Source organism: Mycobacterium sp., assembly GCF_052144515.1.
Lineage (GTDB): Bacteria > Actinomycetota > Actinomycetes > Mycobacteriales > Mycobacteriaceae > Mycobacterium.
Genome location: NZ_JBKQQD010000147.1, coordinates 56865 through 112760 on the forward strand (window position 1 = coordinate 56865; position 55896 = coordinate 112760).

General features: G+C 68.1%; 58 protein-coding genes and 3 pseudogenes (2 of these 61 running past the window's edge). 29 read left to right on the forward strand and 32 right to left on the reverse strand.

Annotated features, from left to right (window positions below; all coding sequences use genetic code 11):
• The 4 genes from menD to ACLP9N_RS08915 all read right to left on the reverse strand — a co-directional run.
• On the reverse strand, positions 1–327 hold the 5' portion of the coding sequence (gene menD, locus ACLP9N_RS08900) for a 2-succinyl-5-enolpyruvyl-6-hydroxy-3-cyclohexene-1-carboxylic-acid synthase (protein WP_442407053.1). The gene continues 1308 nt to the left of window position 1, outside the view; 327 of the gene's 1635 nt are visible here — the first part of the coding sequence; its start codon is at positions 325–327; its stop codon lies off the left edge, out of view.
• Positions 328–537: 210 nt separating this feature from the next.
• The gene (locus tag ACLP9N_RS08905) at positions 538–1326 is read right to left on the reverse strand and encodes an alpha/beta fold hydrolase (protein WP_442407054.1); all 789 of its coding nucleotides are present in this window, start codon (positions 1324–1326) and stop codon (positions 538–540) included.
• Complete coding sequence (locus ACLP9N_RS08910) at positions 1323–2240, reverse strand: o-succinylbenzoate synthase (protein WP_442407114.1); 918 nt, start codon at positions 2238–2240, stop codon at positions 1323–1325. The genes ACLP9N_RS08905 and ACLP9N_RS08910 overlap by 4 nt, the downstream gene beginning before the upstream one ends.
• A gap of 50 nt (positions 2241–2290) precedes the next feature.
• Positions 2291–3895, reverse strand: coding sequence for an amidohydrolase (locus ACLP9N_RS08915; RefSeq protein WP_442407055.1), 1605 nt, complete (start codon positions 3893–3895; stop codon positions 2291–2293).
• Between the two features lie 77 nt (positions 3896–3972).
• On the opposite strand from ACLP9N_RS08915, the gene fadD8 reads away from it, so the two are divergent.
• Positions 3973–5583, forward strand: a complete 1611-nt coding sequence (gene fadD8, locus ACLP9N_RS08920; RefSeq protein ID WP_442407056.1) for a fatty-acid--CoA ligase FadD8 — start codon at positions 3973–3975, stop codon at positions 5581–5583.
• 57 nt (positions 5584–5640) lie between these two features.
• On the opposite strand, the gene ACLP9N_RS08925 is transcribed toward fadD8, so the two are convergent.
• Entirely contained in the window at positions 5641–6201 is a 561-nt protein-coding gene (locus ACLP9N_RS08925) for a TetR/AcrR family transcriptional regulator (protein ID WP_442407057.1), read from the reverse strand.
• A 94-nt stretch (positions 6202–6295) separates the two neighbouring features.
• Here ACLP9N_RS08925 and ACLP9N_RS08930 point away from each other — a divergent pair.
• From ACLP9N_RS08930 to ACLP9N_RS08990, 13 genes and pseudogenes are all read left to right on the forward strand, one after another.
• Positions 6296–7239: pseudogene (locus ACLP9N_RS08930) on the forward strand (aldo/keto reductase).
• 10 nt (positions 7240–7249) lie between these two features.
• The gene (locus tag ACLP9N_RS08935; RefSeq protein WP_442407058.1) at positions 7250–7705 is read left to right on the forward strand and encodes a nitroreductase family deazaflavin-dependent oxidoreductase; all 456 of its coding nucleotides are present in this window, start codon (positions 7250–7252) and stop codon (positions 7703–7705) included.
• 9 nt (positions 7706–7714) lie between these two features.
• Positions 7715–8404, forward strand: a complete 690-nt coding sequence (locus tag ACLP9N_RS08940; protein ID WP_442407059.1) for a hypothetical protein — start codon at positions 7715–7717, stop codon at positions 8402–8404.
• Positions 8401–9303: a 1,4-dihydroxy-2-naphthoyl-CoA synthase gene (locus tag ACLP9N_RS08945; protein ID WP_442407060.1), complete on the forward strand. Its 903-nt coding sequence runs from the start codon at positions 8401–8403 to the stop codon at positions 9301–9303. Before ACLP9N_RS08940 ends, ACLP9N_RS08945 begins: the two co-directional genes overlap by 4 nt.
• Before the next feature lie 33 nt (positions 9304–9336).
• Positions 9337–10227 (forward strand): SDR family oxidoreductase, encoded by an 891-nt coding sequence (locus tag ACLP9N_RS08950; protein WP_442407061.1) that lies wholly within the window; start codon positions 9337–9339, stop codon positions 10225–10227.
• 15 nt (positions 10228–10242) lie between these two features.
• Positions 10243–10872 (forward strand): maleylpyruvate isomerase family mycothiol-dependent enzyme, encoded by a 630-nt coding sequence (locus tag ACLP9N_RS08955; RefSeq protein ID WP_442407062.1) that lies wholly within the window; start codon positions 10243–10245, stop codon positions 10870–10872.
• A gap of 24 nt (positions 10873–10896) precedes the next feature.
• On the forward strand, positions 10897–11304 hold the full coding sequence (locus ACLP9N_RS08960) for a VOC family protein (RefSeq protein ID WP_442407063.1): 408 nt from the start codon (positions 10897–10899) through the stop codon (positions 11302–11304).
• A 97-nt stretch (positions 11305–11401) separates the two neighbouring features.
• Positions 11402–12634: an anion permease gene (locus tag ACLP9N_RS08965; protein ID WP_442407064.1), complete on the forward strand. Its 1233-nt coding sequence runs from the start codon at positions 11402–11404 to the stop codon at positions 12632–12634.
• Complete coding sequence (locus ACLP9N_RS08970; RefSeq protein ID WP_442407065.1) at positions 12634–12942, forward strand: hypothetical protein; 309 nt, start codon at positions 12634–12636, stop codon at positions 12940–12942. Before ACLP9N_RS08965 ends, ACLP9N_RS08970 begins: the two co-directional genes overlap by 1 nt.
• A 57-nt stretch (positions 12943–12999) precedes the next feature.
• Positions 13000–13302 carry a DUF3349 domain-containing protein gene (locus ACLP9N_RS08975; RefSeq protein ID WP_442407066.1) on the forward strand — a complete coding sequence of 101 codons (303 nt, stop codon included), beginning with the start codon at positions 13000–13002 and terminating at the stop codon, positions 13300–13302.
• A gap of 68 nt (positions 13303–13370) precedes the next feature.
• Entirely contained in the window at positions 13371–14477 is a 1107-nt protein-coding gene (gene menE / locus ACLP9N_RS08980; protein WP_442407115.1) for an o-succinylbenzoate--CoA ligase, read from the forward strand.
• A gap of 11 nt (positions 14478–14488) precedes the next feature.
• A complete protein-coding gene (locus ACLP9N_RS08985; protein ID WP_442407067.1) occupies positions 14489–15853 on the forward strand; it encodes a hypothetical protein in 1365 nt (454 codons plus the stop codon).
• A gap of 6 nt (positions 15854–15859) precedes the next feature.
• Positions 15860–17126: pseudogene (locus tag ACLP9N_RS08990) on the forward strand (APC family permease).
• Between the two features lie 71 nt (positions 17127–17197).
• Here ACLP9N_RS08990 and ACLP9N_RS08995 read toward each other — a convergent pair.
• Genes ACLP9N_RS08995 through ACLP9N_RS09005 form a run of 3 tightly spaced genes read right to left on the reverse strand, consistent with a single transcriptional unit; the run spans position 17198 to position 20607 of the window.
• Positions 17198–17860, reverse strand: coding sequence for a TIGR04282 family arsenosugar biosynthesis glycosyltransferase (locus tag ACLP9N_RS08995; protein ID WP_442407068.1), 663 nt, complete (start codon positions 17858–17860; stop codon positions 17198–17200).
• Positions 17857–18510, reverse strand: a complete 654-nt coding sequence (locus ACLP9N_RS09000; RefSeq protein ID WP_442407116.1) for a glycosyltransferase family 2 protein — start codon at positions 18508–18510, stop codon at positions 17857–17859. Before ACLP9N_RS09000 ends, ACLP9N_RS08995 begins: the two co-directional genes overlap by 4 nt.
• Positions 18511–18528: 18 nt before the next feature.
• Positions 18529–20607: a hypothetical protein gene (locus tag ACLP9N_RS09005; RefSeq protein WP_442407069.1), complete on the reverse strand. Its 2079-nt coding sequence runs from the start codon at positions 20605–20607 to the stop codon at positions 18529–18531.
• Positions 20608–20966: 359 nt separating this feature from the next.
• On the opposite strand from ACLP9N_RS09005, the gene ACLP9N_RS09010 reads away from it, so the two are divergent.
• Complete coding sequence (locus ACLP9N_RS09010; RefSeq protein WP_442407117.1) at positions 20967–22529, forward strand: DUF7937 domain-containing protein; 1563 nt, start codon at positions 20967–20969, stop codon at positions 22527–22529.
• A 7-nt stretch (positions 22530–22536) separates the two neighbouring features.
• Here ACLP9N_RS09010 and ACLP9N_RS09015 read toward each other — a convergent pair whose 3' ends face one another.
• Both ACLP9N_RS09015 and ACLP9N_RS09020 read right to left on the reverse strand, forming a co-directional pair.
• Positions 22537–23577, reverse strand: a complete 1041-nt coding sequence (locus ACLP9N_RS09015) for an NAD-dependent epimerase/dehydratase family protein (protein WP_442407070.1) — start codon at positions 23575–23577, stop codon at positions 22537–22539.
• Positions 23574–24350, reverse strand: a complete 777-nt coding sequence (locus ACLP9N_RS09020; RefSeq protein WP_442407071.1) for an S-methyl-5'-thioadenosine phosphorylase — start codon at positions 24348–24350, stop codon at positions 23574–23576. The genes ACLP9N_RS09015 and ACLP9N_RS09020 overlap by 4 nt, the downstream gene beginning before the upstream one ends.
• Positions 24351–24384: 34 nt before the next feature.
• On the opposite strand from ACLP9N_RS09020, the gene ACLP9N_RS09025 reads away from it, so the two are divergent.
• The gene (locus ACLP9N_RS09025; protein ID WP_442407072.1) at positions 24385–25257 is read left to right on the forward strand and encodes a 1,4-dihydroxy-2-naphthoate polyprenyltransferase; all 873 of its coding nucleotides are present in this window, start codon (positions 24385–24387) and stop codon (positions 25255–25257) included.
• Positions 25258–25346: 89 nt separating this feature from the next.
• Here ACLP9N_RS09025 and ACLP9N_RS09030 read toward each other — a convergent pair whose 3' ends face one another.
• Together ACLP9N_RS09030 and ACLP9N_RS09035 are read right to left on the reverse strand one after the other, a co-directional pair.
• Entirely contained in the window at positions 25347–25922 is a 576-nt protein-coding gene (locus ACLP9N_RS09030) for a Clp protease N-terminal domain-containing protein (protein ID WP_442407073.1), read from the reverse strand.
• A 3-nt stretch (positions 25923–25925) separates the two neighbouring features.
• The gene (locus tag ACLP9N_RS09035; RefSeq protein ID WP_442407074.1) at positions 25926–26162 is read right to left on the reverse strand and encodes a helix-turn-helix domain-containing protein; all 237 of its coding nucleotides are present in this window, start codon (positions 26160–26162) and stop codon (positions 25926–25928) included.
• Between the two features lie 124 nt (positions 26163–26286).
• Here ACLP9N_RS09035 and fabH point away from each other — a divergent pair, with 124 nt between their 5' ends.
• On the forward strand, positions 26287–27300 hold the full coding sequence (gene fabH, locus ACLP9N_RS09040; protein WP_442407075.1) for a beta-ketoacyl-ACP synthase III: 1014 nt from the start codon (positions 26287–26289) through the stop codon (positions 27298–27300).
• A 2-nt stretch (positions 27301–27302) separates the two neighbouring features.
• Here fabH and ACLP9N_RS09045 read toward each other — a convergent pair whose 3' ends face one another.
• The gene (locus tag ACLP9N_RS09045; RefSeq protein ID WP_442407076.1) at positions 27303–27638 is read right to left on the reverse strand and encodes a DUF4229 domain-containing protein; all 336 of its coding nucleotides are present in this window, start codon (positions 27636–27638) and stop codon (positions 27303–27305) included.
• Positions 27639–27684: 46 nt separating this feature from the next.
• On the opposite strand from ACLP9N_RS09045, the gene ACLP9N_RS09050 reads away from it, so the two are divergent.
• On the forward strand, positions 27685–27837 hold the full coding sequence (locus ACLP9N_RS09050; protein ID WP_442407077.1) for a hypothetical protein: 153 nt from the start codon (positions 27685–27687) through the stop codon (positions 27835–27837).
• Positions 27838–27843: 6 nt separating this feature from the next.
• On the opposite strand, the gene ACLP9N_RS09055 is transcribed toward ACLP9N_RS09050, so the two are convergent.
• The 7 genes from ACLP9N_RS09055 to hemL all read right to left on the reverse strand — a co-directional run bounded on the left by ACLP9N_RS09055 (position 27844) and on the right by hemL (position 35236).
• On the reverse strand, positions 27844–29169 hold the full coding sequence (locus ACLP9N_RS09055) for a MinD/ParA family ATP-binding protein (protein ID WP_442407078.1): 1326 nt from the start codon (positions 29167–29169) through the stop codon (positions 27844–27846).
• A gap of 48 nt (positions 29170–29217) precedes the next feature.
• On the reverse strand, positions 29218–30207 hold the full coding sequence (ccsB, locus tag ACLP9N_RS09060; RefSeq protein WP_442407079.1) for a c-type cytochrome biogenesis protein CcsB: 990 nt from the start codon (positions 30205–30207) through the stop codon (positions 29218–29220).
• On the reverse strand, positions 30204–31808 hold the full coding sequence (locus tag ACLP9N_RS09065; protein WP_442407118.1) for a cytochrome c biogenesis protein ResB: 1605 nt from the start codon (positions 31806–31808) through the stop codon (positions 30204–30206). The genes ccsB and ACLP9N_RS09065 overlap by 4 nt, the downstream gene beginning before the upstream one ends.
• A gap of 101 nt (positions 31809–31909) precedes the next feature.
• Positions 31910–32701 (reverse strand): cytochrome c biogenesis CcdA family protein, encoded by a 792-nt coding sequence (locus tag ACLP9N_RS09070; protein WP_442407080.1) that lies wholly within the window; start codon positions 32699–32701, stop codon positions 31910–31912.
• The gene (locus ACLP9N_RS09075; RefSeq protein ID WP_442407081.1) at positions 32698–33303 is read right to left on the reverse strand and encodes a TlpA disulfide reductase family protein; all 606 of its coding nucleotides are present in this window, start codon (positions 33301–33303) and stop codon (positions 32698–32700) included. The genes ACLP9N_RS09070 and ACLP9N_RS09075 overlap by 4 nt, the downstream gene beginning before the upstream one ends.
• A gap of 2 nt (positions 33304–33305) precedes the next feature.
• Positions 33306–33914 carry a histidine phosphatase family protein gene (locus ACLP9N_RS09080; protein WP_442407082.1) on the reverse strand — a complete coding sequence of 203 codons (609 nt, stop codon included), beginning with the start codon at positions 33912–33914 and terminating at the stop codon, positions 33306–33308.
• Positions 33914–35236, reverse strand: coding sequence for a glutamate-1-semialdehyde 2,1-aminomutase (hemL, locus tag ACLP9N_RS09085; protein WP_442407083.1), 1323 nt, complete (start codon positions 35234–35236; stop codon positions 33914–33916). Before hemL ends, ACLP9N_RS09080 begins: the two co-directional genes overlap by 1 nt.
• A 1073-nt stretch (positions 35237–36309) precedes the next feature.
• Here hemL and ACLP9N_RS09090 point away from each other — a divergent pair.
• The 3 genes from ACLP9N_RS09090 to ACLP9N_RS09100 are packed head-to-tail and all read left to right on the forward strand — an operon-like array spanning position 36310 to position 38834.
• On the forward strand, positions 36310–36702 hold the full coding sequence (locus ACLP9N_RS09090) for a nitroreductase family deazaflavin-dependent oxidoreductase (RefSeq protein ID WP_442407119.1): 393 nt from the start codon (positions 36310–36312) through the stop codon (positions 36700–36702).
• Positions 36699–37880 carry an enolase C-terminal domain-like protein gene (locus tag ACLP9N_RS09095; RefSeq protein ID WP_442407084.1) on the forward strand — a complete coding sequence of 394 codons (1182 nt, stop codon included), beginning with the start codon at positions 36699–36701 and terminating at the stop codon, positions 37878–37880. Before ACLP9N_RS09090 ends, ACLP9N_RS09095 begins: the two co-directional genes overlap by 4 nt.
• 15 nt (positions 37881–37895) lie before the next feature.
• Positions 37896–38834, forward strand: a complete 939-nt coding sequence (locus ACLP9N_RS09100; protein WP_442407085.1) for a ketopantoate reductase family protein — start codon at positions 37896–37898, stop codon at positions 38832–38834.
• Here ACLP9N_RS09100 and ACLP9N_RS09105 read toward each other — a convergent pair.
• The gene (locus tag ACLP9N_RS09105) at positions 38821–40191 is read right to left on the reverse strand and encodes an amino acid permease (RefSeq protein ID WP_442407086.1); all 1371 of its coding nucleotides are present in this window, start codon (positions 40189–40191) and stop codon (positions 38821–38823) included. The genes ACLP9N_RS09100 and ACLP9N_RS09105 overlap by 14 nt on opposite strands.
• Positions 40192–40323: 132 nt before the next feature.
• On the reverse strand, positions 40324–41469 hold the full coding sequence (locus ACLP9N_RS09110) for an LLM class flavin-dependent oxidoreductase (RefSeq protein WP_442407087.1): 1146 nt from the start codon (positions 41467–41469) through the stop codon (positions 40324–40326).
• Positions 41470–41656: 187 nt separating this feature from the next.
• Here ACLP9N_RS09110 and ACLP9N_RS09115 point away from each other — a divergent pair, with 187 nt between their 5' ends.
• Together ACLP9N_RS09115 and ACLP9N_RS09120 are read left to right on the forward strand one after the other, a co-directional pair.
• Positions 41657–42553 carry an alpha/beta hydrolase gene (locus tag ACLP9N_RS09115; protein WP_442407088.1) on the forward strand — a complete coding sequence of 299 codons (897 nt, stop codon included), beginning with the start codon at positions 41657–41659 and terminating at the stop codon, positions 42551–42553.
• A pseudogene (locus tag ACLP9N_RS09120) lies at positions 42532–42768 on the forward strand (acyltransferase family protein); the annotation flags it as partial. The gene ACLP9N_RS09115 and the pseudogene ACLP9N_RS09120, both read left to right, overlap by 22 nt.
• Positions 42769–42974: 206 nt before the next feature.
• Here the strand turns inward: ACLP9N_RS09120 and ACLP9N_RS09125 are convergent.
• Together ACLP9N_RS09125 and ACLP9N_RS09130 are read right to left on the reverse strand one after the other, a co-directional pair.
• Entirely contained in the window at positions 42975–43688 is a 714-nt protein-coding gene (locus ACLP9N_RS09125; RefSeq protein WP_442407120.1) for an Rv0518 family GDSL lipase, read from the reverse strand.
• Between the two features lie 102 nt (positions 43689–43790).
• Positions 43791–45029 carry an acyltransferase family protein gene (locus tag ACLP9N_RS09130; RefSeq protein ID WP_442407089.1) on the reverse strand — a complete coding sequence of 413 codons (1239 nt, stop codon included), beginning with the start codon at positions 45027–45029 and terminating at the stop codon, positions 43791–43793.
• A 345-nt stretch (positions 45030–45374) separates the two neighbouring features.
• Between ACLP9N_RS09130 and ACLP9N_RS09135 the strand changes: the two genes are divergently transcribed.
• Positions 45375–45812 (forward strand): STAS domain-containing protein, encoded by a 438-nt coding sequence (locus ACLP9N_RS09135; RefSeq protein ID WP_442407090.1) that lies wholly within the window; start codon positions 45375–45377, stop codon positions 45810–45812.
• On the opposite strand, the gene ACLP9N_RS09140 is transcribed toward ACLP9N_RS09135, so the two are convergent.
• The 7 genes from ACLP9N_RS09140 to ACLP9N_RS09170 all read right to left on the reverse strand — a co-directional run bounded on the left by ACLP9N_RS09140 (position 45796) and on the right by ACLP9N_RS09170 (position 52090).
• A complete protein-coding gene (locus tag ACLP9N_RS09140) occupies positions 45796–46059 on the reverse strand; it encodes a hypothetical protein (protein WP_442407091.1) in 264 nt (87 codons plus the stop codon). The two genes, ACLP9N_RS09135 and ACLP9N_RS09140, sit on opposite strands and share 17 nt — an antisense overlap.
• Complete coding sequence (locus tag ACLP9N_RS09145; protein WP_442407121.1) at positions 46056–46613, reverse strand: DUF3093 domain-containing protein; 558 nt, start codon at positions 46611–46613, stop codon at positions 46056–46058. The genes ACLP9N_RS09140 and ACLP9N_RS09145 overlap by 4 nt, the downstream gene beginning before the upstream one ends.
• Before the next feature lie 42 nt (positions 46614–46655).
• Complete coding sequence (gene hemB / locus ACLP9N_RS09150; protein ID WP_442407092.1) at positions 46656–47636, reverse strand: porphobilinogen synthase; 981 nt, start codon at positions 47634–47636, stop codon at positions 46656–46658.
• The gene (locus ACLP9N_RS09155) at positions 47636–49342 is read right to left on the reverse strand and encodes a uroporphyrinogen-III synthase (RefSeq protein ID WP_442407093.1); all 1707 of its coding nucleotides are present in this window, start codon (positions 49340–49342) and stop codon (positions 47636–47638) included. The genes hemB and ACLP9N_RS09155 overlap by 1 nt, the downstream gene beginning before the upstream one ends.
• Positions 49339–50310: a hydroxymethylbilane synthase gene (hemC, locus tag ACLP9N_RS09160; RefSeq protein ID WP_442407094.1), complete on the reverse strand. Its 972-nt coding sequence runs from the start codon at positions 50308–50310 to the stop codon at positions 49339–49341. Before hemC ends, ACLP9N_RS09155 begins: the two co-directional genes overlap by 4 nt.
• Before the next feature lie 13 nt (positions 50311–50323).
• Positions 50324–51703: a glutamyl-tRNA reductase gene (locus tag ACLP9N_RS09165; protein ID WP_442407095.1), complete on the reverse strand. Its 1380-nt coding sequence runs from the start codon at positions 51701–51703 to the stop codon at positions 50324–50326.
• 123 nt (positions 51704–51826) lie between these two features.
• The gene (locus ACLP9N_RS09170) at positions 51827–52090 is read right to left on the reverse strand and encodes a glutaredoxin family protein (RefSeq protein ID WP_442407096.1); all 264 of its coding nucleotides are present in this window, start codon (positions 52088–52090) and stop codon (positions 51827–51829) included.
• An 87-nt stretch (positions 52091–52177) separates the two neighbouring features.
• Between ACLP9N_RS09170 and ACLP9N_RS09175 the strand changes: the two genes are divergently transcribed.
• From ACLP9N_RS09175 to cmaA2, 5 genes are all read left to right on the forward strand, one after another.
• Entirely contained in the window at positions 52178–52489 is a 312-nt protein-coding gene (locus ACLP9N_RS09175; protein WP_442407097.1) for a WXG100 family type VII secretion target, read from the forward strand.
• Positions 52482–52772, forward strand: a complete 291-nt coding sequence (locus tag ACLP9N_RS09180) for a WXG100 family type VII secretion target (RefSeq protein ID WP_442407098.1) — start codon at positions 52482–52484, stop codon at positions 52770–52772. The genes ACLP9N_RS09175 and ACLP9N_RS09180 overlap by 8 nt, the downstream gene beginning before the upstream one ends.
• Before the next feature lie 148 nt (positions 52773–52920).
• The gene (locus ACLP9N_RS09185; RefSeq protein ID WP_442407099.1) at positions 52921–53850 is read left to right on the forward strand and encodes an HAD family hydrolase; all 930 of its coding nucleotides are present in this window, start codon (positions 52921–52923) and stop codon (positions 53848–53850) included.
• Between the two features lie 43 nt (positions 53851–53893).
• Complete coding sequence (locus tag ACLP9N_RS09190; RefSeq protein WP_442407100.1) at positions 53894–54406, forward strand: FAS1-like dehydratase domain-containing protein; 513 nt, start codon at positions 53894–53896, stop codon at positions 54404–54406.
• Positions 54407–54417: 11 nt separating this feature from the next.
• A complete protein-coding gene (gene cmaA2, locus ACLP9N_RS09195) occupies positions 54418–55326 on the forward strand; it encodes a cyclopropane mycolic acid synthase CmaA2 (protein ID WP_442407101.1) in 909 nt (302 codons plus the stop codon).
• Positions 55327–55331: 5 nt separating this feature from the next.
• Here the strand turns inward: cmaA2 and ACLP9N_RS09200 are convergent, their stop codons facing one another.
• Positions 55332–55896, reverse strand: the 3' portion of a protein-coding gene (locus ACLP9N_RS09200) for a lysophospholipid acyltransferase family protein (RefSeq protein ID WP_442407102.1). Its footprint extends 527 nt past the window's final position; the window shows 565 of its 1092 coding nt (coding positions 528–1092); its start codon lies beyond the right edge, outside the window; its stop codon occupies positions 55332–55334.

The window sequence follows — 55896 nt, forward strand, 5'->3', positions numbered from 1 at the left end:
GTAGGGCCGGTTGGCCGAGAGCACGATCAGCGGCACCCGGGCGTAGTTGGCCTCGACCACCGCCGGTCCGAGGTTGGCCACGGCGCTGCCCGACGTCATCGCGACACACACCGGCGCGTCGGCGGAGATCGCCAGCCCGATGGCCAGATAGCCGGCGGTGCGCTCGTCGATGCGGACGTGCAACCGGATCCGGCCGCCACGGTCGGCTTCCTGCAGCGCGAACGCCAGCGGCGCGTTCCGCGACCCGGGGCACAGCACCACGTCGCGGACGCCGCCGCGGATCAGCTCGTCAACGACGACGCGGGCCTGTGTCGTCGAGGGGTTCACTCCTACAGGGTGTCACAGCCGGGTGATCCGGAATGTCTGAGCGGGCGCCCCAGGCGTCTTGTCCATCCGTCACACTGGTCTCTGGCGGGTGGGCATGTGCTTAATGTCCACCTACGAGCGACTCCGCGGCGGTCGGCTGTCGCTCGGAGGCGGACAATTTGCGTACCTGCCGACGCGGAGACTCGTGTGGCAGCTCTGACCAGCGCGATATCAGGCCTTGACGCTGGCGAAGAATTGCAGCACCGCGGCGTTGACGGCCTCCGGGCGTTCGAAGAAACCGAGATGACCGGCATCGGGTATTTGCAGGTAGCGACCCTTGGGCAGCGCGTCGGCGACTTCCCGTCCCAGGTGCGGCGGGGTCACCACGTCATCGGAGAAACCAATCACCAGTACCGGTGTGGCGATATTGCGGTAGGCGGGCAACCGGTTGGTCTGCGGGGCGGCGTCTAACTGGCAGCGCAGTCCCGGGGTGGACTTGATCGGCCACATGTTGAACATCGCGACCCAGTCGGCTATGGCCGCGTCGTCATTCAACGTCTTCCGCGAAAAGCTTTCCAGCAAACGCGATTTCGTTTCGTAGGCGGGCGGCAGCTGGATGCCCGCGGCATAGAGTTGCGCCTCGGCGTCATGAAAGGACTGGCGGGTGCGGTCCAGACGGCCGCGGGTGGCCATCAGCACCGCGGCGGTGACTAGCTCGGGCCGCGCCACCATGAGCTCCTGGGCGATGTACGAGCCCATCGACACCCCGACGATGCGCGCCGGGGCGGCGTCGAGAGATTCGATCAGCGCGGCGGTGTCGCCGACCATGGTTTGCGTCGTGAACCCCTCGGCGTTTTCGGTGGCCCCTATCCCGCGGTTGTCGAAGGTGATGCAGCGATATCCGGCCGCCAGGAACGCCGGGACCTGATGGGGTAGCCAGGTGCGTCCCGCGCCGCCGCGACCGGCGATGAAGACGACGGGCTCACCGGTCCCGCGGTCGTCGTAAGCCAGGTTGGTCACCCGCACGACGGTACAAGCAGCGGATAGCAATCCTTGACCCGGTCGATCCACCATTGCCGACGCTGGGGAGAGGCAGCGAGCGCCTGCAGCCGCGCCGGGTCGGGTGTCACCGGACCGACCGTTAGGTTGCCGTCCACCGGCGCAGCGGTCTGAGCGACATCTTCGACGAACAACCCGCCGGTGCCCAGCCCACAGGCGTGACCGAGTCGCGGCAGCGCCGCCGCGGCGGTCAATCCCTGGCTGATGCCGACGGCTGAATCGAGTGCGCTGGACACCACGACCGGGATGTCGATCTGCGCGGCGATGGCAAGCAGGGCCGAAACCCCGCCCAGCGGAGCAACTTTCAGCACCGCAATATCGGCGGCGTGCGCGCGGACGACGGCCAGCGGGTCGTCGGCCTTGCGGATGCTTTCGTCGGCGGCGATCGGGACCTCGATCCGCCGGCGCAGCTCGGCAAGTTCGTCAACGGTGGCGCAGGGTTGTTCGAGGTACTCCAGCGGGCCGTCGGCGGTCAGGGCGGCGGCGGCCTCGGCGGCTTCGTCGACGCTCCACCCGCCGTTGGCGTCCACCCGCACCGTCGGGACCAGTTCGCGGACCGCGTTGACGCGGTCGACGTCGTCAGCCAGCGCCTGACCGGGCTCGGCCACCTTCACCTTGGCGGTGCGGGCACCCGGGAACCGGGCCAGCACCTCTGCCACCTGGGCGGCCGCGACGGCCGGCACGGTGGCGTTGATCGGGATGCGGTCGCGCAGCAGCGGTGGCGGGCGACGGTAGGCGGCCTCGATTGCCGACGCCAGCCAGTGCGCGGCCTCAGGCGGTCGGTATTCGACGAATGCCCCGAACTCCCCCCAGCCTGCCGGGCCCTCGATCAGCGCGACCTCACGGGTGGTGATGCCGCGGAAACGCACACGCATCGGCAGCGCCACCACATGCAGGCGGTCGAGCAGGTCGTCCAGGGTGGGTGTCACTGGCGGTAAACCTGGCGGCCCGCCAGATACGTCGCGCGCACGTCGAGGTCGGCGATCTGCTCGGGCGGCACCTTGCGCGGGTCCGCGGACAGCACCACCATGTCCGCGTACTTGCCGACCTGCAGCGAGCCGACCACGTCGTCGGCGAACAACTGCCAGGCGGCGTCGATGGTCTGCGCGCGGATCGCCTGCTCGACCGTCAACCGCTCCTCGGGAGCCAGCACCCGCCCGCTCGGGGCTTTGCGCGTCGCGGCCACGCTGATGTTGCGCAGCGGCTCCTCGGGCGTCACCGGCGGATCGTTGTGCAGCGAGATGCGCATGCCGGTGGCGACCGCGGAACCCGCTGGCATCCAACGGGATCCGCGCTCGGGCCCGAACAGGCCGTCGACGATGACGTCACCCCAGTAGTGGATCTGGTCGACGAAGATGCTGCACGTGACGCCGAGGTCGGCGGCGCGCTGGAGTTGCTCGTCGCGGATGGCGCCGACGTGCTCGAGCCGCAGCCGGTGGTCGTCGCGCGGATTGCGTTGCAGCGCCTCCTCATACACGTCGAGGATGGTGTCGACGCCGGCGTCGCCCTGCACGTGACAGGCCATCTGCCAGCCCAATGGGTAGTAGGCGCCGACGATTTCTCTCAGCTGTTCGGCGGTGTAGTTGGCGCATCCGCAGGATCCGGGCGTCACTCCGATGGTGCGGGTCGCGGCGGTGTCCAGATAGGGGAAGGACAGCGCGATGTTGCCGACCCATGGTGAGCCGTCGACCCAGATCTTGATGCCGACCTGGCGCAGCATGTCGTCGCCCTGGCCGGGGGTGGCGGTGGTGGACATCTGCGGATTGGACACCTCGTAGGTCCGCAGCCGCACCGTGAGCTGCCCGCGCAACTGCTCGACCAGCGGCCGAAAGTTCGGGTCGAAAGCCATCTCCGAACAGGTGGTCAGCCCGGCTCGGTTAAGCCGGGCGCACTCGGCGAGCAGCATCGCGGGGTAATCGCTGGGCTCGATGGCACCGCCGATCAGCGGAAACACCGCGCCGATTTCCTCAGCGCTGCCGTCGAGTTCGCCGTCGGCGTCGCGGCCATATTTGGCGCCCTTCGGATCGGGGGTGTCGCGGGTCAGGCCGTTGAGGCGCGCGGCGCGTGAGTTGAAATACGCCTTGTGCCCGGAGTTGTGGATGATCACCAGCGGCCCGTCCGGTGCGATGTCGTCGAGCCAGCTCAGCGTCGGGTCCGGAAGTCCGGCCTGCAGCAGGGCGTCCCAGCCGTTGAGGTAAGCGCCGTCGGTTCCCCGCTGCGCGACCTCGCGGCGGACGGCGGCGACGACGTCGTCGGCGTCGGGCAGCGTCACCGGCCGGATGTCGACGATCCGGTCGGAGAGCGCGACCGCCTCCATCAGCGGATGGCCGTGTGCCTCAATGAATCCCGGCATGACGCAGCCGTCGCCGATATCGATGGTCTGGGTGCCGGCGCCAATGAGCCCCGCCACGTCGGACCGGTTGCCGACGGCGACGATTCGGCCATCGGCGACGGCGAGCGCCTCGGCGGTGGGCCGCTCCAGGTCGACGGTCAATACGGTTCCGGTGATAACGAGGTCTGCATCGGCCATGTAGAGGAATGCTAGTGACCGAGGGCGCGGCAGGGCCGAATTGCAAGCCGAATTGCAACACGTTCTAGTCTTGCCACATGAGTGACGAGACGCTGCGCCTCCCGACCCACAACGGCCACCTGCTGGTGGGCGCGCTCAAGCGGCACAAGAACAAGCCGGTGCTGTTCCTCGGTGACACCACGCTGACCGGTGGTCAGCTGGCCGAGCGGATCAGCCAGTACATCCAGGCGTTTGAGGCGCTGGGCGCGGGCACCGGGGTCACGGTGGGTCTGCTCTCGCTGAACCGTCCCGAGGTGCTGATGATCCTGGGCGCCGGGCAGACCCAGGGTTACCGGCGCACCGCCCTGCATCCGCTGGGGTCGCTGGACGACCACGCCTACGTGCTCTCCGACGCCGGTGCCAGCTCGCTGATCATCGATCCCAACCCGATGTTCGTCGAGCGGGCGTTGGGGTTGCTGGAGAAGGTGGACTCGCTCAAGCAGATCCTCACGATTGGGCCGGTGCCTGATGGCCTGAAAGGCCTAAAAGACCGAGCGGTGGACCTATCGGCGGAGGCGGCCAAGTACTCCCCGAAGCCGCTCGTCGTCGCGGATCTGCCGCCGGACCACATCGGCGGCCTGACCTACACCGGCGGCACCACCGGAAAGCCCAAGGGGGTGATTGGCACCACCGGAAACATCGCCGCCATGACACAGATCCAGCTATCCGAGTGGGAATGGCCGGAGAACCCGCGGTTCCTGATGATCACACCGCTTTCGCATGCCGGCGCAGCGTATTTCACGCCGACGCTGATCAAGGGCGGCGAAATGTACGTGCTGCCCAAGTTCGACCCTGCCGAGGTTCTGAAAACCATTGAGGAAAAGCAAATTACGGCCACGTTCGTGGTGCCGTCGATCCTGTACGCGTTGATGGACCACCCGGACTCGCACACCCGGGACCTGTCGTCGCTGGAGACCGTCTATTACGGCGCTTCCGCGATCAACCCGGTTCGGCTGGCCGAGGCCATCCGGCGGTTCGGACCGATCTTCGCCCAGTGTTACGGACAGTCCGAGGCACCGATGGCGATCACCTATCTGGCCAAGGGCGACCACGACGAGAAGCGGCTCACATCCTGCGGGCGCCCAACGCTGTTCGCGCGGGTAGCGCTGCTTGGCGAAGACGGCAAGCCGGTACCGCTTGGCGAGCCGGGCGAAATCTGTGTCAGCGGACCGCTTTTGGCCGGGGGCTACTGGAACCTGCCGGAGGCCACTGCTGACACCTTCAAAGACGGATGGCTGCACACCGGCGACATGGCCCGCGAGGACGAGGACGGCTTCTACTTCATCGTCGACCGGGTCAAGGACATGATCGTCACCGGCGGCTTCAACGTGTTCCCGCGCGAGGTCGAGGACGTCATCGCCGAGCATCCGGCCGTCGCGCAGGTGTGCGTGGTCGGGGCGCCCGACGAGAAGTGGGGCGAGGCCGTCACGGCGGTGGTGGTGCTGCGCGCCGACGCGGCCCGCGACGAGGCCGCGATCGAGACGATGACCGCCGAGATCCAGGCCGCGGTCAAGGACCGCAAGGGCTCGGTCCAGTCGCCCAAGCGGGTGGTGGTGGTCGACGCGCTGCCGCTGACCGGACTGGGCAAGCCGGACAAGAAGGCCGTGCGGGCACAGTTCTGGGAGGGCGCCGGCCGCGCCGTCGGCTAATTTATCTCCGCGAACGTGACGCTGCAGTCACGTTCGCGGCCCAGCGTGACTGTGGTGTCACGCTCGGCCGGGTTCGGCCACGCCGGCAGCCAATAGGTCGAGCATGCGGGCCGTCTGGTCGGGCGAACCGCTGGCCAAGAAGATGCCGATCAGGCTGGACACTACGTCGTCGGCTTGCACGTCGGAGCGCAGGGTCCCGTCATCGGCGCCGGCTCGCAGCAGCGCGTCCACCGCGCCGACGATGCTGTCGCGAGTCTGGCTGGGCTCCATGGCGCCGGAGTCGAAGATCGCGTGTAACGACTCGGCCATTCCGCGCTTGGCGGCCACGAAGCTTGCATAGCGGTCCATCCAGCGCCGCAGGGCGGTCTGGGGCGAATGCCGCTTGAGCAGCTGCTCGGCGGCCGCGGCCACTTCGGCGAGCTCGGCACGGTAAATCGCTTCGACAAGGGCCTCCCTGTTGGGGAAATGGCGGTAGAGCGTGCCGATCCCGACGCCGGCGTCGCGCGCAATGGACTCCAGCGACACCGGCCGCCGCTGCGCGGTGGCGAATGCGGCGGTCGCCACCTCGAGCAGCTTTTCGCGGTTCCGGCGCGCGTCGGACCGGCTTGGCTCGGCCAAAGCGGAGGTCCCTCCGTTTCTGCTATGCTCGAACAATCGGAGGGTCCTCCGCAATTTCTCCAGTGTGTCACGAAGTCCTATCAAGGGGAGCACCATGACGGACAATCCACACCCGGGCGGTGTCGACAGCATCGGCACGAGCACGGTTGCCCGAGTCGGCTACGGCGCAATGCAGCTGTTCGAAGCCTCGTCGTCGGAAGACGCCGCCGCTCTGCTGCGTCGCGCTGTCGAACTGGGCGTCAACCACATCGACACCGCGTCGTTTTATGGCCCCGGCGAGGTGAATCGCCGGATCCGCGCGGCGCTGGCCCCCTACCCGGACGACCTCGTCATCGTCAGCAAGGTTGGCGCGCGATACACCGGTGAAGATCCCATACCCCTGGCCTCCGCGCAGAAGCCCGCCGAACTTCGCGCGGCGGTCGAAGACGACCTACGCCAGCTCGGGCTCGACCGCGTACCGGTAGTGAATCTGCGGCGCCTCGACCTAGGACCCGGACTGGCCGCCGAGGGCGACCAGATCGTCGACCTCGACATCAACTGGCCGAGATGGTCGCGCTGCGCGACGAAGGCAAGATCGGCGCGATCGGGATGAGCAATGTGCCGCTCGAGATCTTGCAGCGCGCGTTGCCCGCGGACATCGTCTGCGTGCAGAACGCCTACAGCCTGCTTGACCGCAGCCACGAAGACATGCTCGATTCCTGTAAGGCTCAGGCCGGGGAAGAAATAGCGTGGGTGCCGTTCTTCCCGCTCGGATCCGCGTTCGCCGGCTTTCCCAGTGTCGCCGATAACGCGGTGGTGCAAGAGGTCGCCGGCGAACTCGGCGCCACACCCGCACAAGTCGGGCTGGCATGGCTGTTGGCCCACGCGCCCAACACATTGCTGATTCCGGGTACCCGCTCGATCGCTCACCTGGAGGAGAACGTCGACGCGGCCGGCGTTGCCCTGGACGACGACGCGCTCGCGCGGCTCGACGCGGTCAGCACACCGGAAGAAAGCCCGCGCTACCAGCATGGCATCGAGGCGTTTCAGGACAGGTAACGTCGCTGCCATGGGCAGTGACAAACGGGTCCGGCCGCCGTGGTGGCTCAAGCCGGCCAACAAGGTCTTCATCCAGATGTCACGACTGGGAATGAGTTTCGGCGGCGAAAGCCCGGTCGTGTTGACGGTGCCCGGCCGCAAGTCCGGCACTCCGCGGTCGACGCCGGTGACGCCGATGACGGTGGACGGCAAGCGTTATGTCGTCGGCGGCTTCCCCGGTGCGGATTGGGTGCAAAACGTCCGCGCCGCAGGCGAAGTCACGCTGCGCCGCGGCCGCACCACCGAGCGCGTGCGCATGGTGGAACTGTCCCCGGAGGACGCCAAGCCGCTACTGCGGGCGTTTCCCACCGAGGTGCCCACCGGTGTCGGTTTCATGAAGCGCTCCGGGCTCGTCAAGGACGGTCGCCCCGAGGAGTTCGAGGCGCTGGCCGGACGGTGCGCCGTCTTCCGCTTCGACCCGGTTTAGTCTCCGGAAATGCGACGTCTGCTCCTGGTCTCGCTGTTGGTGTCGGCCGCCTGGGCGGGCATCGCACCGGCGGCCAGGGCAGCGGGCGGCTGCCCGCCGGGCGGCACCCCACCCCCGGCCGGCGCGGCGCAACGCCAGGTCGCCAATCTTGACGGCGGCGACGGCCCGTCCACGTTGTGGGTGGCGCAGTTTCGGGACGGTGACGGCCATATCAATCGGGTGGTCGGCGTCACCACCGCAAGCCAGGCCAACTCCGACGCGCAGATCTCGTCGGCAAGCCCAATGCCGTTGACCGCCTTGGCTATTGACGCCCAAAACGACGGTGGCAACCAGATCATCGTCAGCGATGGCCGCAGCGCGCGGCTGTATACGTTCGCCGAATGCCGGCTGCAGGCTGTGGTAGACGGCGAGGGCGCGCCGTTCGTGTTCGATCTGCAGAACTTGCGCGACCACGGCACCGGTGTCGGTTGTAGCGACCTCGGCAACGGCCGGCGCCTGGTCGGCCTGCAGGCGCTGCAGACCAGTACCGGCCAGTGGACGGTGCGCCGCACCGAGATCGACGTGAACGGCACGCGGGCTACCATCGGGCGGTCCGATACCGTGGCAGCGACCTCCGCGCAGGACCCCGCGGTGACCTCGGCGCAGACAATCAGCTGCGGCGACCTCACCATCAGCAAGGATGGAGTTCAACAGCCTTGAGTGACAACCCCTTTGATGCTTCGGCATGGCGGCCCGTCGAGGGTTTCGGCGATCTGACCGACATCACCTACCACCGCCACGTCGAGGACGCCGCTGTACGGGTGGCGTTCAACCGGCCTGAGGTCCGCAACGCTTTCCGGCCGCACACCGTCGACGAGCTGTATAGGGTGCTCGACCACGCTCGGATGTCCCCCGATGTGGGCGTGGTGCTGCTGACCGGGAACGGGCCTTCGCCAAAAGACGGCGGCTGGGCGTTTTGCTCCGGCGGCGATCAGCGCATCCGCGGCCGCTCCGGCTACCAATACGCAAGCGGAGACACTACGGACACGGTTGACGCCGCCCGCGCCGGCAGGTTGCACATCCTCGAGGTGCAGCGCCTGATCCGGTTCATGCCCAAGGTCGTCATCTGCCTGGTCAACGGGTGGGCGGCCGGCGGCGGACACAGCCTGCATGTGGTCTGCGACCTCACCCTGGCCAGCCGCGAGCACGCCCGCTTCAAGCAGACCGACGCCGACGTCGGCAGCTTCGACGGCGGCTACGGCAGCGCGTATCTGGCCCGTCAGGTCGGCCAGAAGTTCGCCCGCGAAATCTTCTTCCTGGGCCGCAGCTATACCGCCGAGCAGATGCACCACATGGGCGCGGTCAACGAGGTCGTCGAGCACGGCGAGCTGGAGACGGTGGCTATGCAGTGGGCGGCCGAGATCAACGCGAAATCGCCTCAGGCACAACGGATGCTGAAGTACGCGTTCAATCTGCTCGACGACGGTCTGGTGGGTCAGCAGCTGTTCGCCGGTGAGGCGACCCGGCTGGCCTATATGACCGACGAGGCCGTCGAGGGCCGTGATGCCTTCTTGGAGAAGCGCCCCCCGGACTGGAGCCCGTTCCCGCGCTACTTCTGAGTTGCTTCTGAGGTGCTCCTAGACTCCCCAAGTGTGAGTAAGAGTCCGCTGCGGCGGTTCACCGATCAGATCGCACTGGCGAGCATGCGACCGCCTGCCGCCCCGCAATTACTGGTCAACCGACCCGCGATCAAACCCATCGAGCTCGCCGGTAAGCGCATCCTGCTGACCGGAGCGTCGACGGGCATCGGCGAGGCCGCGGCTGAACAGTTCGCCCGTCAGGGCGCCACCGTCGTCGCCGTCGCTCGCCGTCAGGACCTACTGGACGAGCTGGCGGACCGGATCACGGCGGGGGGCGGCACGGCGATGTCGATCCCGTGTGACCTCTCGGACATGGACGCCGTCGACGCTCTGGTCGCCGACGTGCAGAAGCGCATCGGCGGGGTGGACATTTTGATCAACAACGCCGCCCGATCGATCCGCCGACCGCTGGCCGAGTCGCTGGAACGCTGGCACGACGTCGAGCGGACCATGGTGCTCAACTACTACGCGCCGCTGCGGCTGATCCGCGGGTTTGCACCCGGAATGCTCGAGCGCGGCGACGGCCACATCATCAACGTCACCACCTGGGGCGTGCTGTCGGAGGCGGCGCCGCTGTTCTCGGTGTACAACGCATCCAAGGCCGCACTGTCGGCGGTGAGCCGAATCGCCGAGACCGAGTGGGGCCCGAAGGGCGTGCATTCGACGACGCTGTACTACCCGCTGGTGGCCACCCCGATGATCGCACCGACGAAGGCCTACGACGGAATGCCCGCCCTGACGCCGGAAGAGGCCGCCGACTGGATGGTCACCGCCGCCCGGACTCGGCCGGTGCGGATTGCGCCGCGTATGGCGATCGCGGCCAGGGCGCTGGACACCATCGGCCCCCGCTTGGTGAACACGCTCATGCAGCGGCGCGGCGACCAACTCGACAAGCGTCACTGACTACGGGAGGGCGCTGTGATTGGCATCTGGACCACCATCGCGGCCGAGCGCGGTGCGCTCGCCGACGACCTCGCCAACCTGACGCCGGCGCAATGGGAAACACCGTCACTGTGCCCGGGGTGGACGGTCCGCGACATCGTCGCGCATCTGTCGGCAACCGCCTCGCTGAATCCGGCCACGTTCTTTCTCGAAATGCTCAAGTCCGGGTTCAACTTCGGCAGGTTCGCCGATGCTCAGATCGCCAAGCACCGCGGCACCGACCCGGCCGCCACCCTGAGCGAGTTCCGCGGCCTGCAGAATTCCACCTCCGCACCGCCCGGCCCGAAAACCTCCTGGCTTGGTGAGGTAGTGATCCACGGCGCCGACGTCCGGCGCCCGCTGGGCATCCCGCACACCTACCCGCCGAACGCGATTCGCGAGGTGATCGACTTCTACAAGGGCTCCAACATGCTCATCGGCGCCAAGAACCGCATCACCGGGCTTGCCCTGAAAGCCACCGACGACGATTGGCAGCATGGGCAGGGCGAGGCGGTCGAGGGACCACTGCTGTCGCTGCTGTTGGCCATGACCGGCCGCGGCGCGGCCTGCGACGACCTCGCCGGTCCCGGCGTGCAGACCCTGCGCGGCCGGTGTGTGGCGAAATGACCGCGACGTGATAGACACAAGGCCATGGAGATCCTGGCCAGCCGGATGCTGCTCCGACCGACGGACTATGAGCGGTCGTTGAGCTTCTACCGCGATCAGATCGGGCTGGCGATCGCCCGGGAATACGGTGCGGGCACAGTGTTTTTCGCCGGCCAGTCGCTGGTGGAACTCGCCGGCTACGGCTCGCCCGACCATTCCCGGGGCCCCTTCCCCGGCGCACTGTGGCTTCAGGTCCGCGACCTGCTCGCGACCCAGGCCGAGCTGCAAGGCCGCGGGGTGTCGATCGCCCGCGAGGCGCGCCGCGAATCATGGGGTCTGCGCGAGATGCACGTGACCGATCCGGATGGAATAACCTTAATTTTCGTCGAGGTTCCGGGCGACCATCCGCTGCGCCGAGACACCCGGGGTGAACGTCGGGGAACGGCCGGTTAACTGGAAGGTAACATCTGGCGACGACTCGCGGTCTACCTGCGATTCGCCTATTTCTCTATTCGACAAGCGAATACCCCTACTACGAGAATCAGGCGCTGTGAACATCAACTTGTTCCTCTTGATCATTGTTGTCATCACGGCACTGGCATTCGACTTCACTAACGGATTCCACGACACCGGCAACGCCATGGCGACCTCGATCGCCAGCGGCGCACTGGCGCCCAAGGCAGCGGTCGCACTGTCCGCGGTACTCAACCTGGTGGGCGCGTTCATGTCCACGGCCGTGGCGGCCACGATCGCCAAGGGCCTCATCGAGTCCAGCATCGTGACACTGGAACTGGTGTTCGCCGGCCTGGTCGGCGGCATCGTCTGGAACCTGCTCACCTGGCTCCTCGGTATCCCCTCGAGTTCCTCGCACGCGCTGATCGGCGGCATCGTGGGCGCCACCATGGCTGCCGTGGGGGCACACGGGGTGATCTGGAAGAACATCGTCTCCAAGGTGCTCATCCCGGCCGTCGTCGCTGCGATCCTGGCCGTCCTTGTCGGGGCGATCGCCACCTGGCTGGTCTACCGGATTACCCGCGGTGTCCCGGAAAAGCGCTCCGAGGCCGGGTTCCGCTACGGCCAGTGGGGCTCGGCCTCGCTGGTTTCGCTGGCGCACGGCACCGGCGACGCCCAGAAGACGATGGGCATCATCTTCTTGGCGCTGATGTCTTTCGGGTCGATCAGTAAGACAGCCTCCATGCCGCCGTTCTGGGTCATCCTGGCTTGCGCCCTAGCAATGGCCATGGGCACATACCTGGGCGGCTGGCGGATCATCCGCACCCTGGGCAAGGGACTCGTGGAGATCAAGTCTCCGCAGGGCATGGCCGCCGAATCGTCCTCGGCCGCCGTCATTTTGCTGTCCACCCACTTCGGGTACGCGCTGTCGACGACGCAGGTCTGCACCGGCTCGGTGCTGGGCAGCGGGCTGGGCAAACCCGGCGGCGAGGTGCGCTGGGGCGTCGCCGGCCGGATGGCGACCGCGTGGGTGGTCACGCTTCCGCTGGCCGGTTTGGTCGGGGCGATCACCTACTGGATCGTGCACCTCATCGGCGGATACCCCGGCGCCATCATCGGCTTCTCGCTGTTGGTCGCCGTCTCTGCCGCCATCTACATCCGGTCGCGCAAGGTCAAGGTCGACCACAAGAACGTCAACGAAGACTGGGAAGGCAGCCTGACCGCCGGGCTCGAAGGGGACGACAGCACGGCGTCCGAAAAGGTGGGCACCGGGCCCCGGTCCGGCTCCGGCCCTGACTCTGAGGACACCCTGACGACGAGGAGCGCCTGATGCACCACGGTGGTTTTAGCGACTGGTTCAACTACCAGGCCAGCCTGAAGATCCTGCTTTTCAGCATGCTGGCCGGGGCCGCGCTGCCGGGGCTGTTCGCACTGGGGCTGCGGCTGCACGCCGTCGGCTCCGGATACGTGCCCACCAGCGGCGGCAGCACACCTCAGCGCAACCCGCTGCTGGTTGGCATCGCGTGGGTGATTTACGCGACGGTGGTCGCGGTGATTCTCTTCGCCCTGCTGTATATCACCCGAGACTTCATCGCTCACCACACGCACTCCCACTTCCTGGGAGCGAAACCGACGTAGCATCTGAAGCGTGCTCGTCCACCCGATTGCCGAACCCCCTCGTGGAGGGAAAGCAAAGTGAACGGATTCCTCAGCTCAGTTGTTTCATGGTTGCGCGCCGGATATCCGGAAGGCGTTCCACCGACGGACACCTTCGCGGTGCTCGCCCTGCTGACCCGGCGGTTGAGCAACGACGAAGTCAAAATCGTGGCCAATGAACTGACGCGGCGCGGCGAGTTCGACAAGGTCGACATCGGTGTGCTGATCAGTAAGCTCACCGACGAGCTGCCGTCGGACGAGGACATCGAGCGAGTGCGCACCCGGTTGGCGGCCAAGGGCTGGCCGCTCGATGATCCGCACGACAGTGGAGACCCCGCATAGCCGTACTGCGTGCGCTACGCGTCCCGCCGGGCCGTGCGGCCGCGTTGCTGTCGCCCACCCTGGAACGGGTGCTGGATGGCCGTGATCCCGCGCTGGTCGCCGTCCCCGACGACCGAGATTGCGAATCCACGCTGCGTGCTTTGCGGGTGGGGTCCGAGATAGACGACGACGTGGCGCTGGTGGTGACGACATCGGGAACCACCGGCGCACCCAAGGGTGCCATGCTGACCGCCGCCGCCCTGACTGCCAGCGCATTGGCCACCCACCAGCGTCTCGGCGGACCGGGAAGCTGGCTGCTGGCCCTGCCGCCGCACCACATCGCCGGTCTGCAGGTGCTGGTGCGCAGCGTGCTCGCCGGCACCGTACCGGTCGAGCTCGACGTCACAAATGCGTCCAGGGGGTTTGACGTCGCCGAATTGCCCGGCGCCGTGGGCCAATTGGGCTCCGGCCGGCGATACGCGTCGCTGGTGGCTGCCCAGCTGGCCAAGGCGCTCACCGACCCGGCGGCCGCGGCGGCGCTCGCCGAATTGGACGCCGTGCTGATCGGCGGCGGACCGGCTCCCCGGCCGATCCTCGACGCCGCCGCAGCCGCCGGCATAGCGGTGGTCCGCACCTACGGGATGAGCGAGACCGCGGGGGGCTGCGTCTACGACGGTGTCCCACTCAACGGCGTCCGGCTGCGCGTGCTGCCCGATGGGCGCATCGCGATCGGCGGCGCGACGCTAGCCAAGGGCTATCGCAACCCCGTCGTCCCCGACCCGTTCGCCGAACCGGGCTGGTTCTACACCGCCGACCTGGGCACCTTGGATACTTCAGCTGATTCGGGCGTGCTGACCGTGCTGGGCCGCGCCGACGACGCGATCAGCACCGGCGGGTTGACCGTACTGCCCCAGCCCGTCGAGGCCGCGCTGTGCGCGCACCCGGCCGTCGGCGACTGTGCGGTGTTCGGACTCGACGACGACCGGCTGGGTCAGCGGGTGGTCGCCGCGGTTGTGGTGACCGACGGCTGCGCTCCTCCGACGCTGGACACGCTGCGCGCCGCGGTGACCCGCACGCTGGACGCCACCGCCGCGCCCCGCGAGTTGCACATCGTTGACGCACTACCGCGGCGCGGCATCGGCAAGGTCGACCGGGCGGCCCTGGTGCGCCGATTCGCCAGTGCGGGCGATCAATAGGCTGGTCGATCGTGAGGATTGCGCGACGGGAGGCCTTTCCTGAGATAGGAGCCGTCGCGGTCGCGGTCGTCCTGGTGGTGGCCGCGTTCGTACTGCCCCGGCTGAACTGGGGCGTCAACCCGCGGAGCGATATCGGGCTGGAGCGCTTCGGCACGCATGCCGGTGCCGCACCGATCTTCGGCTACTGGGACATCCACACCGGCTGGGGCACCATACCGGCGATCGTCATCGCAGTAGCCGCAGTGATGTGGGGACCTGCTGTGGTACAACGCCTTTCGTGGCGGTTGCTGACGCTGGGCACCTGGGCCACTGCCTGCGGGTGGGCCTTTTCGCTGGCGATGATCGATGGCTGGCAGCGCGGCTTCGCCGGCCGGTTGACCACTCGCGACGAGTATCTGTCGCAGGTTCCGGGTGTCACCGACATTGCGGCCACGGTGCGGACGTTCTCCAGACGGATCCTCGATTTTCAGCCCGACTCCTGGACCACGCACGTCTCGGGCCATCCGCCGGGAGCGCTGCTGACGTTCGTGTGGCTGGACCGGATCGGCCTGCACGGCGGCGCCTGGGCCGGGTTGCTGTGCCTGTTGGTCGGCTCCAGCGCGGCGGCCGCCGTGGTGATTGCCGTCCGCGCGCTGGCCGACGAACAAACCGCGCGGCGGGCCGCGCCGTTCGTCGCGGTGGCACCGACGGCGATCTGGGTGGCGGTGTCGGCCGACGGGTATTTCGCGGGGGTCGCGGCGTGGGGTATCGCACTGTTGGCGGTGGCGGTGCACCGCCCGGTTCGGTTTCCCGCACTGGTCGGCGCCGGCGCTGGTCTGTTGCTCGGCTGGGGGGTCTTCCTCAGTTACGGCCTGATGCTGATGGGGCTTCCGGCGCTGGCGGTGCTGGTGTCCGCCCCCGGCTGGCGGGCGGCCCTGCGGGCACTGGGCCCCGCTGCCCTGGCCGCGGTGGCGGTCGCGGTGGCCTTCGCCGTTGCCGGGTTTTACTGGTTCGACGGCTACACCCTTGTGCAGCAACGCTATTGGCAGGGCGTCGCCAAGGACCGGCCGTTCCAGTATTGGGGCTGGGCCAATCTGGCGTGCGTGGTGTGCGCGATCGGGCTCGGCAGCGTCGCGGGAATCGGCAGGGTGTTCGACCGGGCCGCCATCCGCCGCCGATCGGGTTTTAACTTGCTGCTGCTGGCAATGCTGGCTGTCATCGTGTGCGCCGATTTGAGCATGCTGAGCAAGGCCGAGACGGAACGGATCTGGCTGCCCTTCACCATCTGGCTCACCGCGGCGCCCGCGCTGCTGCGGGTGCGCTCACACCGTCTGTGGCTCGCGGTCAATGCCGCCGGGGCCCTGTTACTGAACAGCGTCATCTTCACGAATTGGTGATCGGACATGAAAGAACCCGCAGAACCTGCCCTGGAACGTCGGCTCGGCACGGCAGACGCCGTGGTGATCAGACTGGGATCGATGATCGGCGCCGGGGTGTTCTCGGCGTTCGGCCCGGCGGCCCGGGCGGCCGGCGCCGGCCTGCGGATCGGGCTGGTGCTCGCCGCGGCGATCGCCTACTGCAACGCCACCGCCTCGGCGCAACTGGCCGCGGTCTACCCCCACCTCGGGCGGCACGTACATCTACGGGCGTGAACGCCTGGGCCCGTGGTGGGGCTTCATCGCCGGCTGAGGGTTTGTGATCGGCAAGACCGCCTCGTGCGCGGCGATGGCGCTGACCTTCGCCAGCTACGCGATCCCCGGCCCAGGAACACCCGAGTGGTTGCAGCGAATTGCCGCGGTCGCCGCCGTGGTGGCGCTGAGCGCGCTGAATTACCGCGGGGTTACCAAGACCGCGGTGCTGGCCCGAATATTGTTGGCGTGCACGCTGATTGCGCTGACCGCATTCGTGGTGGGCATCGCGCTGGCCAAGCCGTCACATGTGAGCCTCGGCGTCTGGACGACCGCTCCGCTTTACGGCGTGCTGCAGTCGGCCGGTCTGCTGTTTTTCGCGTTTGCCGGATATGCGCGGATCGCGACGATGGGCGAAGAGGTCCGCGAGCCGGCCCGCACCATCCCCAGGGCGATCACCCTCGCGCTGGTGATCGCGGTGGTCATCTATCTCGTCGTCGGGGTGGCCGCGCTGCTGGCCGCCGGGCCGGACCGGCTCGCCCGCGCCGCTGCGCCACTGACCGAGGCGGTGCGGGCCGTTGGTGCGACAGCCCTGGTTCCCGTGCTGGCGGCCGGGGGTGCGCTGGCCAGCCTCGGTGCGCTGCTGGCCCTGATCGCCGGCCTCGGGCGCACCACGCTGGCGATGGCCCGGAATCGAGACCTGCCTTCCTGGCTGGCGGCTGTTCACCCACGCCACCGGGTACCGCACCACGCCGAGATCGCGCTCGGCGTGGTGGTCTGCGTTTTGGTGGCCACCGTGGACCTGCGCGGGGTGATCGGCTTCTCGTCGTTCGGGGTGTTGATCTACTACGCGATCGCGAACGCGGCCGCCTACACGCTGCCCGAACCCGGGCGCTGGGCCCGGGTTCGGGACGTCTGCGGGGTCGCGGGCTGTCTGCTGCTGGTCGCCACCTTGCCGTGGCAATCGGCGGTCGCCGGGCTGGGCATGTTCGCTATCGGGATCGCCGGGCGCGCGCTCGTGCTGCGCCGACGGGTCAGCTAGCGCTTACCGCGGGCAGACACAAAAGCGCCCAATTTCGGCCCGCATTGGGGGCTTTCGCGACTGCTCGCCAGTTAGAGTCCGACCGCGCGGGTGACCCGCGCGAACCGGCTGCCCGGTCGGCAGGCATCGCGAACCGCGGCGACGTCGTCGACGACGTCGAAGTCGGCCAGCTGCTGCACAGGCGCCACGTCGATACCGCTGTCGCGCAGCGCCTTTAACGTGAGCACTCCGGTGTCGGGCCGGGACATCGGGACGGCGCGCAGGCAGTCGGCGGTCGCCGGCGTCCTGACCCCGAGCACCCACCAGCCGCCGTCGCGCGCCAACCCGAGCACGGCCGGCGTCTCGAGCAGCCGGCCCGCGCAACTGGCCAGCAGTTCGGCGGTCACCTGCGGGGTGTCCATCCCGATTTGCAGCACCGGATCCCCGTCAGCCGCGTCGGCGTGCGCGTTGGCGAGCCGATCGGCGAAGCTGTCGCCGCGCTGCTCGATCACCGTGAACGCCTCGAGGCGATGCCGGATCTCGGTGGCGCCGGCGGCGCCGTCCAGGTCGCCGGTAAGCGCCACCACCCGCGCGGCGACCGGCGCGGCGGCCACCGCGTCCAAGGTGTCCAGCAGCGCGGCGGCGGCGATGTCGGCGGCGACCCGATCGCCGACAGTGGCGGCCAGCCGCGTCTTGGCCCGGCCGGGTTCCGGCGCCTTGGCAACCACCAGCAGGGTCACCGGCAACCCGGTCACGAAATCACCTTCCAGAAGTCCAGGATCGCGGTGACGCTGCCCCGCAGTGAACCGCTGACCTTCGACTTGCCGCCCGTCCTGGGCCCGTAGCTCACGTCGAGCTCGACCACGTGCCAGCCCGCAGCCGCGGCGCGGACCAGCAGCTCTAGCGGATACCCCGACCGTCGATCCTCGACGCCGAGATTCAGCAGCGCTTCGCGCCGGGCCACCCGCATCGGCGCGATGTCGTGCACCGGCAGGCCGTGCCGGGTGCGCAGCCGCCAGCTCATCACCACGGTGCCCACCCGGGCGACCCACGGCCAGTGCAGGCCGGGCACCGGCCGCCGCCGCCCGATCACCAGGTCGGCGCCCCCGTCGAGAGCATCGACCAGCCGCGGCAAGTCACCGGCGTCCATCGACCCGTCGGCGTCGATGACCGCCACGATCGGGGTCGTCGCGGCGACAACACCCGCGTGCACCGCCGAGCCGTAGCCGGGCCGCGGTTCGGCAACCACCCGGGCGCCGTGGCGTTGGGCGACCGCGGCGGTGTCATCGGTGCTGTTGTTGTCGACCACCAGCGCGTGATAGCCGGCGGGTACGGCCGCCAGCACCGCCGGCAGCGACTCCTCCTCGTTGAGGCACGGCAGCACCACGGTGACGGCATCGGGCATGGCATCCGCCACCGGCTGCTAGTGGCCGCTGTGCGGCAGCTGCGGGGTCACCGGTTGCGGGTTGGCCGGCTTCGGGGCCACGGTCTGCTGCGTCTGTACGTGCGGGGGCGCCACCGTCGTGTGCTGCGTGCTTGGCGGGGCGGCACTCGTCGGCGGTTGCGTGGAGGTGTACGGCGCCTTCGAGCTCGTCGGCGGCGCACTCGATGGCGTGCTCGGGGTCGATGGAGTCGACGGCGCACTCGACGGCGTAGACGGCGTGGACGGAGTCGACGGCGTCGACGGTGTCACCGGTGTACTCGGCGGGTACGACGGCGGCGTGCTCGGCGGGGTCGACGGGGTAATCGATGGCGGCGTGGGGTAGGTCGTCGTTGGCCCGATCGGTGGCCGGTACGGCGGATACGGTGGTCGCCAACCCGGGAACGGAACGATGATCGGGACCGGGATGGGCCCGTTCGGATTGGGCACGAGGCCGGGAATGCCGGGCGATGCGGGAACCTCACCGGGAGATATCAGCTGCGGCGGAATGTAGCCGTTGCTGTCCGGAATGATGCCGCCCTGGTATCCGGCGTTCGGCTGATCGGCCGGAGGCGCCGGTACCGGAGCCTGCTGCTGGGTCGGCAACAGCGGCATGAACTTTCCCGGGGCGGCGTTCTGGTGTCCCACCACGGGCTCTGCGGCCGCGGTGGGCCGGACCGTGATCGCCACCGCGACGGCCAGCGACGCGAACCCGATCACCGCGAATGCCACGACAGCGTTGCTGATCAGCAGGGACCGGCCGCTGAGCCGCTGTGCCGTGGTCTGCGCTTCGTCGTCGTCGTACTCGTCGCCGAATTCGCCCTCAACCGGAAGCGGTTCGCCATCATCGGCCATCGAGTACGCCAGCTGCGGCTCATCCGCCTGCGATTCCGCGATGCCAGCCGTGGGGGCCACCGTCGTCGCGTCGCCGGCAGGCCCCGCCGCGGGTGCCATCGCCGTCGCGGCGGGGCTGGCCAGGGCCGCCGCCACCGCCGGGGCGACCGCGGCACCGCTCGCGATCGCGAATTCGGGGTGGTCTAACAGCTCCACCCGCAACGGCGAGCGAGCGCGGAGCTGCTCGACCACCTCGGCGAGGTCTTCGAAGGTGCCCATCACGAACGCGGCGGCCGCCTCGAACGGCGCGGTGCGAAGGAAATCCAGCACCATGTCCGCCACCGCGGTGGCGGCGTCGACGACATTCTCCAGCGCCACGGCGGCGAGGACGGTCGCCAGCGCATCGGCCGCGCCCAGCCCCAACAACGTCGCCGCCTCCGCGGTGACCTGCAGCACGAGCGAGCCGGGTAGCGCGCCAATGCCGAGGACTCCCCGCAGCAGCGCCGTCACCGCCTCCGCCTCCGAGATCAGCGCGACGTTTCCGACTCCCGCGCCCGCCAACGCTTGGCTCAGCGCTTGTGCCTGAGCCGGATCCGGCGAGTACAGCCGGGTGGCGACCAGCCGGCGGCCCTCGCCCGCCAGTGCCTGCTGTGTGTCGACCACCGCCCGGGTCAACGTCTCGAAGGGGTTTACGGCCAGGTCAACCACGGAGTGCTTGATCGCCGCATAACCGCCGGCGGCGGGCCCGAAAAGCGCCAAACGGGCGATCGAACCCGCGACGGCTATCCCCAGGACTAGGTCCGCGGCCGCCAGCATTCGCACAGGCCCGGTCTCGGCCTCTTCCTCGTCATCGGGCTCGGGTACAGGTTCGGCTTCGGAGGCCGAGTATGCCCACTGCGATCCGACCTGCCCGGTCGATTCCGTTCCCGCGACCGCGGGGCCCATCGCCGTCGCGGCCTCCGACTCGTCCAGCACCACGACGTTGTGTACGCCGGAGTCTTCCAGCGCCTGCCGCAGCTCGCCGACTCTCTGCGGATCCGACCACGACAGCCGGGTGGCGAGCAGCCGATGGTTTTCGTCAGCCAACAACCGGTTCGTGCCGACGACGGTTTCGGTCAATGTCTGGATGGGGTTGTCCGCCAAATCGACGACGGATTGGTCGATCACATCCTGACCCAGCCCAGCCGCTCCGACGAGCGTCAGGCGCGCGATCCGATCTGCGACCGCCACCCCCAAAACGACGTCCAACGCGGCTCTCCTTCGGCCGGCCAACCCCAACTAGCACCCACCAGCAAATGTCCCGGCAATCATTACACTGCGATATGGACGGCAGTATCCATCATTTGGATCAGATTCGCCTATGAGCGCAGCGTAACCGGAACCGCAACCGGCCCCGACGGTTGCCGCGGACACCACCGCCGCGAAATTGCCTACTCCCAGCCATTGCCGCGCCGTCCGAACGGAGAATATGTTCGCAAGCGAGCAACGCACTCCGCCCAACAGGGTGTTGCCTCGCCGCACCACCTTCTTTGACATTCATTGACCACCTGGGGAGCATCGTGAGCCAAGGCAGCGACGACGCGCTTACCGGTCCTATCAGGGGGCAGATCCAGCCGGGGGCCCCGCGCGCGATCGGGGACCCACTGCGCCGGTGGAACATCGTGCGCGACGTGACCGCCGGAGTCTTGCTCGTAGTTGCGCTGTTCCTGCCGTGGAACTTGTATTTCGGCCTCGGCATCCCGGACAGCCGGACAGCGCTCTTCGCGCTCTTGGGGGTGGTGACGCTGCTGTCCCTGCTTTCCCTCGCCGTGACCCGGCTCCGCGTGCTGCTGAACATCCCCTATCAGTTATTGGTCGTCGCTTTCATCGTGTTCGACGTGGTCCAAACGATCCGATCCGGCGGCGGCGTGCACGTGCCGGGTGGTGTCGGGCCGGGGGCATGGCTGGGGGTTGCCGGCTCGCTGTTGGCCGCGCAGCCGGTGATCGCGGGCCCAAACGCGGAACCCGCCGCAGACGCTGACCGGTTCCGGTCCGCCCAGATCATCGGCTGCGCCTCGATGGTCGTCGCATCGCTGAGCACTGCCTTCCACCTGTGGTGGCGGGTGCGCTACGCGTTGCAGGGCTCGGGCGGTTTTGGCAAGCAGAACATCGCAGTCATCGCGACGGCGGTGGTGTACGGCGCGGTGGCGCTGGCCGTCGTCCTCGTCGCGTCCAGCTGGCTGCTGCGCAGCACCAAGGCTTCCCGGCTCGCAACCGTCGCGCTCGGGGCCTCGACGCTGGTCGCCGGGATCCTGGTGTGGTGCCTTCCCGTCGGCCGCGACATCGACGCATTCCACGCCATCGCGCAGAACACCTCGACGGCCGGCGTCGGATACGAGGGTTATCTGGCCTGGGCCGCGGCCGCGGCGATCTTCGCGCCACGGACGCTGTTGGGCTACCGCAACGCCGCACCGGACGCTGAGAGTCCCTGGCGGGCGGCGGCCCGAAAAGGCTTGCTGCTCATCGCCGTATGGTCTCTGGGGTCGGTGCTGATGCGGATCACCGACCTCGCCGTCGCGGTGACATTGAATTACCCGTACTCGCGCTACGACACCATTACGCTGGCCGTGTTCGACCTGGCCACCGGGGTACTTGCGATCTGGCTTCGGGTCACCCTGGCCAATGCATCGGTGTCGACGAGGCTGACCACGTCGCTGTGCGGACTGCTCTGCACGCTCGGCATTTCGCGTGTCGTGGTGGGCGTCGTGCTGGCTCCGCGGTTCCAGGAGCCCCCCAACGGCGGCGGGTGGGCCAACCCGGTCTACGGAAACGATCTCGCCCAGCAGATCACCAGCACCTTCGATGTGGCGCTGTGCGGGCTGACGCTGGGTATCCTTGCCGCCGCGATCATTTCGGGTCAGCAGACCCGCCGAAGCCGCCCAGGCCGAAGAGGTCCGAAGCGTCGCGCCGCCCACACCCGTGGCGCAAAGCGGCCCACCCCCGTCCCACCGTCGGCCGCCGCAACGACGCGTATCCCGACCCGACCCGCCGGGGAAGCGCCCACCGCCGTCCTGTCGCGGCCGCCCGGGCCGCCCCGGATCTTCCGCGGTGACGACTCCGCCACACGCCAGATCCAGATCCCACAGAAATCCAAGCCCAGGATCTACCGGCCGCCGCACGACCCGACGTAAAGTCGAATTACCGCAACGGCGCGAACGCGAATTCACGTAGGCCCGCGCGCGGATCGACGGCCGCGCGGAAACCCAGCACCTGCTCGGCGCGAGCGGGGTCGGCGACGATGTGGCGCACATCCCCGCTGCGGTATTGCCCGGTGACGACCGGCGATGGCGCGCCACCGCGCGCATCACACAGCGCGGTGGCCACCTCCAGGATCGAGATGGGCCGCCCGGAACAGACGTTGACGGCGGTGAAGCCGTCGCGCTCGACCTCTAGCGAATGTGCCGCCGCGAGGTTCGCCGCGGCCACATCGTCGACGTGCACGAAGTCACGCATCTGCCCGCCGTCCTCGAAAACCCTTGGCGGCTCGTCCTTTTCTAGGGACGAACGGAAGATCGCGGCCACCCCGGAATAGGGGGTGTCACGCGGCATCCCGGGGCCGTAGACGTTGTGGTAGCGCAATGCCACCACCGAGCCGCCGCTCGACTCCGACCACGCCAGCGCGTAATGCTCCTGCGCAGTCTTGCCGGCCGCGTACAGGCTGCGCGGCCGCAGCGGAGCGTCCTCGTCGACGAGCCGCCAGGTGACCGGCACCCCGCAGGCCGGACAGCGATGCTCGAAGACCCCGGCGTCCAGGTCGGCGCGCCGCCGCGGCAGCGGGTCGACCAGCCCGTGGTCGGGGCAGGCGTAGTTGCCCTGCCCGTACACCACCATCGACGACGCCAGCACCAGGCGGCGCACCCCGGCGGCGAACATCTGCGCCAGCAGCACCGTGGTGGCGAAATCGTTGTGGCCGCCATAGGCGGGCGCGTCCGCGGCGTCCACGCCGGCACCGACCATCGCGGCCTGGTGGCACACCAGGTCGACACCGGCCAGCAACGGAGCCAGCGCGTCGGCGTCGCGGACGTCGACCTGCCGGCATCCGTCCGGGAGCACCGGGTTGGGTCCGTGCGCGGCGGGCAGCAAGACGTCGACACCGACGACGTCGTGGCCGGCCGCCCGCAGTGCCACGCCCACCCGGGACCCGATGAAACCGGCGGCGCCGGTGAGCAACACCCTCATGGCAGCTCGAACGGCAACGTGACGCCGGTGTGCGGCAGGCAGTGCGTGCATGTGCGCTCCACGGCGACGCCACCGATCGCCTCGCGCACCAGCTTCTTGAGCAGCTCCATGTTCTTTTCGAACTGAGCGAACACGTCGACGGCTTTCACGCCCTCGCCGACCGCGACGCCGGCATCCAGATCTGTTACCAAAGCGATTGCCGCATAGCATATTTCGAGTTCACGGGCGAGCACTGCCTCCGGATACCCGGTCATGTTCACCAGGGTGAAACCGGCGGCGGCGAACCAACGGCTTTCTGCCCGGGTGGAAAATCGCGGCCCCTGGATCACCACCATGGTGCCGCCGTCGACCACACCGGGCTGGCCGGTGACGGCGGCCCGCAGCGTCGGGCAGTACGGGTCGGCGAAGTCGACGTGAATGGCGCCGGAATCGAAGTAGGTGTCGGCGCGACCACGGGTGCGGTCGACCATCTGGTCGGGCACGGCCACGGTGCCCGGACCGAGTTGTTGGGTCAGGCTGCCGACCGCGCACGGGGCGAGGATCCGCCGCACACCGAGCTTGCGCAGTGCCCACATGTTGGCGCGATAGGGCACGGTGTGCGCCGAGTACTCGTGCTGTGCGCCGTGGCGGGGCAGGAACGCGACCTCGTGCTCCCCGACGGTGCCTACGGTGATCGGGGCGCTGGGCTCGCCATACGGGGTGTCGACGTGGACGTCGCGGCTATCGGGACCGAAGAACGCATAGAAGCCGCTGCCGCCAATCACTCCGAGCATCCGCCCATTGTGGTGCATAGGGCAGGATGCCTTGGTGGCCACTTTCGCGCAGTGGATCTCCGGCGCGCGTCCGCGCACCTTGCCCAACGCGGTGGCACCGGTCATCGCGGGGACCGGCGCGGCGGCGTGGCTGCACGCCGCGGTGTGGTGGAAGGCGCTGCTGGCGCTGGCCGTCGCGCTCGCGTTGATCATCGGGGTCAACTACGCCAACGACTACTCCGACGGCATCCGCGGCACCGACGACGAACGGGCCGGCCCGCTGCGGCTGGTGGGTTCGCGGCTGGCGACCCCGCGATCGGTGCTGGCCGCGGCGATGGTCAGCCTGACCGTCGGCGCGGCGGCCGGGCTGGTGCTGGCGCTACTGACCGCGCCGTGGCTGACCGCGGTCGGCGCCGCGTGCATTGCCGGGGCCTGGCTGTACACGGGCGGGTCGAAACCCTACGGCTATGCGGGGCTGGGCGAGGTCGCGGTGTTCGTGTTCTTCGGCCTGGTCGCCGTGCTCGGCACCCAGTACACCCAGGCCCTGCGGGTGGACTGGGTGGGGCTAGTGCTGGCGGTGTCGATTGGGGCGCTGTCGTCGGCGGTGCTGGTGGCCAACAACCTGCGCGACATCCCCACCGATTCGCAGTCCGGAAAGCTCACCCTGGCGGTACGCCTGGGCGACGCCCGCACCCGGGTGCTCTACCAGGCGCTGCTGGTCACCGCCGGGGTGCTGACCCTGGCGCTGATGTTGGCGACGCCGTGGTGTGCCGTGGGCCTGGTGGCCACCCCGCTGGCCGTGCGCGCGGCGGGACCGGTGCGATCCGGCCGCGGTGGGCCTGAGTTGATCCCGGTGCTGCGCGACACCGGGCTGGCGATGCTGGTGTGGGCGATAGCGGTGGCGGCGGCTTTGGCGCTAGGGGCCTGAGAGTGCATCTACCGCTTTGACTGTGCGTTCACGGCGGAGTCCGCCCGGTGTGTCATCGCCGTGGACGCACACTCGATGCGGTTCGCTACCTAAGCCGCCTTGTCCAGCAGTGCGAGGATCGCCGCGCGCAACTGCGCGGTGTACAAGTGCCCGGTGATCAGCCCGAGGGCCTCCTTGTCGCCGCTGCGCAGAATGCCCAGCAGCAGGTGCTCGCAGCCGATCTCGTTGTCCTTGTGGGCCAAAGCTTCGCGCACCGCGTACTCGAGTGTCTTTTTGGCGGGACGCGTGAACGGGATATGCCCCCGCCGACGGCGACGCCGCCCCGACTGAGACACCGCGTCGTCGAACGCGTCGGGGCCAAAGGTGCGTGCCACGCTGTCGCGCACGGCCCGCAGGTCGATGCCGATGGCGCGCAGCGCCTCCGAGTCCTCAGCAAAATCTGGGCGCGACTCGTCGGTTTTCGGGGCAGCCTCGATCAGCCGCGCCCGCACCGCGTCGACCGTCAGCCCGTAGCCACTCAACACGGCGGACAGGTCATGCCCGGCCGTCTGCAGGATCCCCAGCAGCAGGTGCTGCGGCGCGATTTCGCGGGTGCACAGCTCGCGGGCCTCCTCCTGGGCGAGTACGACGGCTACCCGGGCCTGACGGGTGAAGCGCTCGAACATGCGTCATCTCCTCCGGTTGTACTTCTGGTGCACGGCCTGCCGGCTCACGCCGAGGGTCTCAGCGATGGCCTGCCAACTCCAGCCCTGCTCGCGCGCGTTGGCGACGTGGATCGCCTCCAGGCGCTCCTGCAGTCGCTGCAGCGCGCGCACCGCGCGCAGCCCGACCGCCGGGTCGGCGGTGCCCGCCGCGTCGGCGGCCGGCCCCAGGTCGAGGTGGGACGGGTCGGACAGCTCACTCATCGTGTCAATGTAACTTGACAGCGACCTGGCGTCAATGAAGGTTGACAAGTGCCATTGACACCTGCGGCCCAGGGCCCACACCAACGCGCATACAGTCGATGCAGCACCTCCAGATAAGGACGGCATGAGTCAGATCGCCACGACCAGTGGGCCGAAGAACGTCGGCTTGCTCAGCGTCGGGTCTTACCGGCCCGAACGGGTGGTCAGCAACGACGAGATCTGCCAGAACATCGATTCTTCCGACGAGTGGATCTACTCCCGAACCGGAATCAAGACCCGCAGATTCGCCGCTGACGACGAATCCGCCGCTTCCATGGCGATCGAGGCCGGTCGGCGCGCACTTTCCATCGCCTCACTCGCCCCGGCCGACATCGACGGCGTAATCGTCACCACCAACACGCATTTCCTGCAAACCCCGCCTGCTGCCCCGATGGTCGCGTCGGCGCTGGGCGCCGAGGGCGTTCTCGGCTTCGACATCTCGGCAGGGTGCGCGGGGTTCGGATACGCGCTCGGCGCGGCGGCCGACATGATCCGGGGCGGAGCTGCCGCCAAGATGCTGGTGATCGGCACGGAGAAACTGTCCCCCACCATCGACATGCGCGACCGCGGCAACTGCTTCATCTTCGCCGACGGCGCGGCCGCAGTGGTGGTGGGCGAGACACCCGTGCAAGGCATCGGACCGATCGTTGCGGGTAGCGACGGTGAACAGGCCAACGCCATCCGCCAGGACATCGACTGGATCACGTTCGCGCAGAACCCAAGTGGCCCACGCCCGTTCGTGCGGCTCGAAGGTCCCGCGGTGTTCCGTTGGGCGGCATTCAAAATGGGCGACGTCGGCCGGCAGGCGCTGGACGCGGCAGGCGTCGGGCCCGATCAGATCGACGTGTTCGTCCCTCACCAGGCCAACAGTCGAATCAATGAACTGCTGGCCAAGACCCTGCAGTTGCGCCCGGATGCGGTTATCGCCAACGACATCGAGCACACCGGAAACACCTCAGCGGCTTCCATTCCCTTGGCGATGGCCGAACTACTGGAAACTGGGGCGGCCAAGCCCGGCGATCTGGCCCTGCTGATCGGTTACGGCGCGGGCCTGACCTACGCCGCACAGGTGGTGCGGATGCCGCCCGGCGTCGGCTGATCTCACTCCTGGTCGGGCGTCTCGTCGGGTGTGGCCTCGCCGCGAAGCCGGGCCCGCAAGTCTTCCCGTTCCCGACGGCGCCGCTCGCCGCTTATGGCAAGCGCGGCGGTGGCCCGCCGGCGCAGCGGGGTGAACAGCCAGATGCCCAGGGGCATCGCGATGATCATGGCGAACAACACCGCCACGACGATGGGGAATTCGGTGACCCCCAGCAACCTCGCGACCCCGTAGATCGCGGCGCTGACCGCGACCACCAGCGCCAACCGGGCCGTCGCGTAGAGCACAACGTCGATGACGACCCGATTCCCAGTGCTGTTGCCGCTCGGCCCTTCTGACACGTGTCGAGCCTACGGCGCGGGTATATTCGCTCCAAGGAGGTGTTGCGTGCTCTACCTGCTCCTGGTCCTGGTGCTCGGGACGCTGATCTACGTCGGCTGGCGAGCAGCGCGGTCCCAGGCCAACCGGTCCAAGACTCGGGTGATCGGTCCTGACGACGATCCGGACTTCCTGCGGCGGCTAGGACAAGGGGACAAATAACCCGCGCTAGGAGCCCGCGGCAGGCCGCGAGTCGCTCGGGAACCCATCGGCAACCACGGCCGCGAGCTCGGTGAGCGCTTCGCGGGTGGACCGCCGCAACCGGTCCAGGCTGATCTCGGCGCCCTCCTCGAGATGAGAGTCGAAGGGCACCAACCGCACCGCGCGGCAGCGCCGCGCGAAGTGATCGACCACCTTTTGCATGTCGACATTGCCCGTCCGCGGCCGCACGGCGTTGATGACCGCGACCGAGTTGCGCACGAGGTCCTCGTGGCCGTGCGCGTCGAGCCAGTCCAGCGTCGCCGAGGCGCTGCGCGCGCCGTCGATAGATCCCGAGCTGACCACGACGAGCACATCAGCCTTGTCCAGCACCGATGACATCGCCGAGTGCAGCAGCCCGGTGCCGCAATCGGTGAGGACCAAGCCATAGAACCGCTCCAGGATCTCCATGGCGCGGGTGTAGTCGTCGGCGCTGAACGCATCCGAGATCGCCGGATCGCTTTCCGATGCCAGCACCTCCAGCCCGCTGGGTCCCCGCGAGGTGTAGCGGCGGATGTCGCTGTAGCGCTCGATGGCTTTCGCGTCATGCAGCAACTGCCGGACGCTGGCCGCCGTCTCCAGCGGCACCTTCTGATTCAGGGTGCCGCGGTCGGGGCTGGCGTCCACGGCCATCACCCGGTCGCCGCGGAGGGAGGCGAAGGTTGCTCCCAGCGTCGCGGTGATCGTGGTTTTGCCGACACCACCCTTCAGCGACACCATCGCGACCCGGTAGCAACCCCGCAGGGGCCGGTTCACCCGGGCCACCAGGTCGTGGTACCGCGCGGCCCGGGGACTTTCGCCCAGATTGATCAGCTGACCGGACATCGTGTAGAGCAACCGGCGCCAGCCGTCCGATGGCGGCGGTTTGACCTGCCGCAACAGCATGCTGGTGGACAGTTCCGGATACGGCGTGTGTGGCACCAGCTCGCGACGGTAAGAGGAGTCCACTGGCCGCACGGGCGCCTCGGCCGGGTCGCCGTGATAGCCCCCGAAGCCCGCCGGGTCGACCCGCGGGATGCCGGTGACCGGCGTGGAATCCCACGGTGGCATCCCGGCCGGAGCGGTGGGCGGCGCCGCGGCGCGGGCATCGGCCGCGGGCCGGCGCTGCTCGGTGCGGAATCCGGCGAAGGCCCGGGTCGGGGCTTCGCCGCCGGATTCTACGGGCGATCCGCCTTGCGATTGGCCTAGGTACGGCGCGGACGGCAATTGGGTGGTCTGATGGTCGACGCCGGTGCGGCTGTGCAACGTCTCGGGCGCGTCGAGGCTGGTTGGGCCGGTTGTCGGATTGTCGGACACGTGTACTCCCCCTTTTTGTAGGCACTCAGGTCGATCGCCGAAGAGCAGTCAGCCCACGCCCGCATACGAGTGCAGGCCCACGGTTACCAGGTTAACGAAGAACAAATTGAAGACCATGGCCACGAATCCCGCGACGTTGATCCATGCTGCTTTCCTGTCTCGCCATCCCGCGGTCGACCTGGCATGTAGATAAGCCGCATAGATCACCCATGCGACGAAAGACACGGTCTCCTTGGGATCCCAGCCCCAGTACCTGCCCCAGGCTTCCTCGGCCCAGATCGCACCGAAAATTACCCCAAAACCGAACACCGGAAACGCGAAGATCGTCGTCCGGTAGGCGATCCGGTCCAGGGTCTGCGCGTCGGGCAAACGCTGCACCACGCGCGCCAGACGGCTGTCAGCGTTTGCGGGATTGTCGGAGTCGCCCAGCGGCGAGGTGCGCAGCAGGAAAAGGATGCTGGAGATGCCGGCGACCAGAAACACCCCCGAACCGAGGCTGACCACCGACACGTGAATGGGCAGCCAGTAGGACTGCAGCGCCGGCATCACCGGTGCGGCGTTGGTGTAGAGCCAGCGTCCGGACACCGTGAGCAGCACGAGCACCGGCACCAGCAGGAACACCCACAGCGGGCGGTACTGCGGGCGGCGTAGCACGATCGCGCCCGCCACCAACCCGCTCAAGCAGGTCAGGTTGATGAACTCGTACATGTTGCCCCACGGCACCCGCATGGTGGCCAGGCCGCGTAGCACGACGCACGTCAGCAGCAGCCCGATGCCGAGGTAGACCACGGCCAGCCCGGCGCGCCCGACGCGTTCGTCGAACGGCCGCGCTGCGGCGTCGTCGACGACGCCGGGGGTGGCGCTGTCGGCGGCGACCGAGCCTGCCAGCACGCGCGCACGTGTGTCCGCGCGGCGGCCACCGACGTACGCCAGCTCGAAGGCCAGCAGCAGCAGCGCGACCACGAGCGCCACCACGGCCGAGGTGAACGCCCAGTCGGAATAGCGCGCCAGGCCGATGTTGACGTGCAGGGTATTCATGTGGCGTCCCTTCCGGCCCTTCCAGCCTGGGCGGCGGTGGTGGTCGGGCGGACCGGCTCGCCGAGCCCGGCCAGCAGCCTCTCGGTCAGCCGCTCGAACTCGTCGCCCCACCCGGAATTGTCGGTGCGCGCCAGGCCGCCCAGCTCGACATTCACCGTACCGGGGGCGTCCTCGCCCGCGGAGGTGAGCCGGACCCACACCCGGCGGCGGCGCACCAGCAGCGATACCAGCAGTCCGGCCATCATCGTGATGGCGAAAACCAGCACCCAGGTCTGGCCGGGGTCGTGCGACACCTGCAGGTTCACGAACGGGACGGCGCCGTCGAAGCGGACGACGGTGCCGGCCGCCGGGCCCTGGTCGAGCCGGACCTGTTCGCCGGCCCGCAGGTTGACCCGCTTTTCCTTGGTCAGCCGGCCCTGATCGATCAGCCGGGGGTCCAGCGAGAACAGCGATTGGGGCCGCCCGGTGTCCAGGCCGGTGTCACCGCGGTAGATGTCGATGGCCACCGCCGGGGCGTTCAGGGCCGGGAAGCGTGACGACAGCAGGACGCCGTCGAGCTGTGCGGTCGGCGCCAGCAGGCCCTGGATCGCGATCTCGTGTTTGCGTCGCTCGTCGGGGTTGGGATAACTCCCGGCGGGCGGGTCGATGCGGGCCACCCCCGACGACAGCAGGGTCTGCGGGTTGTCGGGTCGCCATTGCACGGTCGAGGTACGCGTCTGCCCGTCCGGGAAGATCACGGTGAACGTGGGCGCGTAGCCGTGGCCCTGCAGGTACACCCGGTCACCGCCGATTCGCAGCGGGTGGTTGACCTCCAGCCGGTAGGGCCGCCAGGTGTTCGCTGTCAGGTCGCCGCCCGATTGGTAGTCGATGTCGGCGGCGAACGAGGTGGCCTGCCCCGACGGCAGGTAGTGCGCCGCAAAGTCGTTGACCCGGACACAGATCGGATGCAACGACGTGCCGTCGACGGTGTTGCCGGCGCGGAAGGAGTCGAAGGCGGCCGGCGATGCCGAGCAGAAGCCGGGGCCGCCGTCGGCGATGACTATCACGTTGCCCTCGTAGCCGAACAGCTTGCCGACGGCCACCGCGACCAGCAGCCCCAACAGCGAGAAGTGGAAGACCAGGTTGCCGAATTCGCGCAGGTAGCCCTTCTCGGCGGAGACCTCGACCGTTACCGGGGCGCCGTCGTCGGGGTGCCTGATGGTCGAGCGCCAGCCGCGCAACCGCCCGGCGATGGTGTTGGCGGTATTTTCCAGGGCGTTGGGGTCGGCGGAGTCGGCGGAAAACCGCGAGCTGGTGTGCTTGGGCAGCCGAGCCAGGTTGCGCGGGGCGGCCACCGGCATGGCACGCAGGCTGCGGGCGTGCTCGATCATCCGCGGGGTCAGGCAGCCGACCAACGACACGAACAGCAGCACGTAGATGGCGGTGAACCAAAAGCTGGAGAACACGTCGAAGGCCTGCAGCGCATCGAGCCACGGGCCGATCACCGGGTGGGCGGTCAGGTAGTCGTTGACCTTGCCGGCGTTGAGGCTGCGCTGCGGCAGCAGCGCGCCGGGTGTCGCGCCGAGCGGGAGCAGGAACAGCAGCACCAGCGCGGTACCCATCGAGGTCAGCGAGCGCCAGGCATTGCGGGTTTTTGCGGCGAGCAGACGCAAAAGCCCCCAAACTGGCCCATTTTGGGGTGGTTTTATGTCTGCTCCCGCGGTCAAATCGGCAACCTCACGTCGGACACGAGCGCGTCGCGCAGCCACGAGATGAAGTCGTTCCAGACGCCGGTGACCAGCGCGGCACCGACCGCGATCAGCAGGGCGCCGCCGAAGATCTGAATGCCCCGGCTGTGCCGCCGCAGCCAACCCAGGCCCGACACGGCCCCCGCCGAACCGAACGCCAGCAGCACGAACGGAATCCCCAGCCCCAGGCAGTAGGCGATCGTCAACACGATCCCGCGTGCCACGTTGGCGCCGTCGGTGGCCGCGGCGACGGTGATCACCCCGCTCAGCGTCGGCCCCAGGCACGGCGTCCAGCCGAGCGCGAACACCGCGCCGAGCAGCGGCGCCCCCGCCACCGTCGTCAGCTGCCGCGGGCTGAACCGCGCCGGGTGCTGCAACGCCGGGATGAGACCGACGAACACCAGGCCCATCACGATGGTCAGCACTCCCCCGACCCGCTGCAGCAGAACCTGGTTGGTGATCAGCGTGGTCGTCATGCCCAGTACCGCCACGGTGCCGAGCACGAACACCGTGGTGAACCCTGCCACGAACAGCACCGCGGATCCGGCGACCCGCCACCGGGCGGCCGGAAGAGCCTTGACGGCCCCCGGCTGCGCCTCCCCTTCGGAGACGCCGACGCCTCCAACGATGGAAGCCAGATACGACAGGTAGCCCGGCACCAGCGGCACCACACACGGCGAGGCGAACGACACCAGACCCGCCAGCAAGCACACCGCGAGCGCCAGCAGCAGCGGTCCCGCGGCGGCAATTTGGGCGAAGCCGGTCATTTCTCTGAAGCCAACCGTTGCACCACCGGCTGCAGATCCTCGGCCAACAGTTCACGCAAGAACACCGCGGCGACCCGGTGCTGGCGATCCAGCACCAACGTGGACGGGATCACGGTGGTGGGGTACTTGCCGCCGAAAGCGATGAGCGTGCGCATGGCCGGGTCATAGATCGATGGATAGGTGACATGGTGGTCGTCGACGAAGTCCTGGGCCGCCTGGCGGTTGTTGTCGCGGACGTCGATGCCCAGGAAGGACACCCCGGAGCTGCGGGTGGCGTCATACACCCGCTGCAGTTGGGTGACCTCGGCGCGGCACGGCCCGCACCACTGCCCCCAGACGTTGATGACGACCACCCGCCCAGTAAAGGGGCCGGCGAACGGCCCGGCGGCCTCGTCCAGCGAGATTGTGCGCGCCGGATCCGCCAGGTCCGGCCCGGACAGCGGGCCCGGGCGGCCGCGACTTGCGGGCGGGTCGTAGAGGATGTCGGTCTTGCCGCCGGGCGAGACGAATTCGAACGTGCCGCCCTGGGCGACCGCGTCGCGTCCGGAACAGCCCGCCAACAGCGTCACCAACAGTGCACCGGCTATCGCCATCCTGCGCATGGTCAAGCGCCCGCCGGTTGGCAGTACTCGACATCGACGAGGCGATCGCCGTCGTAGATCAGGGTGGTCACCGAGGCGAGCCCGCATTCCCGTCGCCGCGGGTCATGCCAGAGCCGATTACCGGTCAGGTGCAGCCGCAGCGTCCACACCGGCAGTTGGTGGCTGACGCACACCACCTCGTGCCCGGCGCCCCGGGCACGTGCCTTGTCCGCCGCGGTCGCCATGCGTTCGGCGACCTGCCGGTAGGGCTCGCCCCACGACGGCCTGAGCGGGTTGCGCAGCTGCCACCAGAATCGGGGGTCCCGCCAGGCGCCGTCGCCCGGGCCGATGCGACGGCCCTCGAAGAAGTTGGCCGATTCGATCAGATCGGGATCGGTGTCCACCGGCAGGCTGTGCTTTGCGGCGATGGGTGCGGCGGTCTCCTGGGCGCGCTGCAGCGGGGAGGCGATCACCGCGACGATGTCGCGGTGAGCCAGCGCGTCGGCCACCGCTGCCGCTTGCGTCCTGCCGTTCTCGGAGAGGTGGTATCCGGGCAGCCGGCCGTAGAGGACGCCGCTCGGGTTGTGCACCTCGCCGTGCCGCACCACGTGAACGCGGGTGTGCTCGGCCATCAGGACTCCCGCTCCCGGGCGGCGGCGCGGGCCGCGGGTTGTAAGGCTTCGGCGATGCGCTCGAACGCCGTTTCGTCGAGCGCGGCCGAGACGAACCACGCCTCGTAGGGACTGCACGGCGGGTAGACGCCCGCGTCCAGCAGCGCATGAAAGAAGGGAGCATAACGGTGCGTCTGGCTGGCCCGAGCCGACGCGAAGTCGGTCACCGGCGTCTCGGAGAAGAAGACGCTGAGCATGTTGCCGGCCCGCGGAATCTGGTGCGGCACACCGGTATTCGTCAGCGCGTCGGCGAGCAGCCCGGCCAGCCGGTCGGCGTTGGCGTCCAGGGCCGCGTAGACCGCGTCGTCGGCGGCGCGCAGCGTGGCCAGCCCGGCGGCCATCGCCACCGGGTTACCCGACAGCGTCCCGGCCTGGTACACCGGCCCCAGCGGCGCCAGCCGTTCCATCACCTCGACCCGGCCGCCGAATGCGGCGGCCGGCAGCCCACCGCTCATCACCTTGCCGAAGGTGAACAGGTCGGCGGCGACCGGATCGATTCCGTACCAACCACTTCGGCTGACCCGGAAACCCGTCATGACCTCGTCGACGATCAGCAGCGCGCCGTGCTCGGCGGTGATCGCGCGCAGCGCCGCGTTGTAGCCGGCCGCCGGCGGGACGACACCCATGTTGCCGGGGCTGGCTTCGGTGATCACCGCCGCGATGTCGTCACCGAACCGGGCGAACGTCTGCCGCACGGCGTCGACGTCGTTGTAGGGCAACACAATTGTGTCGGCCGCGGCAGCGCCGGTGACCCCCGGCGAGGACGGCAGGCCCAGCGTCGCCACCCCGGAACCCGCGTCGGCGAGCAGCGCATCGACATGGCCGTGGTAGCAGCCGGAGAACTTGACGATCTTGGCGCGGCCGGTGAACCCGCGGGCCAGCCGCACGGCGCTCATGGTGGCCTCGGTGCCGGAGTTCACCATGCGTATCCGCTCGACGGGTGCCACTCGCCCGATGATCTCGGTGGCCAGCCAGCCCTCCGCCGGCGTCGGTGCCCCGAACGACAAGCCGGAAGCGGCGGCCTTGGTGACGGCCTCGACGACGGCCGGGTGCGCGTGCCCCAGGATCATCGGGCCCCACGAGCACACCAGGTCGACGTAGCGGTTGCCGTCGGCGTCGGTGAGCCAGCAGCCGTGAGCCTCGGTGATGAACCGCGGGGTGCCGCCCACCGCGGTGAAGGCCCGAACCGGGGAGTTCACCCCGCCGGGAATGACCGCACAGGCGTCCTCGAACAGCTGTGCCGAGGTACGCACCCGCGCGAGCGCCTGGTCAGTGCTACCCATGCCGACCAGTGTCCCAGCCTTCTCGACCCGTTCGACTACGGGGTGTAATAGTTCATCGGTGGTTGTGCGACGTTGATCGCCCGCAACGACGATGCGACGCGACGCTCGCACGGCTTCTGGCGAAACGCTCGGCGCAATTCTGGTTCGGAATTGCCACAATTGAGCTGTGATCCGGCAGTCGGCCGCCGCCGTCGCGCTCGCCCAGGTGAGCGCGGTCCGCGACGATCCGAGCGCGCGGCTCGTACTGATGCAACTGTTACCGGGTCCCATCCCACATGGACCGCGGCTATCTGCCCTTCCGCCAGGCCGCATCGGCGTTCATGAGATGGCAGCTGCGCAGAGGACTCCTCAACCCATCCGGTTCGCCCACCCCGGGGAGCCCATGGTGGCGAGCGATGAACGAACGCCTCCTTTACGACGGCTGCGAAGCCCGTGCCCTGGCGTTCGGTAGCACAGGGTCTCCGAGTTCTCCCACGGTCGCCGCTTGGCTGGGGTTCATCCGGCATCCCACCGCCGTGAGCTGGTACCGCGCTGACAACATGAGCGTCGTCAGCGCTTATCTCGAACACGAACACCTCGCATCCCGTGAGAGCCGCGTCGAACGCTTCTTCATCAATCTGGTGCTGATCCGGGTTCTCTACACCTACGCGCTGGTCGCCCGGCCCCGACTCGCGCTCGGCTGGCTGGCCTTCGCGGGCCGACCCCTCGGCGACCCACGAGTGGGCATGACCGGCATATTCCTGTCACTTTCCCGGGTGCTGCCCGACCGTTACCCGCTCGGCGATGACCTCGCGCCCTACCTGCGCGCTGAACACGGAATAGGGCACCTGCTCGATGTCGGAGTCATCCAACCTCGCTTGGAATCTCTGTACGACTGGTCCGCCCGCGAACTGGCCATCCCGACTCTGCGACAGCTCCTGGACGGCCAGACCCCCCTGTTACGCATGGCCGGCGCACGACGCGCAGCCGTGGCACCCGGCGCCGTCACTGCCGGCTCGGCTTGCCCGCAGGCTGATGCCCGCGACGCGCCGTGCGGGTTGATGTCGGCCCGGGCCGCGAGTTGGATGGGTTGTATGCAACTTCCTCAAGGAGTGGCTCGGTTCAACCGTCACGTCACCAATCCCATCCAGCGGATGTGGGCCGGCTGGGCCCCGACGTTCGCCATCATCGAGCACGTCGGAAGGCGCTCCGGAAAGCCCTACCGCACCCCGGTGAGTGTGTTCAGCGCCGAGGTAGACGGCAAGCCCGGTGCGGCGGTGCTGCCGACCTACGGCCCCGACCGCGACTTGCTGAAGAACCTCAAGGCGGCGGGCGGAGGGCAAATGCGCCGCTACGGCAAGACTTTCGGCATCGCCGACCCGCAGGTCATCAGCAAAGCCGAAGCGGCCACGCACGTCGTCCGCGGTCAGGGGGTTTTCGCCCGGCTGCCGTTCGAGCAGGCCGTCCTGTTCACACGGACCGGGTGACCAAGCTCACTGCGATCGTCGAGCGGCCGGTCCGATTACACGGCAGCCCGGGCGACGCCCCCGCGAATGCGATTGTCAACTTCTCCGGCCACACGGTCTCTTTGGTTGCACTGAATGCCGTACGACACGGAAAGCCCGTGTTCGGGGTCGCGTTCGACTCGATCGGCCGGTTCGCCCAGAGCGGGATACTTCGCGACCGGATGATTCCGCGTGTGCTGGCCGCTTCCCCGGACACGCTGCTGGACGACTCGGGACGGCTCGACCCGGCCGCGGTGTCGGCGTGCGCGCTCGCCGACGAAAAGCCGGGTGGCCACGGCGACCGGGCGGCCGCGGCCGCCGCCCTGGAGCTGGCGTGCTGGGACCTGAACGCCAAACTCGACGACGAACCCGCGTACGCGACCATCGCGCGGCGTTTCGGGCAGGAGCCGACCCCCACGGTTGCGGTGTATGCCGCCGGCGGCTACTACTACCCGCATAGCGGACTCGATCAGTTGCGCGACGAGATGCGCCGCTACCGCGATCTGGGCTACAACACGGTCAAGATGAAGATCGGCGGCGCGCCGCTGGGCGAAGACTTGGCACGCATCGAGGCGGTCATCGACGTCGTCGGCAACGCGGGAGGGGTCGCAGTCGACGCGAACGCCAGGTTCGACCGGTCGACCGCGACGCAGTGGGCGGCGGCGTTGGCCCGCCACGGTCTGCGCTGGTACGAAGAGCCAGGCGACCCACTGGATTTCGAGCTGAACCGCGCGGTGACGGCCTGCTATGACGGAGCGGTGGCCACCGGCGAAAACCTGTTGTCGGTGCCCGACGTGACCAATCTGGTTCGATACGGGGGCATGCGGCCGGGGCTCGACATTTTCCAGATGGACGCCGGGTTGAGTTACGGATTGACGGAATACGCACGCATGATCGAGGTGCTCGAGACCCACGGCTTCGATCGCCGATTCGCCTTCCCGCACGGCGGGCACCTGATCAACCTGCACATCGCGGCCGGCCTGGCCCTGGGCGGATGCGAGTCATATCCTTCAGTGTTCCAACCCTTCGGCGGGTATCCCGACAGCTGCGTTGTCACCGAGGGCCGGATCGCGCCGGCGGACGCACCGGGCTTCGGCCTCGAGCAGAAGGCCGGCTTAGCTGAATTGATCGCCGAGCTGACCACCGAACCGACGGCCTGACCCGGGAACATGCGGATGAGGATTGCAGTAATCGGTTGCGGTGCAATGGGTTCCATCTATGCCGCCAAACTCGCCGCCGCGGGCAACGACGTCGTGGCGATCGACTCCGACGAAGCCAGCATGGCCCAGGTCGCCCGGCACGGACTGCGGGTCACCGGCCCCGGTTCCGATTACGTGGTGCCGCTGCGGGCGAGCACCGTCGCGCCGACCGAGACGATGGACCTGGTTGTGCTCGCCGTCAAGGCCGCAGACGTGACATCCGGTGCTCAGCAAGCGCTTCCGATGCTGGGCAACAGCACGCCGGTGCTGACCATCCAGAACGGCCTCGGGTCGGCGGAGACCGTCGCCGGCATCGTCGGGGATGACCGGCTCGCGGTCGGGATCGCCAGCGGATTCGGGGCCTCGCGCGTCGCCCCTGGCCATGTGCATCACAACGCCATGCGGGCGATGCGTTTCGGGGCCTATTCGTCGCTGCCGTACGCGACGGTCGAGTCGATCGCACGCGCCTGGACCAATGCCGGACTCGACGCCGCCGCGGTCACCGACATCGCCGCCATGCAGTGGGAGAAGCTGATCTGCAACGTCGCTTACAGCGCGCCGTGCGCGTTGACTCATATGACCGTCGGCCAAGTGATGGACGACCCGGAGATGGGCTCGGTCAGCCGGGCGGCGGCGACGGAGGCGTTCGACGTCGCCCGCGCGTCGGGGATCGCGATCGCCGTCACCGACCCGGTCACGCATGTGCGGGAATTCGGCGCGCGGATACCCGACGCCAAACCGTCGGCGCTGCTCGACCACGAGGCGCGCCGGGTCAGCGAGATCGACGTCATCAACGGGGCCGTCCCGCGGCAGGGGGCGCGCGTCGGCGTCGAAGCGCCGGTGAACGCGACACTGACCGCGTTAATCAAGTCCGTCGAACGGCATTGGGGCTCAGGCGCATTCACGTCGGGGTGACATCTGGCTCGCCCCTTTCAATCCGGTTGCGGGCACGCGCGCCGAAGTAAAACCCGATCACCACGGCCCAGGACAGCAGGCTGAGCCACAGTTGGCTGCGGGCAGTGCGGTCGAACGCCATCTGCACCAGCACGGCGGTGATTCCAGCGAGCGTGAGGATCGACAGCACCGGAAAAAACCACATCTTCACCCGCAGCTTTTCGTCAGGTGTGCGGCGGCGCAACACAATCTGCGACAAAGCAATCAGCCAGTAGACGAACAAGATGATGGCGCCCGACGAGTTGAGCAGAAAGAGAAACACCGTGCGCGGCGCCACCCACGCCATGATGACGCAACCGAAACCGACCGCCGACGAAATCATGATCGCCACGTAGGGCACCCCACGCCGGCTCAGCTTCACCAGTTGCGCCGGCGCCTCGTGCCGGTCGGCGAGCACGAACAGCATCCGCGACGAGGTGTACAGGCCCGAGTTCAGACAGGACAGCACCGCGGTGAGCACCACCGCATTCATCACCTGGTCCGCGCCGGGCAGTCCCATGTGTTTGAGCGCGGCGACGTAGGGCGAGGAGCCGAGCTCCACCGAGTTCCACGGCAGGATCACGACGAGCAAGAACACCGAACCGACGAAGAAGATCGCGATGCGCGCGACCACCGATCTCGTCGCGCGCTGGACCGCTCGCTCGGGGTAGGAGCTTTCGGCGGCGGCGATGGTGACGACTTCCGCGCCCACCATCGAGAAGATCACCACCACGATGGCGGCGAAGACGGCCCCGACGCCTTTCGGGAAGAAGCCGCCGTGCGAGGTGAGGTTGGAAAAATCCGTGTGATGGCCCGGCAGCGCGCCCATCGCGAAAAGCGTGCCGACGACGAGAAAGATCACGATGGTCGCGACTTTGATTCCGGCGAACCAGAATTCGAACTCGCCGAAGGATGACACCGAGAACAAGTTGGTCGCGGTCATCAGCAGCATCAGGCACAGCGCCGATAGCCACAGCGGCATAGGGAGCCAGTAGTTGAGGACTTTCCCGCCGGCGACCGCCTCGAAGCCGACCACGATCACCCAGAAGTACCAATACAGCCAGCCGACCGAAAAGCCTGCCCAGCCGCCGAGGGCCTGCGCCGCGTAATCAGCGAACGAGCCGGTGGACGGGTTGGCGGTGGCCATCTCGCCCAGCATCCGCATCACGAGGATGATGAGCAGACCGCACAGCGAGTAGGTCAGGAACGCAGCAGGCCCGGTGTCTTTGATCACCACCCCGGACCCGACGAACAGTCCGGCGCCGATCACCCCGCCGATGGCGATCATGCTGAGCTGCCGCTGCGACAGACCTTGCCGCAGTTGCGGAGTGCCGGCCATGGCTAACCACAGCACATCGGCTCGCCGGGCACCAACCGAGTCTGCAGTGACGACGCCGAGCCTGCGCACAGGGCGCGAGAGCCGCGCCGAAATCACGCCCTCAGCGCAGGCTCGGCGACCGGGCCGCCAAAGCTAGTGCGCCGACGAGACCGCGAACGGCGTCGCCGCGGCCGGTTGCGACGTGCGGTTCGGATGCGTCCAGAGGCCCTTGCGCTCGAGCAGCGGCAGCACGCCCTCGCCGAACCAGTAGGCCTCCTCCAGGTGCGGGTATCCCGACAGGATGAAGTGGTCGATGCCCAGCGCGGCGTATTCGGCCAGTCGTTCGGCGACTTCGGCGTGCGAGCCGACCAGGGCGGTGCCGGCACCACCGCGCACCAGGCCCACCCCGGCCCACAGATTGGGCGCCACCAGAAGCTTCTCGGTGCTCCCGCCGTGCAACCGCAGCATGCGGCGCTGCCCCTCCGATTCGCTGCGCGCCAGGCTGGATTGCACCCGCTCGACGTCCGCCGGGTCGACGGCCGCCAACAGCCGGTCGGCTTCGGCCCACGCTTGTTCTGAGGTGTCGCGGCTGATCACGTGGATCCGCAGACCGTACTGCAGCTGCCGACCGTTCTCGGCGGCCAGGCCGCGTATCCAGTCCAGTTTCTCGCCGACGGCGGTCACCGGCTCACCCCAGGTCAGGTAGACGTCGGAGTACTTGGCCGCCACCGGTCCGGCGGGTCCCGACGATCCGCCGAAGAACACCGCCGGCACCGGGTCCGGCGGGTTGTTCAGCGCGGCACCCTCAACCCGAATGTGGTCACCTGTGAAGGTCACCGGCTCACGAGAAGTCCACAGTTCCCGCACGACATGTAAGAACTCGGCGGTGCGCGCGTAGCGGGACTGTTTGTCCAGGTAATCCCCGTAGGCCTGCTGCTCATGCGGCTCACCGCCGGTGACGACATTGAGCAGCAGCCGTCCGCGCGAGTGCCGCTGGAAGGTTCCGGCCATCTGCGCGGCCAGGGTCGGACTGATCAGCCCGGGACGAAAGGCGACCAAGAATTTCAGTGTCTCGGTGCCCTCGATCAACATTGCCGTCGTCAACCAGGCGTCCTCACACCACAACCCGGTGGGGGTGAGCACCGCCTCGAAACCGTTGTCTTCGGCGGCCGCGCAAATCTGGTGCAAATAGCGCAAACTCGCAGGACGGTCGCCCTGCATCGAAGTGCCGTGCCCGCCGGCCAACAGGTTTCGCGAATCCCCATACGTCGGCAGAAACCAGTGAAATGCCAGGCTCATTCGCTCTCCTTCCGCGCCTCAGGGTAGGCGCGATATTGACGCGATACTGGATAGTCAATCCTCCGGGAGGCCGGCCCGTCACGCGAGGGTTCAATCCGGCGAGATTGGATCCCGACTGTCACGGCGCAGTTACGGTACTTTCCGGCCCGGCGTGGCTGTGGCGGTAAACGCGGTGCGTGGCGGCATTATGTCGCTCGTGCCTCACCTGAAACGCCGTGTGGTATTGCGCATGGGCGCCGGTGCCAGCGCGGCTGCCGCCGGCGTCTGGGCGCTCAGCGCCCTGCTGGATCCGCTCGAACCGCAAGCGGCGCCGCCGCAGGCTCCCACGCCGTTGGAGCCGCCGCAGGCTCCCGCGCCGTTCGAGCCCCCGACCGCGGACAGCACCCTGCCGACCAAGCTCACCGGCTCGTTCATCTCAGCGGCCCGCGGCGGCATCAAGACCAACTGGGTGATCGCCATGCCGCCGGGCCAGACCGGAATGCTGCGGCCGGTGATCGCACTGCACGGCATGGACGGCGACGCCACCCAGATGCTGGAAATGGGTGTCGAAGACGGCTTGGCCAAACTCGTTAAAGACGGCAGGCCGCCATTCGCCGTGGTAGGCGTCGACGGCGGCAACACCTATTGGCACCGAAGGGCTTCGGGCGGGGACTCCGGTGCGATGGTGCTCGAAGAGCTGCTGCCGATGCTGAGCTCGATGGGCATGGACACCTCCCGGGTGGGCTTCATGGGGTGGTCGATGGGCGGATACGGCTCGCTGCTGCTGGGCGCCCGGCTGGGACCGTCGCGAGTCGCCGGGATCTGCGCGATCAGCCCGGCGTTGTACACCTCGTTCACCGGCAGCGCGCCCGGGGCTTTCGACAGTTACGACGACTATGTGCAAAACAGCGTGCTGGGTCTGCCTGCGCTGAACTCGATTCCCCTGCGCGTGGACTGCGGCACCTTTGACCGCTTCTATTTCGCCACCCGCCAGTTCGTCGGCCAGCTGAAAAAGCCTCCGGCGGGCAGCTTCTCGCTTGGCGGGCACGACACGGTCTACTGGCGCACACAGCTACCCGGCGAGCTGGCCTGGATGGCGTCCTAGCCGGTGCCGCCAACACCTGCGCGCCGGCACGGCCGGTCGCGGTCAACGGCGACGGCGTCGCCGCCGAGCAGACGGTTCTGCACCTCGACCGTTGCCCGGTGATCGTCGGCGGCTCCCTGGTGTTTCGGGACGACAACCACGTGACAACCGAGTACGCGCAACTGCTGGCACCCGTGCTCGGCGCGCTGGCCGATCGCACCGTGTCGGACGACTGAACTCGGGTGAACTTATCGCCGAAGCAGCACGTCATACCAAATAAGTTCTTTGGGAGGTTTTCGGATGACGCCGCTACTGATGGTCTGCCTTTCGGTGGCCACGCCCCTCGCCGCTATTGGGTTGCTGACTTTGCAAGCGCGCCTTGAGCGCTGGGACTACGAACGGCACGCAGAGGACTGAACGCCTGGTGCGGAAGACACTTTGATCATCTGGATAGTTGCATGCGAATCAGCGGTGCGATCGTGTCCGCCAGATACTCATGCCCCGCGTCGTTGGGGTGCACGCCGTCCACGCCGATCAGATCGGGCCTGTCGACGAACCACCGGTCCCCGATCGGATCGACGAACGCTGCTCCCACGGCCCGGGCCTGAGCGTTGATCACGTCGCGAATCTGTAGTACGGATGCGGGTACATCGGCGGTCGGCCACGGCGGTCCGATCACCAGGAACCTCGCGGTCGGCGCAAAGCGGCGCGCCAAAAGGAAGGCTTCGCGGGCCTTTTCGGCGAGCAGCCCGGGATCGGCGCCCTGGTCGTTGCGGGAGCCGAAGAACACCACCAGCGCATCGTCGGGCTTGACCGCCCTGGCAGTCAGATCCTCGAAGATGCTGCCGTGGTCGCCTGGCGCGGCATAGCCCGCTTTGCCCTCGGCTGCCACATCGGCTCCGATCTGCGTGCCTCGCTGAGCGAGCGTCTGCCAGGCGCGAGCGGTCCATGCGTTCGGGCCCTGGCCGCCTTCGTCGGTGCCGGTGGTATAGGAGTCGCCGATCACTGCGACGTGTTTCAGCAAGAAGTCCTGGGTCAGCAGGTCATATGCCCGCACCCGTTCCGACTGGGCCGGGTTGCCCAGGATTGCCGGGGTTTCCGGGACCAGGCCGACCAGAAGACCCAGACTCACGATCACCATGCCAAGACGACTCACTAATACCCCCACCACAAAACGAATCATCGTGTGCCCCAACTAGATCAACACGATTATACGAGGAAACTGGCGCAAACTCCCGGCAGCTACCCCGGCCATGAGTCACACCGCGCGCGCCGAAACCCCTTCCAGCCCACCGTCGATCTGACGAAGCTTTGCGCCTGCCGACTCGTCGAACTCGGCATTCGTGGTCGCGGGCCTGATGTCAACCATCCTGCGCATCCAACGACGGGCGGGCTCTTCGACGAAGTGATACATCAGGCTCGAGAAAGCCACGGCGATCGCGAGCAGGCCGAAGATGTTCCACTTCCATGGCGAGTCGGAGTGCCACGGCGTGAGCTGGAACTGCACCACGGCCCATGTCCAGCCGGTGTGCACCAGCTCGTGCACCATGTACAGGCAGAACGAGATCTGGCCGCCGTAAACCAGCACCCGGGTCGACAGCAGCCTCGGCAGGCTGCCCACACCGACCGCCAGCGCCATCACCAACGGAACGAACAGCACGTCGACCACCCCGCCGCTGTCCAGGACGCCGTGGATCGGAAACGTGTCGAGCAGGTAGAGGCTGCCCACCATGGCGACGATGATGAGCAGCGAAACGTATCCGACCACGCGGCGGGCGCGATCGCTGAGCTCCAGCCTGCGCACGGCGGCGCAGGCCAGGGCACCCGCGGTGAACTGAGTGACGATGCGCGGCAGCCAGCTCCACGGCGTGTAGAAGAAGCCGCTGGTCAGCAGCAGCACCATCGGCGGCAGCTGCGCCACGAAGGCCAGCACCATCAGGGTGCGCGCCCGCGTGGCGAGCTTCATCCGGAAAATCACCAGGACGAGCGCGCCGAACAGCAGGTAGGCCAGCCATTCCGCGCTGATCGACCAGGCCGGCCCGTCCCAGCTGGTCCCGTCGAAGAACGGCTCAAACCACAGTTGCACCAACAGAACCTGGCGCACGTAGCTGATCGCGGTGAGCTTGGCCACGTCGGGCGACGGCACGTGACCGACGTGGAGGGTGAAAATTATCCACACGACCGCCAAGTGCAGCGTGACCAGGTAAACCGGCCACACCCTGGCCAGGCGCAGCCACAGGAAGTGAGCCGTCTCGCGCCTCGACCACGACCGGCCCATGCGTTCAAGGTAGTTCCAGGTCAGCACGAATCCGCTGAGGATGAAGAACAGGTCGACACCCTGCGCGCCGCAGTTGAGCACCGGCGAGAGGTTTTCGCGGAAATCGGGCGACACATCGCTCACCATGGGCCGGAAGTGAAACAGCACCACCCATACCGCGGCGACGATGCGCAGTCCCGTCAGGGCCTTGATCTCGCCCCTGATCTCTGCGCCGCGCACGATGCTCTTTCCGTCCGGACCCTGCTGTTTCGTTCGCCTTCTAGCTCGGCTGACCGGGCGGCTGATCCCTGCCACAGGCCATGTCACAAGCCCCCCGACTAGCAACCGACAGCCATCGCAGCCTAACAGCGCGATCGCCTCAATGGCGTGAGGGTCACGTGCGGGGACGTGGCGTGGCTGCGCCGCCGAAGCCCCGGTCGGCGCTCATCGAGGTTGCCCCGACCCCCGCAAGCCCCCGGAAAGCCGGTTCTTTAGCAAAGAGTTAGACGCGACTTCCAGTCTCCTTAGATTTTGCTGGTTGGGTGGGAGACAGGTTTGGAACGAAGCTTGGGGAAGGGACCGCTTATGACTCTCGCGATCGCTGAGCCGGTTTCGGACGCCAGCACCTTCGACTACGGCGGCGCTCGGGTCCGGGCGCACTGCCGTCACCTCGCGACGGTGGTGACCGTCCGAGGCGAAATCGACGGCCTCAACGTCGACCGAATCGGGGAGTACATCAGGCGTTTCATCCTCGAGCAAACCAACCTGGTGCTGGACATGAGCGACGTGACCCACTTTGCTCCGGCTGGCATCTCGCTGTTGCACGGGCTCGACGAAGACTGCCGCGCCGCCGGGGTGGAGTGGACATTGGTCGCGAGCCCGGTGGTCAGCGAGCTGCTGGACAACGGGACCGTACCCATGTTTCCGATTGCGGGCTCGGTACACGCGGCCCTGCGCAACCTGGCCGACGCCATCGTCAGCCGCCGTCAGCTGGTGCTGCCGCTGATCAGGAAGACGGCCTGAACCGCCCTGCCCGAGAACGCCTGAGCCGGGCCGTCCCGACCACGAGCAATATCCCCGCCAGCGTGGCCAGCAACATGGTGAGCAAAAGCTGCTGAGGGTCATACACCAATGACGTGGTGGACGGCTGCCCGTCCGCGATGGGCGCGACGCCTACCGTGTGACGCGCGTGCGACCAGGTGACCCCGGCGCCCGCCAGCGCGGCCAACGCCAGGCCGAGTTCGAGCAGAGCCCGGTACCGGCCGATCACCGGGGCAACCCGTCGTCGTCGTCATGCTCGTCGTCGGCGAGATCCGGCGCCGGGCCCACACGCTCCTGGACGAGCGGGGTCAGCGCGTCGCGGAGGTGGCGGTGGCGGCGCGCCCAGGCCTGCGCGGTGCGGCCGCCGGTGAGCCTCAAGCCGATGCCGACCCGACCACGCGGAACCCCGTTGAGTTCGCCGAGCGCCCGCGCCGTCTGCCAGCGCGCCAGCGGTAGCCCGGACTTGACGGAATTCTCGGCCTCCGGGTAGACCTTGACGATTTCGCGAACCAGGATCGTCTCGGTGCCTTGCCGCAGCGCGTCTTCAGTCAGCTTGACCGAGGTGTGGATCCGCGCGGCCTTGACCTGGATTCCCAAGAACAGCGACACCATCACCAGAAAGATCACCGGAATCGTCAGCCCCACGCCGGCGTGGCTGGACATTTCGATCAGGATCATCGACACCGCCGCCGCCGGGCCCGCCAGCAGCCAATACCAGCTGGCGCCGGGTTCGTAGAACAACGGCTTGGTTGCGCTATCCCCCGCCGGCGACGCCGGCGTCATGTGCAACCCCATTTCGTGATTGTCACCCACCTCCTGCGCCGTTCACGAAAGCCACCCCGCCGCGGCAGCGGCCCAGTAGGTGAGGACGATGTCGGCTCCGGCACGCCGGATGCTGGTCAGCGATTCCAGCGCCGCGGTCCGCTCGTCGATCCAATTGTTCGCCGCCGCGGCACAAATCATCGCGTACTCCCCCGAGACCTGGTACGCGGCCACCGGCACCGGCGAAACGGAGGCCGCCGCAGACACCACGTCCAGGTAGCCCAATGCGGGTTTGACCATCACGATGTCGGCGCCCTCACCAAGATCCAGTTCGATCTCGCGAAGCGCCTCGCGGGCGTTGCCCGGCTCCTGCTGGTAGGTGCGCCGGTCGCCGGACAGGCTGGAGCTCACCGCCTCGCGGAAGGGGCCGTAGAACGCCGAGACGAACTTCGCGGCGTAGGCCAGGATCACCACGTCGGTATAGCCGGCGGCGTCCAGGCCGTCGCGGATGGCGCCCACCTGGCCGTCCATCATCCCGCTGGGCCCGACCACGTGGGCCCCCGATTCCGCTTGTGCCACGGCCAGTTTCACGTATCGGGACAACGTTGCGTCGTTGTCTACCCGGCCCCGGTCGTCGAGGACGCCACAGTGTCCGTGGTCGGTGAACTCGTCCAGGCAGGTGTCGGCCATCAACACGGTTGCGCCACCGAGGTCCTTGGCCAGGTCGCGCAGGGCGACGTTGAGGATGCCATCGGGGTCGGTGCCGGCCGAACCGGTCGCGTCCTTGTCCCCTTCGCGCGGAACCCCGAAGAGCATCACCCCACCCACCCCGGCGGCGACCGCATCGGCGGCGGCACTACGCAGCGAGCCCCGGGTGTGCTGCACCACCCCCGGCATCGAGGCGATGGGCCGCGGTTCGTCGATGCCGTCGGCGACGAACATCGGCAGCACCAAATGCCTTGGCTCCAAAGAGGTTTGCGCAACCAAGCGACGGAGCGCGGGGGTTGAGCGGAGCCGGCGCGGGCGCTGCCGCGGATAGCTCACTAGCGCCTGCGGCTTTTCTTGCGCGGCGGTGGCAGCGCGCCCTCGGCGCGCAGGCGCGCGGCATGTTCGGCCAGGGCGTCGACCAGCGGTCCGACCGCGGCGGTGTCGGGCTGCACATCCACCCGCAGCCCGAATTCGGCTGCGGTCTCGGCGGTTTTGGGGCCGATGCAGGCGATGATGGTCCGCGTGTGGGGCTTGCCGGCGATGCCGACCAGGTTGCGCACCGTGGAGCTGGAGGTGAAGCACACCGCGTCGAAGCCGCCCGTCTTGATCATTTCGCGGGTGGCCGCCGGCGGCGGTGCGGCCCGCACGGTCCGGTAGGCGGTGACGTCCTCAATCTCCCAGCCACGCTCGCGCAGTCCCTCGGCCAGGGTCTCGGTGGCGATATCGGCGCGCGGCAGCAAGACCCGGTTCACCGGGTCGAAAATGCTGTCGTAGGGCGGAAAGTCGTCCAGCAGACCCAGCGAGGACTGTTCGCCGGCCGGCACCAGCTCGGGGCTGCTGCCGAATGCGCGGACCCGGTCGGCCGTCGACTCGCAGACGCAGGCGATCTTGACCCCGGAGAATGCGCGGGCGTCCAGACCGAACTCGCCGAACTTCTCCCACACCGCACCCACCGCGTTGGTGGAGGTGAACACCACCCACTGGAAACGACCGTCGACCAGGCCCTTGACGGCGCGCTCCATTTGCGCGGGGCTGCGCGGCGGTTCGACGGCGATGGTGGGCACCTCGACCGGCAGGGCGCCGTAGGACGTGAGCCGCTCGCTCATCTCGCCGGCCTGGTCCTTGGTGCGCGGCACCAGCACGGTCCAGCCGTAGAGTGCGCGGCTCTCCCACCAATTCAGCTTCGCCCGGCTGGCCACCGTCTTGCCGATGGTCACCACCAGCGGCCCGCCCAGCGGGTCCCCGCCGGTTGAGTGGGACGGCTTGGCCCCCTGATCCTGCAAGGTGCCGTTCAGGACGCCCGGGTCGGTCAATCCCTGCAGTGTGGTTTCGACGGAGCGCTGCTGACAGGTGGTGCCTTGCGCGGTCACCACGCACGGAGTCGTCTCGGCCAGCTCGTGCTCGATCAAGGTGCGCGCCGCGTCGGCCAGATGCGATGCGGTGGCTTGCAGGATCAGCGGCCCGGGAGCCGCGGCCAGCGCGTCCCAGTCCACGTCGCCGCGCACGTCGGCCACGGTGTGCGACGAACCCAGGGGCAGTCCCGCATAGGTCGGGACGGCGCTGGTGGCCGCCAGGCCGGGCACGATCTCGATGTGCAAGTGGGTGCGCGCAACGGCATTCACCTCGGTGATGACGGCATCCACCGTCAGCGGGTCACCCGCCACCAGCCGCACCACGTCGGCGCCCGCCTTGGCCTCGGCGGTCAGCGTCTTGGCGACCTCGGCCGGATCGCCCAGCGCCGGGCGGATGTCGGGGCCTCCGGGCACAACCGCCGGCGCGCTCTCCTCGGGGCTGCCGCTGCCCGCGTCCGCATTCCCGGCGGCCGGTTCGGCCGGCACCGGCCCGGAGACGGGCGGCAGGTCCTTACCGATCAGCGCCAGCACCGGCTCGGGCACGTCGGGGTCGGTGAACACCAGGGCCGCGTTCGCCAGCACCGCGGCAGCCCGCGTGGTCAGCAGTCCCGGGTCGCCCGGGCCGGAGCCGACGAAGGTGATGCGGCCCGGTCTCGGCTTACGCCCTCGAACGGTTGGTTGGCGAGTCATTGTCGCTCCCAATCATTTCCAGTACTTCCAGGCGCGGGGTCTTGCCGCGCTCCCCTCATCAGCTCCCGGGCGCCCAGCTCGAACAGCTCCGCAGCGACCGAGAGCCCAAGCTCGCGTGCCCGACCGGAGGCGCCGACGCCGGATGCGCGGATCACGTCCGATCCGTCCAGCGCCGCCACGCAGCCGCGCAGCGAGAGCTCTTCGAAGACGCGGCCTTCCTCATCGATGGACTCGACCACTTCCGCGATCGCGCCCACCGGTGCGGAGCAACCGGCCTCCAGTTCGGCGAGCAGGGCTCGCTCCGCGGTGACCGCCGCGCGCGTGTCGGCGTCGTCCAACTCCGCCAGCACCGCCGCTAACCGGCTGTCACTGGCGCGGCACTCGACCGCGAGCGCTCCTTGAGCCGGTGCTGGCAACATCTGCACCGGCTCTAACGTCTCGGTGACGTCGTCGAGGCGGCCCAGTCGGGCCAGACCGGCCCGGGCCACGACGACGGCGTCAAGATCACCACTGCTTACCCTGTTCAACCTGGTATCTAGGTTGCCTCGTAGGGGGCGGATTTCCAAACCGAGACCCAATGCTCTAAGCTGTGCGGCCCGTCGCGGGGACGAGGTGCCCACCACCGATCCCGTCGGCAACTCCGCAAGCACCAGCCCGTCGCGCGCTACCACCGCGTCGCGGGGGTCATTGCGCGGCGGTATCGCGGCGATGGTGAACCTTGGGTCGTGGGCCGTCGGCAAATCCTTGTGCGAGTGCACAGCCGCGTCAACCCGGCCGTCTTCGATGGCCTCACGCAACGCGGTGGTGAAGACGCCCACCCCCAGACTTTCGATGGGCGCCGAGGATCGGTCGCCCGCGGTGCTGATGGTCACCAACTCCGCGGGATGGCCGTTGGCGATGAGAGCGTCCCTGACGGCAGCGGCCTGGGTGGTGGCCAACGCACTGCCCCGAGTGCCAATCCGGATCACGTGAGCCAATCGGCTACTCGGCGGAAGGTGTCGGGGTTCCGGCGTCGAAATCGCCTCGCACCACAGGCAATTCACCCGCAGCAACGGCGGCCACGGAGTCAATGGCGGTCTGGTCGAGTTCGAAAAGCTCGCGCAGCGCCTCGGCGTAGCTATCGCCGCCGGGCGCGCTGGCGAGCTGCTTGATCCGCACTGTGGGCGCGTGCAGCAATTTGTCCACCACCCGGCGCACGGTGCGGGCCACCTCTTCACGCTCGGCGCTTTGAAGCCCCGGCAGCCGGTTGTCCAGGCGGAGCAGTTCTGCTTCGACCACATCGGCGGCTCGCTGGCGCAACGCCGTCACCGTGGGGGTGACCTCGGCCATCCGCTGCCCCACCAGATAGCCGGCGACTTCGTTCGCGACGATGCTCCGGGCGGCGTCGACGTCGGTGGCGGCGGCGTGGGCCGCGGGCTCGTGTTGGACGCGGTCCACGTCGACGACCCAGATGCCGGGCAGTCCGGCCACCGCCGGATCGACGTCGCGCGGCATGCCGAGGTCGCATATCACCAGCGGCTGGGTTGCTTCGTCGCGGTGCGCGGCCGCCAGCGCGTGATACACGTCGGCCAGCGAAACCACCGGGGTCACCGCCCCGGTGCAGCTGACCACGACGTCGGCATCCGCCAATGCGTCGGCCAGGCCGTCGAAGGTCAACGCTTCGGCCTCGACACCCGATTCGCGGATTTTGCGGACCAACCGTTGCGCCCGGGACAATGACCGGTTGAGCACGTGGATGTGCCCGATGCCCGCGCGCGTGAGCTGCGCCGCCGCGAGCGCGCCCATGGCCCCTGCGCCGATCACCAGTGCGGTTTTCCCCGGCAGCCCGCCCAGCCTGCGTTCGGCCATGCCCAGCGCGACCGACACCACCGAGGCGCCGACCGCGTCGATCGCCGTTTCGGAATGCACCCGCTTGCCCACCGACAGCGCCCGCTGGGCCAGCTCGTGGAGCAGCCGGCCGACGGTGCGGTTGGCCTCTGCGGTGGCATACGCGCGGCGCACCTGACCAAGCACCTGTTGCTCGCCGATGACCGCTGAATCCAGACCGCTGGCAACCGCGAACAGGTGCTCGACGGCGGCCTCGCTGTAGCGGACGTAGGCGTATTTGGTCAGGTCGCCCATCGACATCCCGGAGTGCTCCGACAGCACCTGCCCGATCACCGCCAGGCCGGCGTGGAACGCGTCCACCACGGCGTAGACCTCGACGCGGTTACACGTCGACAGCACCATGGCCTCGGTCACCAGCGACGACTGCAGCACTCGGTCGACAATCTTGGTCTGGTCGGATTCGTCGAGGCTGAGTTGTTCCAGGACGGAGACCGGCGCACTGCGGTGCGAAACCCCGAAGAGCAGGATGCTCACGGCAGCATCACCTGGCCAGCTCCTTTGCTTTCCAAGCCGTAACTGAACTGATGTCTACGGTAATCGTTGATGAGCTGGGCTACCAAATAATGGTGCACCGGCAAGGGCGGTTAGCAAGGGCGGTTAACGGGCCGCCAGATCCGCGCGCAGCCGGGCCTCGTCGATCTCCCAGTAACTGTGTTCGCGGCCGTCCAGCAGGATCACCGGCAGACGGTCGCCGAACTCGGCCCGCAGCCCAGGGTTGCCCGCCAACGCCGCGGCGTCGACGTCCGTCGTTGACAGGTCGAAGCCCAGTTCACCGGCCAGTTCAGCGAGCCGGGCGTGTACCCGCACGCAGATGGCGCACCCGTCGCGAGTCAGCAGCTCCACCTGCGGGGTCTGGGTCATGCCCACCAGTGTGGCACCTGTCGACCGGGTCCTCAGCGTGACTCAGGGTGAGTTGTGGCCAGCCCCGGTGGGCGTTAGGTTGCCGCCATGGGCGCCGACAACACCTTTAAGGTGAATCCCGAGGCGATGCAGCGCTTCGCGGCGGCGTTGGATTGCGGCGCCAAGGACCTGCAGGATCGGCTGGCCGAGCTGGACGGTCAGGTCGGCGAGATGCTGGGCGGCTGGCGGGGCGCGTCAGGCGGCGCCTACGCCTCTGCATGGGAGCTGTGGCATCGCGGGGCCGCCGAGGTACAGCTGGGGTTGTCGCACCTGGCGAAGTCGGTCGGCGAAGCCGGTGTGGGCTATCAGCAGAACGAGGCCGCCTCTGCCCGAGCGCTGCGGGGTGTGCGGAATGGCTGAGGCGTTTCGGGTGGATCCGGACACATTGGCTAACGCGGTGCGCCGGATGGCGGAGTTTGGCCGCCACACCGAGAGCATGCTCGGCGAAATCGATTCTCTGGTAACCGATTTGCACGCGACGTGGACGGGGGAAGGCGCTGCGGCCCACGCCGAGGCGCACCAGCGCTGGGCTCGCGGCGAGGCGATGATGCGCGCGGCACTGGCCCGGTTGCGGGCCGCGGGTGCGACGGCGCATCGCAACTACACGGGCGCCGTGACGGCGAACGTAGCTATGTGGTCGTGACCTGCCGAACGTGACGCCGGCCTCACGTTCGGCACCTTCGGGCCGGCCACCGCAAATCCAGACCAGCCACGCAAACCTCCTTCACACGCGTGCCGGATAGTGTTGGTACCGGCCACCGGGCGGGCACGGCGATTGAGGAGGTTTGTCGATGGCTTCCGCTGAACCCGGCGACGCAGACCGCACCGGTCACGTTGACGTGGACACGCCGGCCGACAACGCCAGCGCCAGCCGTGCGCTTGATGACCTGAAGGCCGCGCAGGCCACTGAGGCCCCTGCGGCCGCTTCGGATGATCGTCCGCAGCCGCCCATCGACCTGACCGCCGCCGCGTTCTTCGACGTGGACAACACGCTGGTGCAGGGTTCGTCGGCGGTGCATTTCGGCCGCGGGCTGGCGGCTCGAAATTACTTCACCTATCGCGACGTGCTCGGATTCATCTACGCGCAGGCCAAGTTTCAGTTGCTCGGCAAGGAAAACAGTGAAGACGTCGCCGCCGGGCGGCGCAAGGCCCTCACGTTCATCGAAGGCCGATCGGTCGAGCAGCTGGTAGCCCTCGGCGAGGAGATCTACGACGAGATCATCGCCGACAAGATCTGGAACGGCACCCGCGAGCTCACGCAGATGCACCTCGATGCCGGCCAGCAAGTCTGGCTGATCACCGCCACGCCCTACGAGCTCGCGGCCACCATCGCGCGCCGCCTCGGGCTGACCGGTGCGCTGGGCACCGTCGCCGAATCGGTCGACGGTGTGTTCACTGGCAGGCTGGTCGGCGAGATTCTGCACGGCCCGGGCAAAGCCCACGCCGTGCGGTCGCTGGCTATCCGCGAGGGTCTCAATCTGAAACGCTGCACCGCCTATTCCGACAGCTTCAATGACGTGCCGATGTTGTCGCTGGTGGGCACCGCGGTCGCCATCAACCCCGACGCCCGGCTGCGCAGCCTGGCCCGCGAACGCGGGTGGGAGATCCGCGATTTTCGAACCGCGCGCAAGGCCGCCCGAATCGGGGTGCCGTCGGCGCTGGCGCTCGGCGCGGCGGGCGGTGCGCTGGCCGCGTTGGCGTCCAGACGCCAATCGCGCTGATAAGCTGCGCCGCTAGCGTCTATTCGAGCGGAGAGCAAGCGTCATGACAGTCATCCAAGGAGCCGAAACAGTCATCGGCAGCCATTACCGTGCGTCGGACTACTTCCAGGTCGGACGCGAAAAGATCCGCGAGTTCGCACTCGCGGTGAAGGACGACCACCCGACGCATTACAGCGAGACCGACGCCGCGGACGCCGGTTACGACGCGCTGCTCGCTCCCCTGACCTTTCTGGCCGTTGCGGGACGCCGTGTGCAGCTGGAGATCTTTACCAAGTTCCAGATCCCGATCAACATCGCCCGGGTCGTCCATCGCGATCAGAAATTTCGGTTTCACCGCCCGATCGTCGCCCACGATAAGCTGTACTTCGACACCTACCTAGACTCGGTGATCGAATCCCACGGCACCGTGCTCGCCGAGATTCGCAGCGAAGTCACAGACGCCGAGGGGAAACCGGTCGTCACCAGTGTCGTCACGATGCTGGGGGAGGCCGCATATCAAGACGCTGGCGCTGAAGAAACCGTCGCAGCGATAGCATCCATATCTGCGGGAAATTAGGGGCAAATCCAATGACGTCACAGGGTGAAACGGGTGGCACCCAGCTGAAGCCGCCAGTCGAGGCAGTCCGATCTCACTACGACAAGTCGAATGAATTCTTCAAGCTGTGGCTTGATCCGTCGATGACCTACAGCTGCGGCTATTTCGAAGAGCGTCCGAACATGACGCTGGAAGAGGCCCAGTACGCCAAGCGCAAGCTCGCCCTGGACAAGCTGAACCTCGAGCCCGGCATGACGCTGCTCGACATCGGCTGCGGCTGGGGCTCGACAATGCGGCACGCGGTGCAGGAGTACGACGTCGACGTGATCGGCTTGACGCTGAGCGAGAATCAGTATGCTCACGACATCCAGAAGTTCGCCGAGATGGACAGCCCCCGTCGCAAAGAGGTGCGGATCCAGGGCTGGGAGCAATTCGATGAGCCCGTGGACCGCATCGTGTCCCTCGGCGCGTTCGAGCACTTTGCCGACGGAGCGGGCGATGCCGGGTACGAGCGTTACGGCGTCTTCTTCAAGAAGTTCTACAGCTTGCTGCCCGACGACGGCAGGATGCTGCTGCACACCATCGTGGTGCCCGCCGCCGAGGAGGGTAAGGAACTCGGCTTGAGGACGACGATGAGCCTGCTGCGGTTTATCAGCTTCATCTTAAAGGAGATCTACCCGGGCGGTAGGTTGCCCCAGGTCGAACAGGTCGACAGGTACTCCACGGACGCCGGATTCAAGATCGAGCGTCGCCACTTCATCGGGAAGAACTACGTTCCGACGTTGACGGCCTGGGGGGATGCGCTCGAGGCGCACAAAGAAGAGGCGATTGCCCTGAAGGGGCAGGAGACCTACGACATCTACCTGCACTACCTGCGTGGTTGCTCGGATCTGTTCCGCGACGGCTACACGAACGTCTGCCAGTTCACCCTGGTCAAGTAGGGAACTCAGCCGAAGAAGATGTTGCGACGACCAGCCAGCAGACGGTACAGCGTCTGCTGGATGGTCTCACGCACCTGATCGGTCAACTCGAACGTCACCATCGGGTCCTCGGCGTCGCTGGCGGCGTAGTCGGCGGTGTAGATCGGCTCACCGAACGCGATGCGCCACTTCGACGGCAGCGGCACCAGACCCGCGGGCCCGGCCAACGGGAACAGCGGCGTGATCGGGAAGTAGGGCAGGCCGAACAGCCGCGCCAGCAACTTGACGTCGGCCAGCATCGGATAGATCTCTTCGGAGCCGATGATCGAGCACGGAATGATCGGCGCCTTGGTGCGCAGTGCCGCGGTGACGAAGCCGCCGCGGCCGAATCGCTGTAGCCGGTAGCGGTCCTCGAAGCGCTTGCCCAGGCCCTTATAGCCCTCGGGGAAGACGGCGGTCAGCTCGCCGGAGGCGAGCAGCCGCTGAGCGTCCGTCGTGCAGGCCATGGTGTGCCCGGCCTTGCGGGCGGCCTCGCCGATCACGGGCAGGTCGAACACCATGTCGGCGGCCAGCAGCCGTAGGTCGCGCTCG

Bases quoted from the DNA above. Each gene is read 5' to 3' on its own strand.
- ACLP9N_RS08960 (WP_442407063.1), top strand. From the start codon at position 10,897: ATGGAGATCCTGGCCAGCCGGATGCTGCTCCGACCGACGGACTATGAG.
- ACLP9N_RS09115 (WP_442407088.1), top strand. From the start codon at position 41,657: ATGTCGCTCGTGCCTCACCTGAAACGCCGTGTGGTATTGCGCATGGGC.
- ACLP9N_RS08940 (WP_442407059.1), top strand. From the start codon at position 7,715: ATGCGACGTCTGCTCCTGGTCTCGCTGTTGGTGTCGGCCGCCTGGGCG.
- ACLP9N_RS08935 (WP_442407058.1), top strand. From the start codon at position 7,250: ATGGGCAGTGACAAACGGGTCCGGCCGCCGTGGTGGCTCAAGCCGGCC.
- ACLP9N_RS09170 (WP_442407096.1), bottom strand. From the start codon at position 52,090: ATGACCCAGACCCCGCAGGTGGAGCTGCTGACTCGCGACGGGTGCGCC.
- ACLP9N_RS09190 (WP_442407100.1), top strand. From the start codon at position 53,894: ATGACAGTCATCCAAGGAGCCGAAACAGTCATCGGCAGCCATTACCGT.
- ACLP9N_RS09000 (WP_442407116.1), bottom strand. From the start codon at position 18,510: ATGCCCGATGCCGTCACCGTGGTGCTGCCGTGCCTCAACGAGGAGGAG.
- fabH (WP_442407075.1), top strand. From the start codon at position 26,287: ATGAGTCAGATCGCCACGACCAGTGGGCCGAAGAACGTCGGCTTGCTC.
- ACLP9N_RS09080 (WP_442407082.1), bottom strand. From the start codon at position 33,914: ATGGCCGAGCACACCCGCGTTCACGTGGTGCGGCACGGCGAGGTGCAC.
- ACLP9N_RS09020 (WP_442407071.1), bottom strand. From the start codon at position 24,350: ATGCTCGGAGTGATTGGCGGCAGCGGCTTCTATGCGTTCTTCGGTCCC.
- ACLP9N_RS09035 (WP_442407074.1), bottom strand. From the start codon at position 26,162: ATGAGTGAGCTGTCCGACCCGTCCCACCTCGACCTGGGGCCGGCCGCC.
- ACLP9N_RS09015 (WP_442407070.1), bottom strand. From the start codon at position 23,577: ATGAGGGTGTTGCTCACCGGCGCCGCCGGTTTCATCGGGTCCCGGGTG.
- cmaA2 (WP_442407101.1), top strand. From the start codon at position 54,418: ATGACGTCACAGGGTGAAACGGGTGGCACCCAGCTGAAGCCGCCAGTC.
- ACLP9N_RS08910 (WP_442407114.1), bottom strand. From the start codon at position 2,240: ATGCGTGTGCGTTTCCGCGGCATCACCACCCGTGAGGTCGCGCTGATC.
- ACLP9N_RS09145 (WP_442407121.1), bottom strand. From the start codon at position 46,613: ATGACGCCGGCGTCGCCGGCGGGGGATAGCGCAACCAAGCCGTTGTTC.
- ACLP9N_RS09030 (WP_442407073.1), bottom strand. From the start codon at position 25,922: ATGTTCGAGCGCTTCACCCGTCAGGCCCGGGTAGCCGTCGTACTCGCC.
- ACLP9N_RS09075 (WP_442407081.1), bottom strand. From the start codon at position 33,303: ATGCGCAGGATGGCGATAGCCGGTGCACTGTTGGTGACGCTGTTGGCG.
- hemL (WP_442407083.1), bottom strand. From the start codon at position 35,236: ATGGGTAGCACTGACCAGGCGCTCGCGCGGGTGCGTACCTCGGCACAG.
- ACLP9N_RS09105 (WP_442407086.1), bottom strand. From the start codon at position 40,191: ATGGCCGGCACTCCGCAACTGCGGCAAGGTCTGTCGCAGCGGCAGCTC.
- ACLP9N_RS09185 (WP_442407099.1), top strand. From the start codon at position 52,921: ATGGCTTCCGCTGAACCCGGCGACGCAGACCGCACCGGTCACGTTGAC.
- ACLP9N_RS09090 (WP_442407119.1), top strand. From the start codon at position 36,310: ATGCAACTTCCTCAAGGAGTGGCTCGGTTCAACCGTCACGTCACCAAT.
- ACLP9N_RS09065 (WP_442407118.1), bottom strand. From the start codon at position 31,808: ATGGGTACCGCGCTGGTGCTGCTGTTCCTGCTCCCGCTCGGCGCGACA.
- ACLP9N_RS09070 (WP_442407080.1), bottom strand. From the start codon at position 32,701: ATGACCGGCTTCGCCCAAATTGCCGCCGCGGGACCGCTGCTGCTGGCG.
- ACLP9N_RS09175 (WP_442407097.1), top strand. From the start codon at position 52,178: ATGGGCGCCGACAACACCTTTAAGGTGAATCCCGAGGCGATGCAGCGC.
- ACLP9N_RS09135 (WP_442407090.1), top strand. From the start codon at position 45,375: ATGACTCTCGCGATCGCTGAGCCGGTTTCGGACGCCAGCACCTTCGAC.
- ACLP9N_RS09100 (WP_442407085.1), top strand. From the start codon at position 37,896: ATGAGGATTGCAGTAATCGGTTGCGGTGCAATGGGTTCCATCTATGCC.
- fadD8 (WP_442407056.1), top strand. From the start codon at position 3,973: ATGAGTGACGAGACGCTGCGCCTCCCGACCCACAACGGCCACCTGCTG.
- ACLP9N_RS08915 (WP_442407055.1), bottom strand. From the start codon at position 3,895: ATGGCCGATGCAGACCTCGTTATCACCGGAACCGTATTGACCGTCGAC.
- ACLP9N_RS09110 (WP_442407087.1), bottom strand. From the start codon at position 41,469: ATGAGCCTGGCATTTCACTGGTTTCTGCCGACGTATGGGGATTCGCGA.
- ccsB (WP_442407079.1), bottom strand. From the start codon at position 30,207: ATGAATACCCTGCACGTCAACATCGGCCTGGCGCGCTATTCCGACTGG.
- ACLP9N_RS08970 (WP_442407065.1), top strand. From the start codon at position 12,634: ATGCACCACGGTGGTTTTAGCGACTGGTTCAACTACCAGGCCAGCCTG.
- ACLP9N_RS09180 (WP_442407098.1), top strand. From the start codon at position 52,482: ATGGCTGAGGCGTTTCGGGTGGATCCGGACACATTGGCTAACGCGGTG.
- ACLP9N_RS09155 (WP_442407093.1), bottom strand. From the start codon at position 49,342: ATGACTCGCCAACCAACCGTTCGAGGGCGTAAGCCGAGACCGGGCCGC.